This is a genomic window from Pseudomonas onubensis (assembly GCF_965653655.1).
Lineage (GTDB): Bacteria > Pseudomonadota > Gammaproteobacteria > Pseudomonadales > Pseudomonadaceae > Aquipseudomonas.
Map to the genome: position 1 here is coordinate 1 of NZ_CBFHAZ010000019.1, position 57,671 is coordinate 57,671.

Genomic DNA, 57,671 nt, shown 5'->3' on the forward strand with positions numbered 1-57,671 from the left:
GGGTCAGCCACACCTGTGCTGACTGACACTACGCTTTCGCGAGCAAGCCCGCTCCCACATTGGATCTGTGGCGCTGCTCCGTGTGGCTGATCAGTCAGTGGCCTTTCGACATGGTTTGTAAAGGGCCAGCAAGGCGTGTCCCTTTTAATTGCAGGACGTTTCCTAGACAATCCCTGCCGCCTTGTGCCTGTTGGAATCGATGGCTAGTCTGCGATCCGTCACTGCTCATCAGTGATCGGGTTTAGCAGCCTGCCTTCAATAGGAACACGGTTCACCGCTGCGTTTATGGTGGCTGTGCGTGGGGCACCTTCGGGTGCGCTGGTTTTCCTATTGACCGGTCTGCTAACCCGCGTACAGCTACCACCCTCGTTTAGCAGCGCTGGTGGTAGCTCTATGGTTCAATAGGAGTTACACCATGAAAAAAGTCGTTCCCGACCCACCCCGCAATTGCGCCAAAGACCGCGCCGCCTTCAACCGCGCCCTCGACCATTACCTGCCCACCCCCGGCGTTCACAGCGTTATCGAAGACCTGAGCTTTGAAGACGCCTTGCTCTACACCGCCAGCCTGCTCGACAGCGCTTCGGCCACCACGCTCAATTGCAGTGAAATGCTCGCCAGCCCCGAACGGGCGAAGATTCTGGCGGTGTGGCATTTGCTGGAGCTTGCCCGCACCACGGTGGATCGCTCTATCGAGTGCCTGAAACCTGCCAAGGCAATGGCTTAAACGCGGTAAAAAAAATGTGGGAGCGGGCTTGCTCGCGAATGCGGTGGGTCAGCCACACCTGTGCTGACTGACACTGCGCTTTCGCGAGCAAGCCCGCTCCCACAATGGACCTGCTGAGTATTTGAGTTATTTGGATGCCGCTGCATTAAACGGAATAGTTCTCGACAACTACGCGCGCATAAACTTGTTATAGCCAGCCGCAATAATTCACCAAACAAACCTCGCGTTTTTGAACTCAACTTGTTACTTGCAACGGTCATCAACAACAGCTTCTTGACGCTGCCATAAAAGCCATACAACTAATTGTAAATGTTGAATAATCACCGCTAAACCTTCTCCTCTAAAACGCCCTTTTCAAACTCCCTTCCGCACAAACTTGCAAAACAACCACAACCGGCTACGTTCATGAATACCGTGAAAGCCATCAGCCATTACGCACAAAACCTGCCCGCCAGGTGAGGGGTTTTATTGCTCTAAAAACAGCGCAAGCACAGACACGGAATTTAAGTCTCAACACTCAAAAGGGATGCTTTGATGAAGCGCAGCCAGCGGTATCGTGCGTTCACGAAAAAGGGCCCAGCCGAACATTTTTGGCTGTCATTGGTGTGCTTTTCTGTGCTGGTGATTGCCAGCTTCCTGTTGTTTGAACAACAGATCCAAGACTTCCTGATTCACCTCAACCTGTACCAACCGTCTACGCCTGCCCAGGCGTTTAACCTGGCACTGTTGCTGGTCGCCCTGCTCGCGCTGGACGTGGTGCTGCCGGTGCCGTCGAGCATGGTGGCGTTGCTGGCGGTGGCCATGCTCGGCAGCGTTGGCGGTTACCTGGTGATCTTTATCGGGCTATGCCTGGGCGCAGGCCTGGGGTATGCCCTGGGCGCCGGTTATTTTCGTTTGCTGTCGGGCCGCCTTGGCTTGCATCAGCGCTCGCCCGGGCAGTTGGCGTACCGGTTGGGCACGCTGTCGTTGATTTGCCTGCGCGGTGTGCCGGTGTTGGCGGAAACCTCGGTGGTGGCCGCCGGGATGCAGCGCTATCCGCTGCGGGCCTTTTTGCTGATCACCACCTTGGCCAATGCCGGCCTGGCGCTGGCTTACACGGCCATTGGCACGTTCCTGATCGAGCAGAATTCATTGCTGGTCACGGTGCTGGCCAGCATGGTGTTGCCGCTGGCGTTTGTGGCGATCTACAGCTTGCTCAAGCGCAAGCCCAAAGTCGACCAGCCTTTGCACGGGCGGTTCGAGGTGACTTACGACTACCCGGTGATCTTCACCGAACACCTGTTCGATCCGCTCAACCCGTGCCTGCACCACCAACTCATCACCCAGCACAGTGCACCCGTCACGGTGATGGTGTTCGCCGATGAGCAACTGCTGCACAGCGCCCCGGCGTTGCGCGAACAGATCGACGCCTACTTCGCGGCCCATGCCGATCTGCAGCTGCTCGCCACGCCCATCGCGGTGCCGGCCGGTGAACTGAGCAAGACCTCAGAGGTGTTGCAGCAGCTCTACAGCGACATGCTGCAACACGGCCTGGACCGGCATTGCTACGTGCTGGCCCTGGGCGGCGGCGCGGTGCTGGATGCGGTGGGTTACGCCTGCGCGACCTTTCACCGGGGCATTCGGCTGATCCGTATCCCCAGCACCGTGCTCGCCCAGAACGATGCCGGCATTGGCGTGAAAAACGGCATCAATGCCTTCGGCCAGAAGAACCTGCTCGGCGCGTTCTACCCCGCCAACGCGGTGATCAACGACTTCCAGCTGCTCACCAGCCTCACCCGCCGCGACCAGATCGCCGGGCTGGCTGAAGCGGTGAAAGTGGCGCTGATCAAGGACGCCGCGTTCTTCGAGTGGATGGAAGCCAACGCCAGCGCCCTCGCCCACTTTGACCACGCGGCCAGCCGCTATGCGATTCGCCGTTGCGCCGAGCTGCACCTGGGGCATATCACCGGGGCTGGTGACCCGTTCGAACGCGGCAACGGCCGCCCGCTGGATTACGGGCACTGGGCCGCGCACAAGCTGGAAAACCTCAGCCATCACCGGCTGAGGCACGGCGAAGCAGTGGCCGTGGGCATGGCCCTGGATGGGCTTTACGCAAACGCACTGGGCCTGTTGAGCGATACCGAGACCGAACGGGTGATGAACCTGCTGGACACGCTGGGCTTCAACCTGTGCCCGCCGGAATTGAGTGCGACCGATGCCCAAGGCCGCTCGCCGCTGTTGCTCGGCCTGGAAGAATTTCGCCAGCACTTGGGCGGGCAACTGTCGATCCCCATGCTCACCGGCATCGGCCAATCGGTGGACCTGCATGCAATCGACAGCGCGAAGATGCATGCGGCGCTGCAACGGCTGGCGGCCCACAGCCGCCCGGCACTGCCTGCCACCGAGGGCTACGCGCGATGAGCCCGATGAAAACCTGGATGACCCTCGGCCGCGTGTCCAACCTGCCCACGGTGTGGACCAACACCCTGGCCGCCGCCCTGCTCGCCAGCAGTGCCGGGGCCCTGGCGCCGCCCTCGTCGCTGGTGTGGGTGCTGCTGCTGATCACCTTGTCGCTGCTGTACCTGGCCGGGATGTTCTTGAATGACCTGCTCGATGCCGACTGGGACGCGCAACACCACAACCCGCGCCCCATCACCCTGGGACTTGCCAGCCGCCAGCAAGTCGGCCTGGCCACGACCTTGCTGCTGGTGCTCGCGGCAGCGGCGGTGCTGGGCCTGAGCCGCTTGATCGACGCGCCACATTGGCTGCTCGGCGGCGTAGTGCTGCTGGTGGGCTGCATCTTTGGCTACAACCTGCTGCATAAAAAATACGCCCACAGCGTGTGGCTGATGGGCGCCTGCCGCTCGGCGCTGTACCTCACGGCCGCCGCCAGCCTGGCGGTCCCGTCGGAGCCGATCTGGCTGTGCGCGATTCTGCTTGGCGTGTACATCAGCGGCCTGACTTACCTGGCCCGCCAGGAGCATCGCAACCAACTGATCAGCCGCTTGCCACTGCTGTTGATGCTCAGCCCGCTGGCGCTGGCGATCTACTCCAACAACCTGTGGTTCTGGCCGGTAATGCTGCTGTGGCTTGGCTGGTTGGGCTGGCATTACTGGAAACACCTGGCCAACCCGCAACAGCGCCAGGTGCGTGCGTTTATCGGCGCAGGTTTAGCCGCGCTGCCGTTGTTCGATGCACTGGTGCTGGCGGTGGCCAACCAACCATTGGGCAGCCTGTTATGTGTGCTGGTGTTTTTCCTGCTTCCCCACTTTCAGCGTTGGATCAAGCCGACATGAACATGCGCCCGGATAACCTCGCCGACTTTCGCTTGGGCCTCACTCAACAGTTGGATGCCACGCAACTGCAGTGGTGGTTGCAGGCGCATGCACAGCTTGAAGAACAACCGCATGCCGCCACTGCAGCGCTGCTCAGCGGCCAGTGCAAACGCCAGTTGCCCGCCGCTGTTGTCGCACCAGCACGTGCGCTGGTGGTAGCCAAGGCTTTGGAACACACCCCGACAGAGCAACACCTGCCGCTGCTGCGCCAACTGTTCCTGTGGGGCGACGATCAGGAAAAAAGCGCCCTGCTTAGTGCCCTCGACTGGCTCGACAGCGACGGGCTGTGCCTGGAACTCGCGTTGCAGGCCGGACGCACCAGCAACCCCCAGGTGTTTGCCGCCCTGGCCCTCGACACCGCCTACCCGTCACGTCATTACCCGGAACGCGCCTTTCACCAACTGGTGCTCAAGGCGCTCGGCATGGGCCTCGACATCGGCCGTTTGGTGAACCTGGCCCAGCACCACAGCGTGACGCTCAACCAGCTCGCCCTCGACCTGCTCGACGAACAGCTCGCGGCCTCGCGCACCGTGTCCCCTGGTTTGCCCAAAGCGATCGCCTTTGACCTGCTCAGCCCGGCGCAACTGCAGCGCCTGCGCGGCCTGAGCCTGCCACCCGAATGGCACGCCTACCTGAACTGATGCACATCGCCTTCCCTTGACGAGGATTCACCATGCTCAAGTATTTCGATCCGCATATCCATATGGTCAGCCGCACCACCGACGACTACCAGAACATGGCCGCCGCCGGCATCACCGGGGTGATCGAACCGGCGTTCTGGCAAGGCCAGGCACGCACCAGCCTGGGCAGTTTCGTCGACTATTTCGACACGCTGCTGGGCTGGGAACGCTTTCGCGCGAGCATGTTCGGCATCCATCACTTCTGCACCATCGGCCTGAACCCCAAGGAGGCCAATGACCTGTCGATTGCCAATGAAGTGCTGGAGATGCTGCCGCGTTATCTGGTCAAGGATGGCGTGGTGGCGGTGGGAGAAATCGGCTATGACGACATCACCCCTGAAGAAGACCGCTTCCTCGCCGCACAACTGGAGCTGGCCAAGCAATTCAACCTGCCGGTGCTGGTACACACGCCGCATCGCGACAAGATCGGCGGCACCAAACGCACCCTTGCCGTGATCCGCGAAGTGGGGATTGCCGAACACCTGGTGATCATCGACCACCTCAACGAACTGACCTTGCCGCTGGTGCTCGACAGCGACTGCTGGCGCGGCCATTCGATCTACCCCAACACCAAGATGTCCGAGCAGCGCATGGTCGCGTTGCTGCAGGAATACGGCACCGAAAAAATGGTGGTCAACAGCGCGGCAGACTGGGGCATCAGTGACCCGCTCAAGGTGCCCAAGACCGGCCAGGCGATGCTCGCGGCCGGGTTCACGCAAGCCCAGGTCGAACAGGTGCTGTTCCATAACCCGGTGGACTTTTTTGCCCAGAGCGGCCAGCTCGACAAGGCACTGGTGAGCACGCCGCTGCCCATCGACCAGCGCAAGCAATGGCAGGAAAACTCGGCCCTGCGTGGCCAGGACCCGGTGGTCAAATGAGCGCCGCCAACGGCTGGGCGGCCAGCCAGATCGGCTATTGCAGCAATGTGCACCCGGCCCGTGACCTGGCCGCGCTGCGCGCCTCCATCACCGAGCATTTTCAGGGTGTGCGCAGCTTGCGCGGGCTGGAGCAACAAGACAGCGGCCTGTGGATCTGCGCTCAGGCGGCGGCACAATTACAGCACGCCTCGGCACGCAAGCAGTTTGTGCAGTTACTCAAGCAAAGCGGCGTGCGCCTGACCTCGCTGAACGGTTTTCCCTACGGCGATTTCCACCAGGGCGCGGTCAAGGCCGAGGTGTATTTGCCCAGTTGGGCCGACCCGCAGCGGCTGGCTTACAGCCTGGACCTGGCGCGCATTCTTGCCCACGCCCTGCCCGACGATTGCTGCCAAGGGGTGATTTCCACGGTGCCGTTGGGCTATGCCGCAACCTGGAGCAAAGCGCGGCAACTGCGCGCCGATGAACACCTGACCCAACTCACCGACGCACTGGCCGCGCTGCACCGCAAAACCGGCAAGAAAATTGTGTTCTGCCTGGAGATGGAGCCCGACTGTGTGCTGGAAAACACCGAGCAGACCATCGCCTTCTTCCAACGTCGACAGGCCATGGACCCGAACCATGCCTACCTGGCGCTGTGTTTTGATGTGTGCCACCAAGCGGTGATGTTCGAGGATTGTTATCAATCCCTGGACCGGCTGTGTAACACCGGCGTGCAGGTGGGCAAGATCCAGCTGTCCAATGCGATGATCTGCCACTTGCCGCCCGACGATGCCGCTCGGCGCGGAGCCGTGCTCAACACCCTCGCAAGCTTTGCCGAAGCCACCTACCTGCACCAGGTCAAGGCACTCGATGCACAGGGCGGCCGTGTGGCCTGGCCCGACTTGCCGGCGGCCCTGCAGGCGTGCGCCGGGTTCAACGAGCTGCGCATTCACTTCCATATCCCGCTGTTCAGCGAACACCTGTTGTTGCCCGAACTGCGCGGCAGCCAGGTGGCCCTGGCCCAGACCTTCGACTACCTGGCCGCCCACACTGAGTTTCGCCCGGTGTTGGAGGTGGAAACCTACAGCTGGGGCGTGCTGCCCGCGCAACTGCGGCCCACCACGGAGCAGGCGCAGCTGGAAGGTATCGTCGCCGAGCTGCGTTGGGTCGAGGGCCAATTGCGCCAGCGCAACCTGCTGCAATCCCTGATGCAGGAGGCGTATGCCGATGCGCTCTGAGCAACCGCTGCTGCTGATCAATGTGGTCGGGCTGACGTCTTCGCTGCTGGGTGAGGCGACGCCGCAGATCAACGCGCTGCTCAAGACCGCCAAGATGGCCAGCCTGCAACCGGTGTTCCCTGCCGTGACGTCCACGGTGCAGGCCTCGATCCTCACCGGCGCGCCGCCGTCCAAGCATGGGATTGTCGGCAATGGCTGGTACTTTCGCGACCAGGCCGAGGTGCGTTTCTGGCTGCAACCCAACGCGCTGATCCAGGGCGAAAAGGTCTGGCACACCCTCAAGCGTGAAATGCCGGGCTTTCGCTGCAGCCAGTTGTTCTGGTGGTACAACATGTACGCCGATGTGAGCGCCTCCATCACGCCGCGCCCGCATTACCCGGCCGATGGGCGCAAACAATTTGGCCTGTATTCGTCGCCGCCAGGGTTGCATGAGCAGATCGAGGCGCAGATTGGCGAGTTCCCTTTCCATGGCTTTTGGGGGCCGGCGGCGGGCATCGCGTCAAGCCGCTGGATTGTCGATTGCGCCATGGCCGAGTTCCAGATCAGTCGCCCGCACCTGCAATTGATCTACCTGCCGCACCTCGATTACAGCCTGCAACGCGTGGGGCCTGAGCACCCATCGATTGCTGATGAAGTGCGCGCCATCGACAGCGAGGTGGGGCGTTTGCTGGCCTTCGCCGAGGCCCAGGGCGCGGCGGTGATGCTGCTGTCTGAGTACGGCATCGAAGCCGTCACGCAGTCGGTGTCGATCAACCGCGTATTGCGCGCCGAAGGCTTGTTGCAGGTGCGCCAATCCTTGAGCTGGGAACTGCTCGACCCCGGCGCCAGCGCGGCGTTTGCGGTGGCGGACCATCAGGTCGCACATGTCTACGTAAAGCACACGCAGGACATCCCGCGCGTTAAAGCCTTGTTGCAGTGCCAGCCCGGCATCGAGCAGGTGCTGGACAAGGCCGAGCAACGCACCTGGCAGCTCGACCACTCCCGCAGCGGCGAGCTGGTGGCCGTGGCCGCTGCCGGGTTCTGGTTCGATTACTACTACTGGCTGGATGAGCGCAAAGCGCCGGATTTTGCGCGCACCGTGGACATTCACCGCAAGCCCGGCTACGACCCGGTCGAGCTGTTTATCAACCCGGCGATTCGCTTGCCCAAGCTCAAAGTGGCGCGCCGTCTGCTGCAAAAAAAGCTCGGTTTTCGCTACTACATGGACCTGATCCCACTGGACACGGGGTTAGTCCGTGGCAGCCACGGCCGCCTGCCCGGCAGCGCGCAGACCGGCCCGCTGCTGATCACCAATTGCGACCTGGCGTTGCCGCAGCAACTGGCGGCGACGGCAGTCAAGCAACTGCTCCTGGAGCACTTCCTGGGGCGCCCTCACCTCGAACTGGCGAATGCCAAGGAGCTTTCATGCGGCGAGCCTTATCTATAACGGTCCTGAGTGCCCTGGCCGGATTGGCCCAGGCCCAGGCCCAGGCCCAGGACACCAACCCCTTCGATTGCAGCAACTTTTTGCAGTTCGGAGGCAATCTCGACGCCACCCGGGCCGCCTTCACCCAAGGCCCCGACACCCTCGCCTGGAACTGGTTTGCCTGCCTGAACCAGCCCGCCGGCGCGCAAAGCCCTGACCGAGTCTGGGAAACCCTGAAACCGTCGGATCAGGTTTACCTGCCTAACGGCGCCCAACCGCTGCCCTATGGCCAAAGCGTGCCACCACCCGCCGCCGTGCTGACCCAGGCCCAGGCGATGGGCATGAACCCCAACCGCATCTTGCATAACCTCAACGCCACGCAACAGGTAGACGGGCTGATCCTGCAAATGGGCGGCCAGGTGCCGGCGGCCGAAAAAGGCCAGGCAGTGCGCTTCCAACTGCTGATGGGCCAGGACACGTTCAACTACATCGTGCAGCAGAAGGTTTACAACGTGAATGGCCAGGCCGCACTCACCAGCGACCTGAACTTCCCCTCCACTGCCTGGGAGCTGAAAGCCGCGTGGCTGTGGATCGGTAATGACACGGCCTACCAGCAACAATTGGCCAGCCAGGGTTACTACATTGCCCAGGCCTACTACCAGCAGGGCAAGCAGTATCAGGTCGGCTATGCGGCGTTGAGCGGCTTGCATGTGATCAACAAGCTGAACCCGGACTGGGTGTGGACCACCTTCGAAAACCGTAACAACAGCCAGTACACGGTGACCAACGCCGCACCCGCCGCGCCGATGACCAACAGCACCGGGCCAACAGCGGCGGCGCAGCCGGTGAACACCACCTTCCAGGCCCAATACCCGGCGTTGGCGCAGTACGAACTGATCGGCGTGCAATCCAACACCACGCCCACTTTGCTCGCCAACTCCCAGCTGGAATCGGCGTTCCAGAGTGAGTCTTCGTGTTTTGCCTGCCATGGCACCGCGGCCTATTCGCCCAAGCAGGGCTACTTCAATTTCGCCTTGAACAAAGACGGCGGCATCGTCTACCCCACCGCGCCGCTGCCCGCCTCCGACTTTGTCGGTTACCACAAACTGGACTTTGTCTGGTCGCTCAAACGCGCCCAGTGGCAACGTTAAGGAGCCTCACATGAGCGTCTTGAATTTCCCGCGTATCTACCTGGGCGGCCATATGTTCTGGAACCCGCCGACTGCCAACAACAACGACATGTACCCGCTGTACGATGCGGTAAAAATGCAGATGAACTGGCCGTTCTTGAAGGCCTTCGACATCACCCCGCTGAACGCCGCCAGCACCTTGTTGCCCTGGACCATCGCCCCGCTGCCGCCCGCCAGCGTGCCCGACTACGTGATGCAGGTGCCGGGCAACGCCGGGCAGTTGACCACGTCGATGATCCCCGGCGAGTGGAACCTGTTCGGCGACAACGCCTGCGGCACCGTGAGCTACAACCAGACCCAGTCGGTGATCACCGGCGGCGAGTTGCCGGGCGGCGGCTACGTGGGCCAGGACCCGCTGATCAACCAGAGTTTCCAACTGCTCGGCAACCCCTTCGGCGGTGCGCCCAGCTCGCCGGCGCGCTTTGTCGACGTGAGCCCCTGGCAGAACACTTTTACCGCGCTGTACTTCGACAAACTGGTGCTGGGCAATGCCGAGTGCGGCCTGACGCTCAATCGCCAGTTCCGCATGCTCGACCGCTTTCTCAACTTCAACTGGGCCAACCTCGGCGGCCTGGCCTACGTGACCACTACCTGGCAAACCTGTTTCCCCAAAGAGAACCTGGAATGGGTGATCGGTAATTCAGCCTTGCTGCAAAACCTGCAAACCCAGATGGCGCAGCAAAATGCCAAGGGCTTGATGTTCCGTTTTTCGACCTACCTGACGTGCTACGACAAGAACGGCATCCTCAACAACTACCCGCCGATCGACACTCACTCCTCCAGCGCCGCAGCCCAGGCCCAGGTGCAGGCCATGTACCAACAGGGGCTGGATAACGTCGGCGATATCTTCTTCAACCCGGCCTATAGCCGCACGGTCGGCACCCTGGGCTTGTGGCTGGAAGATGAGTTCCCCACCGCTCCCGCAGGCCGGCGCTTGGTGCCGGCCGGTGCAGTGCCCATCTACAAGACCTCGCCGGGCACGGCCACCCAGGCGCAACTCGGGGTGATCTCGGCGCAGGCCCACGACAACACCTTGTCGCTGGACCTGGGCAATGCCTTCCCGTTCTACCCGATCGACAAGGCGGCGGACATCCCGGTCGCGGCCAAATACCAGGCCGGCAATTACCAGATTGGTATCCGCCAGGGCACGCAATTCAGCCCGCTGGCCAGTTTTGGTTATGACGATTATCAACAAGCAGCTTTCGACAAACGCTCGGGCATCCTCGACCTGCCGTTGGGTGTGGACGCCCAGGCACTCCTGCAAACCGGAACCCTGGAACTGCAACAACCCGGCACCACGCCCGTGATCGCCGCGACCCAGCAGATGTGGACCGCCGAAGTCGTCGAGAGCGCCAGCTTTATCGACGTGGGCGACACCAGAACCTTGCAGGTGATGGTGCAGTACGACGGCCTGCCCGCGCCTGCCGGCACCACGTTGTGGGTGGCCGAATACGGCAATGCCTACATGCTGTGTACCACCGACTATTACCTGGCCTTCAGCAACGCGGCCAACTTCACGCTGTTCAACAACGACCCGGCCAACCCGGCCAATAACAGCGCCAATTGGCCGCAATTTCAAGGCGCAACCACGCTGCGCAGCCACGTGACCGAGGGCACCGGTCGCCAATTGATGGCCACGCGGCTGGCGGTGTCAGCCGATCAAACGACGCCGATGACCTACCAGGAATTTTTACCGACGCCTGCCGCCGTCGCCTTAAGCCCGACGCTCACGTTCGCCAACCCGATCGCCATGCAAGGCACCTTGCAAGACCCGCTCAACAGCACGGTGCAATACAGCCTGGCGAAGATCCAGACCGACGCCAACGGCATCGCCAACTTGACCGTCACGGCCCAGGCGCCGGGCTTTCCGACCTTGCGCTTCTTTGTGCAGGAAGGTCAGCAAACCCCGACGATCCCGTTCAGCTTCCCGCTGCCCACGGCCTTCACCGACTTCCTCGCGCCGCTGCGGGTGCTGCCGCTGGAGCCGCAGTTGCAGCAGAACTTCGTCGACGCCTGGAACCTGATTTATCAACGCGAAAACGCCGGCCAACTGATCTGGGAGACCTTCATCTACCCCTTCATCCTGCAGCCGTTCTATTACCTGTACCCGATCATGAGCAAGTTCATGCCGCTCAATTCCTTGTCGCGCATTGAAGGCGCGGTGGACCAACTGATTGTGTTGATCAGCAAGCCGTATCAGGAAGAAAGCACCCTGGCGATGCCCATCACGCGGGACATGCCGCAAAGCCGTCGAGCCGTGCTGGAGCTGTGGGCGAACGCCCTGGTGAAACGCAACTACCCGCCGGTGCAATTGAGCATGAGCGACTACCACTGAGCCACACACAGGAGCGCCGGGTGGCCTGACGACTGCCCGGCACCACACAGGAGTGTCCTATGAACACCAGTTTCTTGAGCCGACTGTTGCTGCTGATGGGGCTGGTCAGCCTGCCGGCCCTGGCGCGCGAAGAACCGCAGCCATCGATGTTGGCCACGCAGCTCAACTGCCAGCCGCCGAGCAGCGCCCCGGCCGCGAGTGCGCCGCAGGACCAGTTCGATCAATACAGCTGGCAGATGTTTGTCGCCCTGAACTGGCCGGCCCAGGACGGGCAACGCGGCACGCCCAACTGCAACAAACAGCCGGGGGATTCGGGCTACACCGTGTGGCAAACCTACAAGACCGTCAGTGAGATCTTCCTGCCAGGCGCCGCCAACCCTGGGCCATGGAACAGCCCGCTGACAGCCCGCAGCCTGGGCATTATCAATATTGCCGCGCTGAAGAACAGTTCGCTGGTCAACTCCATCGACCAGGCGGTCGGTGGCTGGCTGATCGACCAGGCGGGCAACCCGACCTACTACGATATCTCGGCCAACCAGGCGTCCTATAACTACATTGTCGGCAACCGCTTCTACAACGCGAATGTGGTGTCCAAAGCCAGCAACACCAGCTTCCCCAACGGGGTGATCGAGATCAAATCGAGTTGGCGCATCCTCACCCCGAGGGACAACGCCAGCCATTACCTGACGCAGATTGCGCGCGTGGCCACGTTCAATAATCAGGGCCAACGCACCGGCGTGACCGAGGCGTATCTGGGGCTGGTGGGCCTGCATATCATCACCAAGGTCAATGGCTACCCGCAGTGGATCTGGTCTACCTTCGAGCAGATCGAAAACGTGCCGCCCAAGGCCAAGGTCAATGGCCAGTGGGTCGATCAACCGGTGTCCGGTACGGCGTATTCCTACTACAACTCTGTGGCCCCGGCCGCCACGCTCAACCAATCGCCGTGCAACTGGCAGACCCAGGGCACGCAACTGGTCTGTGTGCCCAAGCCCGGCACCACGTTCCAGACGCCGAACCCGCTTAACCGCGTCACGCCGATTGCCGACGCCACACGCTGGGTAAATGCCAATTACCAGACCAACCCCGGCCTGCAACGCAGCGTCTTGAAGTACTACCAGCTGATCACCACCCAGCGCCCGCTGATGCCCAATAACCCGAGCAACCCGTTGGGCCAGCCGACACCGGCGCTGTCGGCCAACGTGACCATGGAGAGCTACATCCAGCCCAATAGCAGTTGCATGAATTGCCATTCCATGGCGACGCCGGTGAAGAGCCCGTTCAAGTCTGATTTCTCTTACCTGTTCAAATTCGCCAACCCGCCTGTCACCCCACACGCCACGGACAAGGAATAGACCATGAGCATCCTCAATGGACCACGACTGAATTTCTGGGGCGGCATCCGCACGGACGTGAGCTTGCCCAACAACTCGCCGACCATCCCGTTCAATGGCAACCCGAACTGGCCGCTGTTCGACCTGACCACCTCGACCCTGGCGCCGGGTGCGCAGTCTTATACCGATGACCAGCTGAACAATATGATCAACGCGCCGGCAGGCAATTACTACACCGCCGGCGGCTGGAACCACTATGGTCAGCATGTGGTGGACATGCAGAACGCCTTGATCAGCTCCCAGGGTGTGCCGGGCAACATCAGCACCACCGGCGACCTGATTGGCCAGCCGGTGTACCTGCTCGGTTCGATAGACCCGGTGACCGGCCAGGGCCCGGTCTCCGGCCCGATGATGGTGGACCTGGACCCCAGCGCCTCGACCACCACGCAGATCTTTGTCGGCGGCCTGCAAATTGGCGGCAACGACAATATTCAGTTGCTGATCCGCAACAATGCAGTGTGCAGTAGTTATGACGTGACCGGCCGCGTGCTCGATCCGGCAAAAATGGACGCACCGGGCTCGTTCCATGCCAGCGGCACCTTCCAGCTGACCTTCCCGCTGAGCAGCATCGTCAGCTGGAACCACAACAGTGCCGGCCTCAAGGCGATTATCCAGGCGCCGGGCGCGACGGGCATTGTCTTGCGGTTTGTGATGTTTGAGATGTGCCCGCAGATGACCACGGCGCAGTTGGACGCCGATTACGCCGCCGGCAAGTACACGCCGAACCCGAGCATCGGGCGGGTGATCGGCACCCTGGCCCCGGCGTTTGCCGGCGAGTTGCCGGGTTGCCAGCCGGGCCGCCAGATAGTCAACCAGGCCACGGGCAATGCCGCCTACGCGGCGCTGGGCAACAATGGTTTGCTGAGCCTGGATATGGTCAATGTCATCCCCAAGCAAACCTTCCGCGCCGTGCGCGATGACATCACCAGCCCCATCGGGCCGAATGCCAATTACGGCCCGGTGACCATTGCCGCCGGTGCCGCACCGTTGACGACGCTCAACCCGGCCGCCAGCCCGCTGGTCAATTACTACGTGTACGGCGGTATCGTCGACCTGCCCCTGAGTACCAGCCAGCAGCAAGCCGTGAGAACCACCGCGTTGAACATCACCGCGCCCAATGCGGTGAACGGTAAAAAACTCAATGCCACCGAGGCGACGTACCGGGTGTCTGCCGACCAGCGCAATGTGTACCTGGAGGATTACCCCAATGGCCTGACCATCACCTTGCGCGTCAGCTACCTGGGCGGGCCGGTGCCCAGCGCCACCAAGGTGAGCCTGGGGGCCAGCGCGCCGGGTGTTTACGATCAAAAGCAGTACATCGACTTTCTCAACTTCCCTGCTTCACTGACCGTGAATGCCGGGCAACAGACCGTGAGTTTCCCGGTCACGCTTAAAAGCGGCAGCGCCGGCCAGGCCGGTTTTGTCGCGCTGACCTGCACGGCCAATGGCGTGGACGATGGCGCCTTCTTCACCAACTTGCGCAAATACGCCCAGACCGATTTCGGTATCGCCAAGGGCAGCACCATCACCTGGGCACAGGTTTACCCGAACGTGCTGCGCTTTCACTACCTGGCCTTCCCCGCCATGTCGCGCTACGTGCCGCTCAACCAGCCCGACGCGATCATGGCCGCGAAAAACGCGATTCTGGCGCGCACCTCGGACGCCTACAAAGGCACCACGCTGTTCATGCCAGTCGTGCGCTCGATGTCGCCGGCCCAGCGTGCGTTGCTGCGCGCCTACCTCACCGGCAGCCCATGGCAGCCGCCGCAATAGGAGCACACCTGATGACCTTGCATATCCCGGCGCAGCCCATTGAGGCGCTGCACCCCAGCACACTGATTGCCGACGGCCTGCTCAACCCGCGCGGCCTGTGCCTGCAAGAAGATGGCAGCCTGTTGTTGGCCGAAGCTGGCTCCGGCCTGGCGGACCAACCCTTCAGCGGCCGCATCAGCCGCTTGCAACCCGACCCTGCGCGGCCTGGCGAATACTTGCCCGGCGAAGTCATTGCCCACGGCTTTCGCAGCATGAACATGCAGCCGCGCATGCTGCGTGATGAAATCATGGGCGTGTCGGACATCGCCTTCGGCGACGGGCGCTGCCTGGCCAGCCTCACCGATTATGTCGGTGGCTCGCAACTGCTCGACCTGCAATACAACCCGCCTGAGCCGGTGTTCCACAGTCGGGGCAATTTGAATGCGCTGTGCTACCACCCCACCCGCCACAGCTGGCTGGCGGTAAAGCCGGATACCAATCAACTGGTGGAGTTCACGCAAGGCCGGGACGAACGGGTGCTGGCACAACTGCCGGAACTCGATCAGGGCCAGGAAGCCGTGCCCGTGACCCTGGTGTACGAACCGCATACGGACGCGGTGCTGATCAGCCTGTTCTCTGGCGAGCTGCACGGCGATCCGGCTCGCAAGGGCCTCGATTTTGCCGACTTTGCCGGTCAAGTGATCCGTGTGCACCCGGCCAGCGGGCAAATAGAGGTGGTGATACGTGGCCTGCAATTGCCCACGGGCCTGGCGTTGTGCCCGCGCGGCAGGTTGCTGGTGCTGGAGCTGTGCAGCCACCTGCAACAACCGCTGCTGCCGGACTGGAACGGCGAACTGTTGCACGGCGGTTTTACCCGGTTCAGTGGGCGCTTGTTGCGTTGCAACCTGCACACCCGGGAAGTCGAAGTGCTGGTGCGCGGCCTGGATACGCCGTCCAACTTATGCGTGGTGCCGGGCGCTGTGCTGATCAGCGAAGGCATGGGGCTGACCGGTCGGCTAATCCCCACGCCCTACAACACTGTGGTGCCATTGAGCGGCAAGATAAGGCGGGTGCCACTCTGATAACGGCCTTATACCGCGTCCTCCAACAGCAAAACGGTCGCAGGCCCGGCACGAAACGATGGATTGTGCTGGGCCGCTGCGACCATATGAGGGGCGATATGGTGGGCGTCCAATGCGGCCTTTGAGGCCCACTTTTCGATGAGGACAAAGCTGTCGGGGTTGCCCACCACGGGATGCAGGTCGTAGCGCAGGCATCCGCGCTCGGCCCGCACCTTAGGCGCCAGCTGCTCGAACGCGGCCAACTGCTGCGAGCCCTTACCGGGCTGGGTATTGATCATCACGACAAGCCGCACTTCATTTGGCATGAACACACCATTACGTTGATTGGATAAGGAAGCAGCACAGTACTTGAGCATGCTGCCGGGTAGCAAAAAACAAATTACACACGTGGATTTCACACGGATTTCACAGTCGCGCGCCTAGCTTGAACTCAGCTCCTAAGTGAACACCTTTTAAGCCCGCGCCCCCATCGTGGGCTTTTCTTTGTCTGGTGTGCTGAGACAACCCTGCGCGCTTATGGGCCAAACAAAGTGGCGTATTGTGTGACGGGTCAGCGCGTCCCCCCACTACCCTGCATTGGCTGGCGCAGCCCGATACCCGGTGAACGTACATCCTTAGCGAATAACGACCGGCCAGCCTGCAATTTCAATATCAAGCAAGCCGCCACGCCATCGGTGCTTTTCCAGCCGGCCGAGGATAGGCTTCGCGCAGAGAACAGTGTCAAACCAAGATCGCCGACAGCCCCATTAAAAGTGCAATACCTAAATTCTAAATAAAGTATTTCAAGACTTTACAACGCCCGCAGGCTTTGTTAAAACATTGGAAATTAATTAACTTGAAGGGAGTCAAGTATGCAAACTGATACTTTGAAAACAATTGAAGTCATCCACACACTTGGTCCCGCAGGCACCAATTGTGAAAAAGCCGCCAAGGAATGGTATAAGCGTCAAGGTAGAACGGGAACGGTTAAGCTCTATCAAACACTGGAACAAGCACTGGAAGAAATGCCAAGAACCCCCGCCAATGCCTTACTCGGCTGCATTGTTTATCCAGAACTGCACACATTGGTGTTCTCTAATTTAAAAACCCTGGCACTCTCCGACTGTTTCATTATGCCGACCTTCAACATGGTATTGGCGGCCAGACACCAAGGGCCGATCAGCTCAGTTGCAACCCATCCAGCCCCGCAACTGCTAGCCTCCGATGAATACGAGAAAACGATCGTAACCAGCAACTCGGAAGCCGCCATACAATGTTCCGCCGGTGCTGTAGATGCCTGCATTACGACACTGCCTTCCGCCACCCACTACAACCTGCATATCAAGGAAGACTTTGGTGAAGTGCCGATGGGCTTTTCAATACACACCGTCAAATAATTAATTGGTTCATGCTTTCGAAGGTGTTCGAAAGCATGAATGACAGCCGTCAGACTTTCTCAAACTCCACGCTGCGTTTCTGATAAGCAGCACCGGTGTAATAATAGAATGCAGCGTAACCTTCGGCGTGGAGACCTTCTAACTGGCGACGATGATTTTTTTGCTTTCTCAGTACGTTGACGACCGCGTACTGTTGTGCGGCCTGCGCGGCAAAACCATAAGCAGCCAGCGACTGAGCATTATCGTCAACGAAAACAATTGCACGCGTCTCGCCCTCCCCACCATTCAGATTTTCGGCTTCCAGGACCTCGCACAAGCGCTCAAAGCCGATGGAAAACCCGCAGGCAGCCACGTCGCGCCCCATCAGACGGCCAATGACCCCGTCGTAGCGCCCGCCACCGGCAATAGAGAACGGAAAGTCCTTATAGGAAATTTCAAAGATCTGTCCGGTGTAATAACCCATGCCCCTAATTAGCGAAGGATCAAACAGTATTTGAAAATCCCCCTTCGACAACGCCCTCACGGTATCCATTACCACATTCAGCTCGTCTATCAGCCCGATGACATTTTCGGGCGGCGTACCCTTGAACACAGAGGTCATACCTTGGGGGGTATCAATTTTCTCATTTAGAAAATCAATCAGGCGCTGAACCGCCACCGCGGGGTAACCGTTAAGTTCGGCCTGTACCCCCTCGATACCGATTTTGTCCTGCTTATCCAGCGCTATCATAATGCTGGCAAAGTCACCGGGTGCAAATCCACATTCAACCAACAACGCTTCGATCAATTGGCGGTTATTGATACGAATAATAAAGTCCCGCAGCCCCACGCCGTTCAAACATCGCGCAGTGGTTCTGATCAGGTCAATTTCGGCGTTAATAGAAGGCTCACCAATCACATCGATATCGCATTGTACAAATTGACGGTAGCGACCTCGCTGAGGCCGCTCCGCACGCCAGACCGGCCCCGCCTGTATCGATTTGAAAGGCGTCGGCAGTTGCGAAATGTTGTTGGCATAAAACCGTGAGAGCGGAATCGTCAAATCAAACCGCATACCATACTCGGCGATATCCGATTCTTCCTGTGCATTAGCCACATCGAGTTTTTCGCCACGTTTCATCACTTTGAAGATGAGCTTTTCATTTTCCCCGCCCTGCCCTGCGAGCAACAGATCAAGGCTTTCGAGTACGGGCGTTTCTATCCGACGAAAACCACAGGCTTGATAAGCACCCAGGATCTTGTGAAGGGCAAAGTCACGAAGCTGTGCCGCCGCGGGTAATATATCCCGCGTTCCACGCACCGGGTTAACGTTGACTTTTTTCATGATTCATCCTTTGTCCGTTACCAGGCCCGGCATCAAGGCTGCCAGGCTGTGGTCGTAACCGTTCAGAATAAAAAAATGGGTAGACGCCGACTTTCGACGAAAATTCGCGGCTTCCTGATACTCAGGTGAATCGTAAAAGTCCCGCGCAACTTGATAAGACTCAAACTCTAGAAGCACAATACGTGCAGGCGCGCTTTCACCTTCGTGAATTGTGTAATCCGTGCCCCTGGACAAAAATGTTCCACGGTATTTCTCCACGGCCTTTGGGGTGCGCGCGACGTACTGCTTGAAGGTGTCCGGGTCATTGACGCTGATGATAGCCAGTACATAACCTTTTTGAACTTTAGCCATGAGTTACTCCTGTAAAAACACGCCCAACACGCAACAGTGAAGCGTTGATCAGCCCTGCAAGCCTGCGAAAATCTGAATCAAATCCGCCCCAGGTCATGAACTACATTCCAAAGCCCTTCACCCGACGAGACTCTATCGAATATTACTTTTTCTTTCTGTTCTATTTCAAAGGCCCGCGTTAACACATCATTTATCAAGTCTTGCGGTACCACCACACAACCCGATGCGTCCGCCACGATCAAATCACCGGTTTTTATAGTGACCCCCAATATACTGCACGCCGTTCCTGCTTCAGCCACCTTAAAATTACCCTGGGTATCAGCCGGGGTAAAATTTGTCGCCCAAACCGGCAGCTCCAGCTGTTTGATAACATGAGCATCCCTGATCGCGCCACCCAGAATGACGCCTTCGAATCCGCGTAACTGGAAGTCCGCAGCACTGAAACCGCCGGCCAGTGCGAGTTCCGTCAATAGACCATTATCGACGCCGCCAACATAAATTTTTCCACGCCCGAACGTTATCTCCGGCGCCAGGAAATTCTTTACATCGTCCCAAGTGGACGGTTGCGCGGCCATGATATCCCGCGGCTTGCGCACAGGTGACCAGCGTACGGTATAGGCGCTGCCGAATATCGGGCCGCGCACGTCGTTCATGGGCACTACGCGCGTGTCAATTACCCCCCAGACACCGAAGGTGTCCAATACATCGGCCAAGGTTGGCGTGTGAAGAAGTTGCATGCGAGGATCGTTAATCACAGGTCATTCCTTTAACGAAGTGGAATAAGAAGGCATCAAAGTATTCATGCGCGGTTACCAATGCATGAGCTTTGCAAGTCGTTAATAAAGCGCTCTGCCAAGGGGGGCAGATCCTCTGCTACCATGACTGAGTAATGATCGCCTGGCACAATACTGACCCGCAGAGTGTTGTTACAAAGCGCTTGCAAGCGGTTCATGCGTTCGGAGAACGAGAACGTTGACCGGCTGTCCTGGGCTGCATAAAAAAACAGGCCTGACACGGAGCGGCTAGGCTGATATCGGCATAGCGCAATCCAGTTGGCAATATACAGGCGACGCAAAAAATCCATATCAATTGCATGCTGGCTGAGAACCGTAGCGTGGGCCTGCATATGTTCTTCAAATGAAGCCAACACTGTTTGGTAACCCGTATGTTGGGTTAAATCGGTTGAAGCCAAATCGAGTTGTCGATGTTCGGATAACAACCATTGATCCTGAGAAACAACAAAGTGGGAATCAATCAAACCCAGAAACTCTACAGCGAACCCTTGGGCTTCAAGCAGTGTTGCCATGTGAAAGGCAATGACCCCGCCCATTGACCAGCCACCAAGGCGGTACGGACCGCTGGCTTGTACCTTCAGTAATTCGGTCACATAGCGTTGAGCCAACTGCTCCACACTCATCAACGAAGGCAACCCATCCCCGGCCAATTCCGGACGTTGAAAACCCAGCACCGTCCATTCAGCGGGCAACCTCTCAACCAGATGGCGATAGCAGGTTACGTCGCCACCAGCAGGATGAACCAACGCTAATAACTGCGAAGCCCGCCCTTGCTTCAACATGATCGGCGCAAAGATCGAAGGTTGAACGTAGCCCGCTGACACGGCGTCGGCCAACTCCCCGTGCGCCGACCGGGCCTGCTGATCGTATTGGCGCTGCAGATAGGAGGCCATATCAACCAGCCGCGTGTGCTCAAACAAAACATCTATGGGCACCGCGATTTCAAACTCGCGCTTGATATGGCCTGCGAGCTTGATCACAAGCAGGGAATGGCCACCTAACGAAAAAAAGTCATCTTCCGGGCCGATCTCATCAACCAACAGAAGCTTGCGCCAGATGGCCAGCAATTGCTGATCGACTTGAGGCCCGGGTTCACCCGCGCCCGTATCGCGCGTAATCACTTGCTGTAATAGCCGTGCGCGGTCGACTTTTGTATTGACCGTCAGCGGAAATTCTTTCAGATAAACAAATACCGTCGGCACCATGTGAACAGGCAGATCCTTTAGAAGCGTGCGCCTGAGTACTCCATCATCAAGGGAAGCGCCATTATCGGTAACGATGAACGCAACGAGGTATTGGTTCTCCTGGTCAACGAGTTTGACCCCGACAACGACGTCCTTCACACCAGCAATTTGACTCAACTTCGCTTCTATTTCTGCCGATTCGAGGCGATAACCACGGAGTTTAACTTGGTCATCATTACGGCCCATAAACTCGATTTGCCCATCGACTAAGTACCGAGCCAGATCGCCCGTCTTGTACATTCTGGCTTGTGCGACAGCACTGAACGGATCAGGCAGAAAATGGCAGGCAGTTAAGGACGATTTATTCAGGTATCCATGCGCGACGCCGCTGCCGCCGACATATAACTCACCAGTCACGCCGAGGCCGACAGGATCGAGAAACTCGTCGAGGATATACGCAGCAGCCCCGCCGATGGCCTCGCCAATGGGGATGCTATTGGCGGTCAGGTCAACGGTTCGTACCTCATACCCCGTAGAAAACGTGGTGCATTCTGTCGGCCCGTACATGTACATCAGCCGCTTGGGCGGCTCGCTGCGCAGAATCATATCGATGAACTTCTGGTCGATCTTCTCCCCACCGAACAACAACGTGTCCAAATTTTTGAACGCCGCAGGATCGTACGCGGCCGCATGGGAAACGACCGCAGACGTCAATACCGCATGGGTGATTCCATGCATGGAAAGTTGGCCCGGCAACGTGCATGGGTCGTAGGCTGCGGCACCGTTGATAATGATCAGGCACGCACCATTCAACAGCGCCCCCCACAACTCGAATGTGGTGGCATCAAAAGAACTATTGGACAGCTGGGCGATCCTGGACGCTGGGGTTATAGATGTATAGCCGCCCGATAAAACCAGGTTGATGATATTGCCGTGGGTTACCGCCACCCCCTTCGGGTGGCCGGTTGAACCCGAGGTATACATAACGTAAGCCAGGCTCGATTGCGTGGCCGTCGACGCGGTGGAATAGACAAAGCCGTTGTGCGAAGGTGTAAAAGGGCTGTCCAGATCCAAAACGGCTGTACTGAACTGCGTGGCTTTGGCGCTATGTTTACGCTGCGTAATCAGCACTGAGCTATTCGAGTCCCGAAACATGTAACTCAAACGTTCGAGTGGGTAATCCGGATCCAGAGGTACATAGCTGGCACCCAACCGAATGATCGCGAGTATCGCCACGATCAAATGGTCAGACCTGTCGAGGTACACCCCTACACGTTCACCAGGCGTTACGCCAAACGAACGAGAAAGCTCAGACGCGACTTCATCAACCCGCTCTCTCAGCCCGCCGTAGGTCAGCGTGACCCCGTCATGGATGACTGCCGGACGTGAAGAAAACTGTTCAACCGTTGCCTCAAACAACTGGCCCAACGAACCACTTACATCATGCTGAAAACGTTCCATAGTGCCCTTCTCCTTATCACACATCAGCAACACACCTGCCTAGCACCCCAACGGGTTGTCTGGGCTTATCAGGCATTGCTGTAACGCTCAAAACGCGGTCTACCGACCCGTCGGCCACCGCCAACGTTTCCAACACCTGCTCGAACTGCCGGATGAGCGATTGAATGGTCGATGGTAAAAACAAGCCTTTTTTATATTCCATATAACCACACAGTTTGCCCGCGGACATAAACGTGTTAACGACCAGGTCAAACCTTGCCACTTCGCTGCTCTGATACGACACTTCAATATCAATGTCCGCCATTCGGCTGAGTTCCGGCTCTTTTGTCTGAAATCCGAACATCGTTTGAATCAACGGCGCACATCCCGGCACGCGTACCGGACTCAATGCCTGAACCAAGACATTAAAGGGAAGCTCGGCATGATCAAATGACTCAGCGACATTTGAACTAACGGATTTGAAGTACTCCGCGTAGGTCATGCCTTCCTCGATAACCGTACGCAGCACAATGGTATTGACAAATAACCCGATTGTGTTTTCAAACTCCTCACGCGTGCGATTGGTAACAGGTGTACCGATCACTATGTCCCGATCGCCCGTCCATTCACTGAGTACAATATTAAACGCGGCATAGAGCAGCATGAACATTGTCAATTGTTGGTTTTTGCAAATGTTCTGCAAAGGCCCAACCAGCGCATCCGATAAGTTGAACGTCTCAACTGCGCCGTGGTAGACGGCACTGAGTGGGCGCTTGAAGTCCAAAGGCATATTCAGCACCGACGGCGCGTTGTGCAGATGTTTTTTCCAAAAAGCCAGCTGTAATGATGACTCTTCACTTTCGACCCATCGCCGTTGCCACAGGGCAAAATCGGTATATTGCGGCACGTGCAGGGGTACGATTGCCTGGTGTTCGTCAGCGCGCGCCTCATAAATATCACGCAGTTGTCTCAGAAATAGACCGGTAGAAAGTCCATCAAAGATCATATGGTGAAGATTGATCACTAGAACGTGGCCTACATCACTCTGTTTGATAAGGTGCAAACGAAATAGCGGCACGCTTGACATGTTGAAAGGCGTTCTCGCTTCGTGCTGGATTATTCTCGACGTTTCCTGCTGCCTTTTTTCCGCGCCGAGATGCTCCACCGACGTAACCATCATGCCTATATCAATGTGCGGCACGATATGTTGAATAAGTTGATCATCCACTAGACGTATCGCTGTGCGTAATATTTCGTGCCGTTGCGCCAAACGGTTGAAACAGTCACGCAGTCGCTGCTGATCCAAGGCGCCGTTAAGAGTAAGCACCATAGGTATATTGTAAGACGCAGCCTCTGGTGTGAGCTGTTCCAATAACCAAAGCCGTTCTTGTGCAAAAGATAACGGCACCAACAGCGGTCGGGTGGCCGGGGCCAAGGTGACGGCGTCTGCCAAACCCTCAGTGCCATCAACTAGCGCTATATAGTCAGCCATGCGCTGAAGCGTTCTAAGGCTGAATACCTGCGCGACCGGGAGTTTTACTTGAAACGCCTTCGCGACATGGTTGGTCAACTTTATCGCCAGTAGCGAATGCCCGCCCAAATCAAAAAAGTCGTCGTCGGCCCTTACGCTATCGAGGCATAGCACACTTTGCCAAATTTCAGCGAGTGGCTGGGCAATACCTGTCAGCTGGGCCGGCTCAACCGGGGCTGCATGGCTATCCTGTCGTTGCGAGAGTGTAACCCGATCCGTTTTATTACTGACGTTAAGTGGCAAGGCTTGCAGCATAAACATTTGACTGGGCACCATATAAACAGGCAGCCATTCCAACAGCTGTTGCTTGACCAGCATCAGGTCCAACACAGCGCTATTCCTGGGCACTAAATAGGCGACCATACGATCAATGCCGCCGTCCGTTTTAATGACGACAACGGCATCCATAATCCCGGCTATTTTCTTCAGGGCGGCTTCGACTTCGCCCAACTCAATTCGATACCCCCGCAATTTCACTTGCAGATCACTTCGACCGACGTACTCGATATGCCCGTCGCGATCGAATTTGGCCAAATCGCCCGTTTGATAAAGACGCGAACCTGCAACTGCAGAAAACGGATTCGGCAAGAACCGGCCGGCGGTCAACCCGGGCCGCTTCAGGTACCCATAGCTCAGCACTTGGCCGGCAATATATAACTCGCCCACTGCGCCAACCGGCAGATGATTCAAGTCTTCGTCCAGAATGTACACCTGAGCGTTGGCCGATGAGTTGCCAATGGAGGGCGCGCACGACTTTTGGATAGGACTGAAACAACAATGCACGGTTGCTTCAGTTGGCCCATACACATTAAAAGCCTTCAACCCGGGCGTCGACGCCAGCCGTTCCCACAGCACACTATCAATACGCTCCCCGCCTAATATCAGCACAGACGGCAAGCAAGCGGGTTCATCGGCCGCCTCCACCAGGTCCAGGTAAACCGAGCAGGTTGATGGCGTCAGATTGAATACGTCGAGTTGATAATCCCGTGTGAAATCGACCAATAACTGCATATTGGCGCGAACATCCTCGGGGATAATGCAACTGGTCGCGCCTTGGCACATGAACAGCAGTTGCCGCACAGAGGCATCAAAAGCAGGCGACGCCAATGACGCCATCCGCGATCCTGCAATGGGCGTACCGTCTAACAGTTGCGCCAATCCGGCGGAAAAACTCAGGACCTGCTTATGGCTGACCAAGACACCTTTGGGCTGCCCAGTGGAGCCGGAAGTGTAAATGCAGTAGGCAACCTGTCCCGGAGCGACATCGATATCAGGTGCTCCATACGTCCTGCTCAGGGCGAACAGGTCCTCATCCCCCAATACAAGTTTTGGCGTGTCAATATCCACCAAGGCGGGCAGATACATCTGTTGGGTGACAATCAGCCTGGGGCACGCATCTTCAAGGATGCTAGCAATCCTCCCGCCAGGTAAATTAATGTCGATAGGCAGGTAGCCGCTGCCGGTTTTCATTATGGCCAACTGGCAAAGCGGGACCTCAGGTGAGGACGCTAGAAAGAAGGCAACCAGGTCACCAGATTTCACCCCGCTGTTAATCAGTCGTCTGGCAATCAAGTTCGAACCGTTGTCGAGCTGTGCAAAACTGATCGCTCTTTTTTTATACAACAGCGCCAGCTGCTCCGGGTGGCGGTGCGCATAGCTGGCAAACAGTTCATGGACCGTCGCATCGCTAACTTGCGCGTATTGCGCCAAAGGAACAATGACCGAAGGCTGCGCAAATAGCCCGGCTGAGCCTACAGCAACAGGCAACTGGGGAGCACTAACCGCAAGGGACAGCAATGTAAAAAAATCACCGCCAATACGCTTAACAAAGCACTCAGTAAACAAGGCAGAGTTGTACTCGATCCACATTTTGTGCTTGCCGTCGCGCACGAAGATACCGAAATTCAAATCATTAAAATGTGCCGCGCGAGTATGGTATTCAGGATGAACGCTTACCGTGCCGACCACCCGCTGCTCGGGTTCGGCCTGATAGATCATCATTGCTCGATAAAAAGGTGACTGGCCTTCAATCCGTTCTGGACGCAACTGTTCGACCAGTTGGTCAAAAGGGTAATCCTGGTTCGAATAAGCCGCCATGACATGCGCCCTGACTTCATTGATCAGTGTCAGAAATGACCAATCGCCGCGCAGCCTCAAACGGATAACCAATGTATTGACAAAACAACCTATGACACCTTCGTACTCTTCCCGATTTCTATTTGCCACCGGGGTGCCAATACAAATATCTTTTTCGCCTGTGTATCGATACAAGATAATAAAAAACGTCGTCAGCAATACCACGAACGGGGTTATTTTATGTTGTCGACTAAACGCACTGACCGTATCCATAAGGCCCGCTGAAAACTCAACTTCCAGTGTATTGCCGTGCGGGCCGTTGTCGGCTGCGCCACTGTTGTCGGCAGGCAGATTCAACGTCGTCGGCGCCGCTTGCAGAGTGCTTCGCCAGAACGCCAGTTGCGCCCGGGCCTCAGCACTGTTTAACCAGTCGCGCTGCTGCAGTGCAAACTCGGCGTATTGCAGGGGAAGCTCAGGGCTCGAGACCGAGGTAGCGCCTCGATGGACGTGATAGTACGCAATCAAGTCCTCGACCAGTAGATTGCCCGACCAGCCATCGAATACCGCGTGATGAACATTGATAAGTAATTTGGATTGCGTGCTTGAATACTGAATCAATAGCGCTCGAAACAGCGGAGGTTGCGCCAGGTCAAAGGGTGTGTCCACGTCAGCCTGGATTATTTTGCGGCCGATGGCTGGCCGTTCCTGTGGTGCAATCTCAGACAGGTCATGAAACTCCAACGGAACCTCGAATGGGGCATACACCACTTGAACCGGCTTATCGAGTTCAAATTTAATGGCGCTACGCAACACTTCATGTCGCTGGACGATCTCATTTAACGCGCACTGCAAAACAGTCGGTTCAAGCGTGCCCTCAATGCTTAATACCAAGGGGATGTTTGACGAACAATCCAGTGGATTCAGCTTATGTGAAAACAAAAAACGGTCTTGACTGTAAGAGGTTTGGGTCGTTTTTTCCACGACGAACGCCGCGTGCTGTTTATGGGGCTTATCGGTCATCAGCGTGTTCCCTCACTATTCGAATACGGGTAAACCTCATGCTCTGAATACACGGCTCAGACCTGCATGTTTGCTTCCAGTAAGGCGTCGGAGAAGTTCGCCCTCAAGTAGTTTGCCATGCCGCTGATAGTCGGCTGCTCAAAGGTCGAACCTATATATAGCGTGCGGCCAATCTTCTTCTGGATTCGGTTGAGCACCATGATCGCTTTTATAGAGCTCCCGCCCAGTTCGAAAAAGTCTTGGGACGGTTCGGTAATTTCAACCTTCAAAATGCTCTGCCAAAGCGTGGAGAGATAGGTTTCCAGTGATTCTTGTCGACTCTCGTCGCCATCCGCACTGGCTCGAGCAGCCTGCGCCACGGCCATTTGCGTCAGTGTTTGATAATCGATCTTACGATTAGGCAGCCGAGGGAGAACATCCATCAACATCACGGTCGAGGGTATGGCATGGGCCGGCATGATCAACTTGAGTGAGTGGGTGAACTCAGCGACTGGATGATCTGCGCAAATAAATAATTGGATATTTCCAGCGCTTTTGTCGGCCACCACCGCTGCTGCTTCATGCACTCCCGCAATGCAAACAGCCTTATCTTCCAGCTCAGCCAAGGAGACTCGGTAGCCACTTATTTTCAGTTGGCGATCAGACCGGCCTAGATAATCGAGTGCTCCCGATGCCGTGCGCGATACCCTGTCCCCTGTGCGATACAAGCGGCTACCGTTATCGGAAAATGGGTTGGGTATGAAACGAGTTGCCGTTTCACGTGCGTCATTGAGGTAGCCGATCGCCAACGTTTCCCCGCCGATATACAGCTCACCTTCGATTCCCGGCGGCAATTCATTCAGGTGCTCATCGAGGATGTACACACTGTTGTTGGCGTGCGCATACCCTATTGAAACATTGACTTCAGACTCTTCGGCATTGACCCGGTTTACCGTGCTCCAGACGGTCCCTTCGGTTGGACCATACTCATTGAATACTGCTAACCCATCCCGTTGATGACACAAGGCGTTCACCAAAGATTTTTCCAGCGCTTCCCCTGCACAGATTACACGCTGAAGACCTTTTGAACGGCGTGCAATGGAATCGGCTTCAACCAAAAGTTTTACATAGGAGGGCAGTGTCAGCAGTGATGTAACAGCCTGCGCTTCAATAGCCTCCAGAGTAAGGTTGACGTCTTTCTCACTCCCTGCGACTGGGAGGAACAGCGCTTCACCTGCAAACAAACTGCCGTAGATGACGCCAATGGAACTATCAAAGCTGATAGAGGCAATCAGCATATTCCTGACGTTGTCCTGGGCTGCGCCGTAGTATTGGACTCGCCCGTGTGTGGACTTAAGCAGGGCCGAAACAGATACCCCTACCGCCTTTCGCTTGCCGGTACTCCCGGAGGTGAAAATCACATAGGCCATCCGGTCTTTTGTAACCGGCAGGAAGTCCCCCACACCGATGATTTTGCTGTCAAGCAGCTCTCGAATTTTCAGCAGAGTTTGAGTGTGAGATAACTGTTGCGCAGTGGGATAAGTCACGTCATCCGCGACGATATAACTGACGCCTGATTCAGTAAGATAGTCGCGCAGCACATCAAGTGGGTAGGCAGGATCGAGCGGCACGTAACAAGCGCCGGTACAGAGTGTCGCCAGCATTAACAACACCGGATCGATATCGCACTGGCAGTAGATCGCTACGACCGATCCGGGTCGCACCCCATGATGTTTCAGCGCATCCGCAAGGTGCATCACACTGTGCCACAGCTGTTCGTAGGTGAGCTGTCGGCTGGCGTTGTATAGGGCTAGCCGGGGTGCGTAAGTTGCGCACAAGCCGTAGAGTTCAGCCTTGAAATCCGGAACGTTTTCCAGACCTCCTTTTTTTCCTGCGATCGTTTTCTGTGCATCAATGACAGGCAGAGAGTACAGCGGCGAATCCAGCTCGCTGAGCATCTTGCTCAAAAAAAAGTCGAATACGTCGCTGATGGCCTCCAACAGGGTTTCCTTGCCGGCGGCCTCTGCGCACTCGATGACAATCTCTTTGCCCGAGCTCTCCAACGTGGCACATATAGATTCAGGCGCCTGCGATAGGTGGTTTGCCCCACTCTTGATCACAAGAGTCGTCAAGACGCTCGCAGGCACATCGTCGCGCTGGTGGTGGATCAGCTCTTTAAACGCGAAGAGTGCTGCCTTGACGGTAAGACCGGCTTGCACGGTCACGGCACGGCATTGACTGCCCTTCGCATACACGCCGACGCAGGGGTTCTCATGCTCTGAAAAACGCCAATGTAACTGAGTTAACGCGACAGCCCCTACGCAGAGCATAAGCTCTTCATTGCCTTGGGTGATCAACACTAATCGATCGTAGGTTCCGGCACTGACGACAATCCGTTTTTTGAAAAACATCGGCTTATTCCCTTGGCAGACTCGGCTTAGGTATTACTGCGCTGCAATTGCGTCGTTGCGGAGAGAACAACGACAATCCCCAACAGCAAGAAACTGATAAGCAAGATCCCAACAAGCGCGAAAAGATCGTTTTTGAAGTGAAGCAACGACGCGCCCATGATTGAAGCAAACGGCATCACTCCCGACATCATAAGTCTCGATGCCGACTGGACCCTGCCCAATGCGAAAGACGGTGTTTGTATTTGTCGCTCACTCAGCGAGGAGATCATGTGTACGGAAGCGGCGTAATTCATCGACACAAACACTGCACACACCATGACAACCGGGTAGATGCCCGTGATATTGAGCGATATCAGCACCCCCCCCGCCACAACCGGGGCAAACATGCTGGCAATAATGGCGTGTTTGAATGAAACATACTTGAGCACGTACCGTGAACTGAGCGATCCTACCAGAAAGGCTGCTCCACCGGCTGACACACAACCGCCGACGTCAACAGCCGATAAAGACAAAACCTGTGTGGAATACACCAATACATAGCTGATGATTGTTTCGGCAATAAAATTCCACAGGCAAGCCGTCAGGATAAGCCAACGCAAATTTCTGTTAGAAAAAATCAGCAATATCCCCTCACGTACATCGCCGACCAAGGAGGCAGTCGAAACGGCTGCGGCCAAGTTCGTCCCCCGTACCACACGCAGTCCCGAAAACAAGAGGACCGCCAGCAAGAATGCACCCGCCTGCAATAACATGCTGTAGCCTGCCCCCCACCAAGACAACGCTGTGCCTGCCATCAATGGCGCCAGCAATTTAGCCACTGACTGGCTGGAGATCAGCGTAGCGTTCAGGTTGAGAAAATGCTGCTTTTCGACCAACAACGGCACAATCGCTGCGCTGGCGGTATCGGTTACCAGTTTTATGGTGCCAATCATGAAGGTCAGTAACATCAACATCCCCACACCGGCATGCCCGCACAACATTAAAACAGCAAAAAGCACTGCACTTGCGAACCCCAGAAGGTTGAACAAACGAAGTATCAACGGCAGGTACACTCTGTCCAGAAGCGCGCCGACAAATAAGCCGATGAGAAAGACTGGCAAAAACCGTGTGGCCAACACCATCCCGGTCTGCGTCGTGGTCAAGTTCAAATAAGCACTTGCCAACACCGGCACAGCGACCTGCATGAATTCCACGCCTAACGCTGTCGACGCGAAGCCTCCCACCAGACTGATATGACTCTTATTCAACAGCGGTTTCCCCTTTCAAACACGAATCAGCCTTAGCCGTTAGCCTTGCAATTGGTCCATCCAGTACAAAACTTTGGACTCAATACCCTCGGCAGCGCACATGTCTACAAAGTGGCGAGCCTCGCGGTTTTGCGCAGCATTCGGATCCGTATTTGAACCCGTAATATGCGAAATCCACGGCTCGGCGCCCATCGCGTAGACATACGCTGCTGTTGGGCGGATTCGCTTGACCAAGTCAAAGGCCTTATGTGAGTTGGAACCGTTTATGCGCCGATTCTTTCCGCGGGCATGATCCAGCGGCGTAGAGTACAGAGCGCCGTACAACCAACGATACGGAGCGCCGACTGAGTCCATGCCAATGAACAGTGCGTCCACGTGGCCGATTTGTTTCAATGTCGCGTCATACAACTCAGGATTCAACACGTCGGAGTCAGCCAGGAACATTCCGCAAAACTGATTGACGTTGACGCAATAACCGAGTTTTGTCTGAATACTCAGGTCGCCGTGCTCGCCAAAAAAAGGTATGCCCATGATTCGCGCTGGACCATATTCGAAGTGCTCTAGTTCTCCAAGCTCACTGACATTGTCAAAGCCGATCGCTTCTAACATCAACTTCAATGACGGGTCCTGCAAAAAACCACCGCCACTTCTAGGTACAATAATCTTTTTTATCTTATGCCGTAACTGCAACAAGGTTTCAAAAACAACATGATCCTGATGCGCATGGGTGATCAAAACGATATCAATCACCTCCGGCAAGTCCGAAAAATCATAACGTTTTTGCGCCCCTTCTACATAGGGACTGACGCAGGGGTCTGTCATAATAGACACCCCTTGAGCCTGAATCAGTACCGTTGCATGCCCGAAATACCTGATGGTTAGACCTTCAGCTGATACAGCCTCGCCCGGGGGCGGCGGTTGCTCAGTAAAGCACTTTATAAACTCATTTTTTTTGACATCACCCCAACTATCCCACGGCAGCGATGCGATCAGATGGTCCAGTTCAACCGCATGACTGCGAGCAATTGATAATGTATCTATCAGGGTATCGGAGTGCGCCACATTCAGATTCAACGTACCCTGGTCCAACTTAGGCGTGTTCAGTGAAAACGGTTTAACTTCCTGCGTAACAGTGCCTAATTTCAGGCTTTGCAAGGCAGGGTTATAGAAGTCGCTTTTGTACATTAAACGCTCTATGAACCTGATTGACGGACTGTGGTTGAGGTCATACACCAACTCAACCATGCCGCGAAGGCCCGTCGGCAATTGGTTGTAAAGGTTCACCAGTGTGTAGCCGTCCTGAACCTTCATCAATTGCTCAACCTGCTCGATCATTGCAGCCAGATTCAGCAACGGAGCCAGCGCGTCTTGCGACTCATTGTAAAAACGCTCCAGCCGCGCATAGCCGCAACTACCATTTATAAATGGGCCGGCGCGCATGGCTGGATTTTCAATGGCCGCAGCGTGCAGCTCAGGCTCTTCAAGAAATGAAGCAATCATCGGCAAATAATGATTTTTCAAATACAGTGCCGCGCTATGGGGTGGAATCAGTACGGGCCAGGAAAACCAACGATTGAACAACGGTTCAACGGTAATTGATGGTTTTAAATACACACGGGTCATTTTTCATCCTTGAATATACAGGGCACGCATCGCACTGCGGCACGGGTCATTCTCTGCGCCGTTCAGTGCCAGCACGCATCAGGCGTTTCGAATTGAACGAGGAAGAATATCGACCCAAACGCCCTCTATATAATTGAGCGCGTTTTCCTTCGTGCCGCAGAACCCCGCCTTTCGCCACCCGCCGGGTAGTTCTTTTTCGGCAAACCAGATTGAGTATTGATCTTCATCATTCACAACCACTTCGTATTGACGCTCATCTTGCGTTGACATAGACGCTCCTTACTCAAAGCTGAAACAGGGTGCAGCCATGGCCGCCACTGTCGATTCGGTGTTCAGCACCGGCATTTCCCGCCACTCTGTTAATGTCCGCCACTGGGAGTCATCAAGATAGAGTTTGGGCAGGTGCAATGTGACTCGCGCGTTACCTTGGTCAACCACAATAAGCCCCAACGACTTATGGTAAGCCGCGATATTATTGAGGTAGTACGCTTCAACCTCCTCAGCACTTTGCTCTTCGCCTTGCATCAACATGACACAGCCCAGAGGGATCTCTGTCAGGCCGACACCGCACAAGTCCACACCGGCATGGTAGTCACGAAGCAGATATAAACCTGGTAATGACGACAGTGCATCGAACTTCGGATCGGTCGAGGGCGCCTCTACGCCCTCCAGCATCGGGGCGCTCACGTAGGGGATGGGTACGCCGGCGTTTGACTGACTTGTGCAATCGACAACTACATTGAGTCCATCGAAAGTGCCTGTGACGGCCACGCAATGTTCGAGCAGTTGTGCCAGCGAAACATCGGAAGAAGACGAAAACACCCTGCTAAAGCTGGGAAGCTCGCGAGTGGTGTCCGCACCCCATGCGGGAGTGCGCTGGGAGAGACGCTTGAGATAGTTGGCCCATCGAACCAGTTCACTGTCCAGCGTCTGCGCCTCGAATCGCAATGACCCAATAGGAAGCGCATCATCCGTTAGAACACTGACCATGTTTTGATAGGCGGCTCGCCCTACATCCGGGGAGTTTTTACTCAATAGTTTTTGCTTCAAGCCGTCGTTGAAATGTTCAAGGTAGGCATGGATTTTTCCGAGCGTCATGCCCTTTCGCTGCAAATAATAAAGGCTCCACGGTTCAAAGCCATTCTGTGGCAGCCAGGTACTGCCGGTGACACACAAGAACATTTTCTCGACATAATAGGCCGCTTCCATCGAATCCATAGTTCGGTGCTGCCATTGGAAGGCCTGGCCAGACAAGTCATAGTCCTGGCCTTTTTTATAAATAGGCGTAATGGGATCCGCATACCACACCTGAGCTCGAAAGAAGTCTGGTTTTGCGTCGTTCAAAAAGTCGATACTTTCTTGCACCGTTCTTCTGTCCTCACCCGGAAACCCGATGATGACCGAGGCATACGTCACGATGCCCAACTCCCGGCACTTCTTGATCACTCGCCGGTAGTGCTCTGGGCGACTATTTTTCGCCATATTGATCAATATATCGGTGCTGCCGGACTCCACCCCTAGAAATACGCCATCGCAGCCGCTAGCGGCCATCAACTCAAGCGCTTCATCATCCACATGATCGCTGCGCAGGTAGCTATTCCATCGAAATTGATAGTTGTTTTTTATCATCATCCGCAGCATGTCTTTGAAGCGCCCTTTGGGCACATTGAACGTATCATCGATAAAGGTGATGGTGCTGACACCACCGATATCACGAATCGCGTTCAACTCTCTTTCCACGTACTCAACTGGCAAATACTTGTACTTACCCGCACGCTCCGGAAAACCACAAAAAGCACAAGCAAAGGGGCAGGACTTGGCCGTTCGTACCGTTACAAACTCGCCGATATCTTTTTTATCAAAGAGGCTGTAATCCACCATATTCTCTTCGAGGCTGTTACCTTCAGCAACAATAGTATTGACCTTGAACCCTGCGGCTGTCTGATAACCAATATTATCCAAGTGCTGATACTCGGCACCACTTTTAAGTGCCGAGATGAGTTTCACTAGTGTTTCTTCACCTTCGGCACCAAAGATGTAGATATCGGCACCTAACATCTCCAAATGCTCTGCGAGCGCCGCCTTGTCGAGAATTTTTGGCAAATCTGCCAAGTAAGGCCCCCCGATGACGATCGTCGCCTTCGGATCATGCCTCCTGACAAAGTCGACAATTTCCATGATCGGCTGGGGAGTGACGTACACCGTGGTAGTAATAGCCACTGTCCTGACGTCTTGTTGAATCAGACTCGCCTTAAGTTTTTCACGGTCTTGGTGAAACAATCGAACGTAGTCAAAACTGATACCACGCTTGTTCAAGTAAGTACCCAAGTAGGTAATAACGGGCCAGAGAAAGTCCGAGTTATTTAACTCGGCACCTTCAATTTTCAACGAGGCGGCATGCTTGTTCAGAACATCCAATGCCCTGAGCCTTGTGCCTTCATAGGTGAGAAAGGACAGATTACTGTCTCGGTAGGAAACACCGGCTTTCCCCCCGACTTCAAGCGCTTCTATGTAATCATCAAAGCTATAATCATTAAAACCTACAATCATGCAATCCGTTGCCATCCGAACTCTCCGTCCGCGCTAACATCCATTTCATTACCAACTCATGCCAAAAACCTAACATAGGTTTATCGATAGAAACACCCTTTTACAATTTTTTTATCGCACCAAAAAAGAGCAAAATAAAAGTTTTTGCGTTGGAGGCGTAGGGTAAAGCCGGAATAAAACGCTTGATAAATCACGATAAATTATTGTTTTTTATAGAATTTACTAAAAATAATGATCCATGATCGTCCCTCGCCACATGACTTGCCCTTTTTTGGTGCAATTCACAAATCGCATTATGCAAAATTTAAATACAACTTATTTGTTGCAAATAAAGATCAACAGAAAATCAAAAAATGGCGTTATACAGTTACTCTGGCGCAGAGGGATCAGCCCTCCAGAGTAAAGACAAGGACTGAATGCACACAATGGATAACCGAATGCCGCTATCGACAAGAAGGATTGAGTTCAAACAGCAGGGTCTACCCGAGGTATTGAACTATGTGGAGGCGCCTTGCGCGGCGCCGGAGCCCTATCAAGTGCAGGTGTGCAACAAGGCGATCGGTGTAAATTTTATCGACACCTACTTTCGCAGCGGGCTGTACAACGTTCCGGACTTCCCTTCGAGGCTGGGGTCTGAAGGAGCGGGTATAGTCCACTCGGTCGGGAAGGCAGTGACTCGTTTCAAACCGGGAGATCGTGTCGCCTATGCGACCGGCCCACTCGGTGCGTATAGCGAGTTGCATACATTGCCTGAAGATAATCTCGTTCATTTGCCCGACCACATCAGTTTTGAAGACGCAGCCGCTGTTATGCTCAAGGGCCTTACAGTGCAATACCTATTCCGTCAGACCTATCGGCTCACGGCAGGGGAAGTTGTTTTATTTCATGCCGCTGCTGGGGGTGTCGGCGCAATTGCTTGCCAATGGGCCAACGCTTTGGGGGTTAAACTTATCGGAACTGTCAGTTCTCACAAGAAAGCCGACATCGCTCGGTCGGCAGGCGCTTGGGCAACGGTTGTTTACCGCGAGCAAGACGTTGTCGCACGCGTACTGTCACTGACAGACGGCCGAAAATGCCCGGTTGTCTATGACGGCGTAGGCAAGGACACATGGGAAACGTCACTGTCTTGCCTTGCGCCGCGCGGCCTGTTAGTCAGCTTTGGCAATGCCTCTGGAGCCGTGGAGGATGTTGCGCTGAGTTCGCTGACTGAAAGAGGATCACTCTATGTGACGCGCCCAGGCCTGCCTGCTTACGCAAATAACGCCACAAACCTGCAAACAATGGCTGACGAGCTGTTTTCGATGATTCGCCAGGGCCATATCAAAGTGAATATTCACCAACGTTATCCATTGAAGGATGCCCGCTTCGCACATGAGGCACTCAGCGCACAATTGACCACCGGCTCGACGATATTGTTGCCGTAACCCTGGGTTTACTGCGCGTGTGATGCGCGCACAAGGCCCTGTCTGCATGCGGAGTCTTCAGAGGCCAAAGCGCCCAGGTCTCTCGAACCTGCCCGCATGCTCACGCCGTCATAAGTGTCACGCCGTTGTCCGATGACCTTCAACAGGGTTGCCTACAGTCGCCGCCCCTGGAGAGGGGAAGGTACGCGTGGCGAGTAATATCCTGAGGCGCGCTCATTTATAGGCCGTCGGCATCACATCCAGATCAGGACCATTGGGAATGCGGCGCCTGACAGTTTCACCTGCCTTTAGATCTATCTCACGCTCAATCAGCGGACCGCCGGTGGTAACGGCGATAATGTGCGGCCCTGCCTTTAAACCAAATCGTGCACTTCGCCACTGGCTACACCTGCGATCAACTTGCCATCAATTAAAAAATCAATCGTGTGCAGACGCCCATACCAGTCTTTACCCTCTGAAAACGCGGCTGGCGGGCAGAGGCTCGGCCTTGTCCGCCGATATTGGCGAGCTGGAACACCCCCGCCAGCATCGCCACCGCTAGAGACACTATCAAAATCCGCATATTGACTCCTCAATAACTGGACCGCTAAAACTGAAAACCTGCATGATTTTTTTCATGGCCCAACGCTCGCGACTCATGACTTGTTCATTCCAGGCACGGGCATGAATATCGTAACTGTGACGTAGCGACATGACGTGGATAACTCATTGGCTCGAACGATAACGAGCAACCGCCACTCACTCACTTGAACGCCCGCAGAATATTTAAGGATATTTCAATACGTTATATATTATATTTAATTTTTAAATAACACTAAACGCATTACTCCTTTATAAAGATGAACACAACAAGAAAACAACGAACACGTGATAAGCCTATAGCACTCCACACTCAATGGATACGAAGGAATGTAAACTTATGACTGTCTCAACGAAAAATCTTGTTAATCCAACTCCCTCGTCGGCAGGCTTCCAGACAAGTGAAGACTACCAAAGCCTTCTGAGTTTTTCACACGTGTATGATCGAGGAGGATTTTATATAAATGGCAAGCCGTCTTACACTGTTGCGCAGGCCGCTGATGAAATAACCCGAGGCGGTTACTATTGGGGTGATAATGACCATAACGGCAAATACAATTTCACCTACAGTTTTCTGACCTCAGAAAGTAATTCTTACGCCGCCGAGAAAGTTTCTGGCTTCGTCGCTTTCAACGCACAACAGAAATCCCAGGCAGCCCTTTCGTTCCAATCCTGGTCGGACGTCGCTAATATCTCATTCAGGGAATCTAACAGCGGAGGCGACGCCCATATATCCTTGGGCAACTACAGCAATGACCTGCAGCATGGCGGTGCCCGGTCGGCGTTTGCGTTCTATCCAAACAATAGTGGAAATAGCGACGCATTGTTTTATACCAATAAAAGCTACCAAGAGAACTTAACGCCAGCGAACGGCAATTACGGGCGTCAAACGCTAACCCATGAAATTGGTCACACGCTTGGCCTGCAACACCCAGGCGCCTACGATGCCAGCGTGGGTCAGCCATCCTATTCGGATGCGAAATATGCCGAAGATACACACGGGTACTCCGTGATGAGTTACTGGAGCGAGAGCAACACCGATCAAAACTTCAGTAAAGGCGCAGGCGAAGCCTATGCAGCCGGCCCGCTGATCGACGACATTGCCGCGGTCCAGAAGCTCTACGGCGCGAACTACGCCACCCGCGCCGGCGACACCACTTACGGGTTCAACTCCAATACCGGGCGTGATTTCTACAGCGCCACCTCCAATGCCGACAAGCTGGTGTTCTCGGTCTGGGACGGTGGCGGAAACGACACTCTGGACTTCTCCGGCTTCACCCAGAACCAGAAGATCAACCTCAATGAGGCCTCGTTATCCGACGTCGGCGGCCTGGTGGGTAACGTGTCCATCGCCAAGGGCGTTACCCTCGAGAACGCTTTTGGTGGCGCAGGCAACGACCTGATCATTGGCAACAACGCCGCCAATATCATCAAAGGAGGTGCCGGCAACGACATCATTTACGGCGGTGGCGGTGCGGACCAACTGTGGGGCGGCGCCGGCAACGACACCTTTGTGTTCGGTGCCAGTTCCGACTCCAAGCCGGGTGCGGCGGACAAGATCTTTGACTTCATCTCGGGATCCGACAAGATCGACCTGTCGGGCATTACCAAAGGTACAGGCTTGAGCTTCGTCAATGCATTCACCGGGCATACCGGCGATGCTGTGCTGAGCTATGCCTCGGGTACCAACCTGGGCACCTTGGCGGTGGACTTCTCCGGGCACGGCGTGGCGGATTTTCTCGTCACCACCGTCGGCCAGGCAGCCATCAGCGACATCGTGGCGTGATGTAAAGCGCGGCGCTTCGGCGCCGCGCTCCATGACGGAGCAGAAGCTGCTGCGCCTCTCTCAATTGATCGCCGGTGCTTCAAAGGTGTTGTTCGTGTTGGCAGGAGCCTAGGTAATTGTGGGGCTAGAAGTGATTCGGCCGTTAGACTAATTGTCGTAGAAGTACCACATTACAGATACCACTGTGGCAACCCATCCCAGGGTAAGCAAAAAAGATAGACCTGCGAGCCGCTTATCCATGGTGCCCTATCAAAAACCAGATGATCGCAATACGAACGCCTCTAATCAGAGTAGTTCAGTGTTCTCAGTGCGCAATGGCATGTGCCTGGCGATCAGTCCCTGATCGACAGTGCTGGTGATTACCATAGCTCAATGAGCGGTAACATCAGGAACCTTTTGCATAATCCGGAATCAGTGCTGCTTGCTTTTACATCAATCATTCAGCGAGCGCCCAGCATGATCTTGAGAAACACCTTACTGTGCATTGCGCTTGTCGCCGCCGGCTTCCTTGCCGGGTATACAGCGAAACCCACCCGTGAGCTTCAAGTAACAGCCGGCCAACTCATAGAGTGCGGCCGGGTGATCATGCCTACTCTTGGTATGTAAGTGTTATCTCTGCGTCAGAAAACTTGACCTTATTCCCGACCATCGTCCAAGACCAGGCGGTCGAACTGCCGATAAGCCACGCTCCCGTTCCTCATGGTCATCCCAGGCGCTAGCAACGAAGGCTGGCTGGGTGGGGGCTCATCCAATCGCAAGCGGGTCTTCAGCCCTGGCTTCGTTGCGCTGTGCGTTTTCGTGGCTGTAGTTGAGCTGATAGTGCTGAGCCACTTCTATGGGGTGCGAGGATGAGGTGAGGCGGCACGTTCATATCTTGTTACAACCATTCGCCCGCAGGCATCGCCCGCAAAGAACTTCAAACTTTTGGTCGAGTCCCAATGCTAGGCGTGCTTTAAACCGTGAGCGCCCGCTGACAACCCATAGAGGTTCACAAAATGAAAATGACACTGCCCGCCCTATTGTTGGGCGTCCTCATTTCGCAAGGAGCGATGGCTGCCGGAGATGGCACAGCCGCCCTTGGAGGCGGCGTTGGTGGTGCACTTGGCAACATCGTAGGTCAACAGCTCGGCGGCTCAACGGGCGCAGCGGTAGGCGCAGGCGTAGGTGGCGCCGCCGGCAGTGCTGTCGGTGCTCAAAAAGGCAATAGGGCGGAAGCTGCATTGGGTGGAGGAATCGGCTCGGCGGGTGGCTCATTGATTGGTAATCGCCTCGGCGGTACCACCGGCTCGACTATCGGTGCAGGTCTCGGCGGCGCGGCGGGTGGTGCGCTGGGAAACAACCTGGCGGATGATGAGAGCAATCATCGATCCGATGGCAGAAAGCACAAAGGCAACAACAAGCATAAACACAAGAACAAGCATCGTTAGTGTCTGACGCTGTTATATCGAAGCCCGGCCCAGCGCCGGGCTTCTGGTTTCTGACAATCGCCTTACTGGCATTTGTCAGCACAGGCCGTATCAGGCGACAACGTCAAGGCAATCGCGATGTCCTACTGAGCGCAACCTTTCACATCCCTTTCACACTCGGGCGCTTATGGTTACCCCAGCTCCTAGAGAACATCCCTTTAAGCCCGCTACTCCCCATCGCGGGCTTTTCTTTGTCTGCAATTTGGAGGGCCGAGACTCGCCCTCGCCGCCTTAGCCGACGACCGCTATACACGCCCACCCTCAAAATGACACGATAATGCCTCGCCTTCGTAAGTAGGAATACGGGATGTTCAGTCACGTAACCGTTGGGACAAACGATCTTGATAAAGCGTCTACCTTCTATGACGCAGTGCTGATCCCCCTGGGGCTCTGTCGTAGGCCTGTAACCCCTGATGGCGGGCCACCTTCGGCATGCTGGATAAAGCCAGATAGCGCTCTCCCGCGCTTTTATGTGTACAGCCCTTATGACCGCAATGAGGCCGGAGCAGGGAACGGCAGCATGGTGGCTTTCACTGCACCCTCTCCAGATGCGGTAGATACCGCCTATGCAGCAGGGCTTGTTGCAGGTGGATCAGATGAAGGTGAGCCTGGCCAACGCACCCACTATGGTGACGGTTACTACGGTGCGTACCTGCGTGATCCGGATGGCAACAAGGTGCATATCGCTCATCGTGGCGATTTGCATGGGGCGGGATAGGCGCCGTGCACCGTATTGGCTTGAAGCCCGCCATTGCGCGGGCTGAATGTGCTGAATTGACTGTGTGACCAGGTGCTATCTAGCGACTTTTCCGAGCGCTAATCAGCGACTGGCATCTACCCGCCATCTGCGGGAGAGACACCGCCACGTCAGACAACACGCGGTACATCTCATGCTCGTCCGCAAACGGGTACACCTCGAGGTTTAGAGCGATCTGAATCTTGCGCAGATCTGCGCCTTCGACGAGCCAGCGCTCAGCGGTGCGAGTCATCGCTGATTCGTTGTCATCCGTCTGCCAGGCAAGAAAGTCGAATAGCCTAGCGACCTGCCGAAAGGATATCGAGTCAGGGATATCGGCAAATAGCCGACCACCAGGAGTGCCTACGAAATTCGGAACGATTCAGCTACTGCTGTATATCACTGATCACAATCTGCGAGCTCCCCTCGATCCTTTTGACTTCTACAGTCATGCTCCCATGCTCGCCTTTGACCAAGTAAAGGTAAAGATGAAAACCTGGCCCAGTGTCACTTTCATCGTATACAAACCGTTTCAACAAGGTTAAGGAAGCAACATTACCTATCTGAGTAGTCACCTGTTGGTTTGAACGTAAATACTCCTGAAACGCAATATTCGCCTCATCCTTTGCCTCGTAGTATCTCAGCACAAACCCTGCTATCACGACGACCAACACTGTCGCAAATACAGACCTTATTTTTTTGAATCTCGGGCTTTTTAAACTACTCATACTGAATCGTCGCTGATTTGGCAGGCAGGTGGAATGACCATTTTTGACCAAGAACGGACAAATCACAATTGCGCCCCTGCCCAGGCATTCAGTGTGGATGGAATGTCAGGAACAGCGACCGACAGGTTTGAACCGGCAGGCGTTGCGCTTAAAAAGTTATTGTCTGAAAAGGTGCATCCACTTTGATCGTTGGCTCGTAGATTCAATACCCTCACTCGGAGGGCATAAGAGCCAAGGAGATACATCATGCACGCCTTTTACAAAAAAATTGCTGCTGCAGGCTGCTTCGCGATTCTCTCCGTTACTGCAACTCTCAGCTTTGCTGCCGACACTGTAATGGTCGGAGGCGCAGCGATGTACCCAAGCAAAACCATCGTGGAGAACGCAGTCAATTCAAAGGACCACACCACACTGGTAGCGGCAGTCAAAGCTGCCGGCCTGGTTGATACACTCAACAGCAAAGGTCCTTTTACCTTATTCGCTCCGACAAACGAAGCCTTTGCCAAGCTGCCAGCAGGCACCGTCGAAACTCTGGTCAAGCCTGAGCACAAAGCCGACCTGACTAAAATTCTGACCTACCATGTAGTTGCTGGCACACATACATCAGCACAGCTGATGGCCGACGCCAAGAAGAATGGTGGCACCGTTGTGTTGAAAACAGTTCAGGGGGAGTCGCTGAATATTAAGCTGCACGACGGCAAGCTTTGGGTTGTCGATGCCAAAGGCGGTAAAGCGAGTATCAGCATCGCAGACGTTATGCAGTCCAAAGGCGTAATCCACGTTGTCGACTCAGTCTTGATGCCTTAAACGCTCTTGAACCCGGCAGGCGTACAGTTTGCCGGGTGTTGAGGCGCGCATATAGGCAGTTACTGTCAACTCAAGGAAGAGCTATGTCATCGCTACTGTTTTACACAGATGCTAACGAGGTGATCGTAGTTACTGAATTGAGCAGGGAGCCCCTGCGATTGCCGCAAAGATCGGCGGGTTTCAGTTCCGGGATATTCGACCCAAAGCGGCGTCAGAAATCGTGGATATTGGCGATGCAAGCCTGTTGCTGGGGCATAGCAATCAGGAAATCACAAAGCGCGTTTACAGAAGGCTTGGCGCCACTGCGAAGCCGTCAAATTAGAAAAGTTCTGGAACACTTCCATAATAGTTATGAAGCGCGGAACAAATACAACCCCGCCACGAAGAAACCCCAGAAACGCAAAAGCCCCGCAATCGCGGGGCTTTCGTGTAAATCTTGGCGGGAAACCAGGGATTCGAACCCTGGAGACGCTATTAACGTCCGCCGGTTTTCAAGACCGGTGCATTCAACCACTCTGCCAATTTCCCTTTTGCATCACAGGATTATAGTAGCCCATCCCGTGTCAGCGGGCGCCATAATACCCGAATGAAACACACTGTCAAACTCTTGCCATGGCTTGTTACAGAGCGTCTGTTATGATCCTTGCGACTGAATGTTTCAAAACTGAAGGAGTGTCGCCATGCGCGAACAGAATTACGCACTGAATGGTAACGCGCAGGCTGAGCAGCTTGAAGTCAGCCGCGTGTTGCGCAACACCTACGGCTTGCTCGCCCTTACCCTCGCGTTCAGCGGCGTGATGGCGTATGTGGCGCAGCAGATGCGCGTTGGCTACCCGAATATCTTTGTCGTGCTGATTGGTTTCTACGGTCTGTTCTTCCTGACCAACAAGCTGCGTGACTCGGCCTGGGGCCTGGTGTCGGCGTTTGCCTTGACCGGTTTCATGGGCTTTATCCTTGGCCCGATCCTCAACCGTTACCTCGGCATGGCCGGCGGCGCGGAAGTGGTCAGTTCGGCATTTGCCATGACTGCCCTGGTGTTTGGTGGTTTGTCGGCCTATGTGCTGATCAGCCGTAAGGACATGAGCTTCCTGGGTGGCTTCATTACCGCAGGCTTCTTCGTGTTGCTGGCGGCAGTGGTTGCCGGCATGTTCTTCCAGATCAGTGGCTTGCAGCTGGCGATCAGCGCGGGTTTTGTGCTGTTCTCCTCCGTATGCATCCTGTTCCAGACCAGCGCCATCATCCACGGCGGTGAGCGTAACTACATCATGGCGACCATCAGCCTGTATGTATCGATCTACAACCTGTTCATCAGCCTGCTGCAGATCTTCGGCATCATGAGCCGCGATGACTGATTGCTAACGCAATAAAAAATGCCCCGTATCGAAAGATACGGGGCATTTTTGTTTTCACAGGATTGCTGACGCTCAGTACTGGTTGGGTTCCATTTCCAGATCAATCTTGAAACGCTCGGCAATATCACGCTGGATGCGCAGTGCCAGGTTGGCAATGTCGTGCCCGGTGGCCGCACCATAGTTGACCAGCACCAGCGCCTGCAGTTTATGCACGCCGGCATCGCCGTCGCGAAAGCCCTTCCAGCCAGCTTTATCGATCAACCAGCCAGCGGCGAGCTTCATTTGCCCATCGGTCTGCGGGTAGGCCACCAGGTCCGGGTACTGCGCCTTCAGCTCAGCTGCCAACACCTGGGACACCAGTGGGTTTTTGAAGAAGCTGCCGGCATTCCCCAGTTCTGCCGGGTCGGGCAGTTTTTCGCGGCGGATGCTGCAAATGGCCCGGCTGACATCGCTCGGCGTCGCCTCGGTGATGCCCTGCGCGGCCAGGCGCTGCTGCACCGGGCCGTAGTCGAGCTTGAGGTGGCTGGCGCGGCTCAAGGCGAAACGCACGCGCAGGATCAGCCAGCGCCCGGTTTCGTGCTTGAACAGGCTGTCGCGGTAGGCGAAGTTGCATTCCTGCAGGTTGAAGTCGCGCAGCTTGCCGGTGTGGCGATCCAGTGCGGTGAGGCTGGCAAACACGTCCTTGATCTCCACGCCGTAGGCGCCGATGTTCTGCATCGGCGCTGCACCGACGGTGCCGGGGATGAGGCTGAGGTTCTCCAGGCCGCAGAAGCCGTGTTCCAAGGTCCACACTACAAACGGGTGCCAGGCTTCGCCCGCTTCGGCCTCGACCACTACGTTTACACCGTCGTCCTGCAGCACCCGAATGCCCTGGGTGGCCATGCGCAACACCACCGCCTGAATATCCTGGGTCAACAGCAGGTTGCTGCCACCGCCGATCACCAACAGCGGCAATGACTGCGCCGCCGCATAGCCCAGGGCTTCACGTACATCGGCGTCGCTGCGGGCCTCGGCAAACCACTGGGCGCGCACGTCGATGCCGAAGCTGTTGAATGGCTTGAGCGATACCTGCGCAAGCACTTGCAAGGTCATAACCGCCCCTTCAATTCGATCACCAATAAATCACAGGCGCGTTCAATCAGGTCCAGGACCCGCTCGAAACCCTGCTCGCCTTCGTAGTAAGGGTCTGGCACTTCGTCCACTTCGGTGTCATAGCGGCGCAGGAACAAGTCCAGCTCGGCTTTGCCTTGGCCTGGGTGCAACGCCTTGAGGTTGCGCAGGTTGCTGTGGTCCATGGCCAGGATCAGGTCATATCGAGCAAAATCTGCACGCGAAACCTGCTGGGCACGCTGGGCCGACACGTCGTAACCGCGTACCAGCGCAGCACGCTGGCTGCGCCGGTCCGGCGGGTTGCCGATATGCCATTCACCCGTACCGGCAGACGCTACTTCAACCTGGCCGGCCAGCCCCGCTTCGCGCAATTTATGGCGCAGCACACCTTCGGCGGTGGGCGAGCGGCAGATATTGCCCAGGCAGACGAACAGAACCTCCATCAGGCCCCCAGCAGGCGGCGGACGCGCTCAAGGTCTTCCTGGGTGTCGACACCGGCGGGCGGCGCTTCCAGCGCGTCGTCCACGTGGATGCGCACGCCGTGCCACAGGGCACGCAACTGTTCCAGGGACTCGGTATTTTCCAGCCAGCACGGCCCCCAACTGACGAAGTCATGCAGGAAACCGGCGCGGTAGGCATAGATGCCGATATGGCGACGGTACGGCACGCCCTGGGGCAATACGTCGGGCTGTTTGGCGAATGCATCACGCGCCCAAGGCAGGGTCGAGCGGCTGAAGGTCAGCGCCAGGCCATTGATATCGCTGACCACTTTGACCACGTTCGGGTTGAACAGGGTCTCGATGTCTTCGATGGGCTCGGCCAGGGTGGCCATGCGCGCCTCGCCATGGGCGGCCAGGTTGGCGGCGACCTGATCGATCACGCAGGGCGGGATCAAGGGTTCGTCACCTTGCACATTGACCACAATCGCATCGGGTGCCAGCCCCAGTTGCGTGGCGACTTCGGCCAGGCGGTCGGTGCCGGAATTGTGGTCTTCACGGGTCAGCACCGCTTCAGCGCCGAAACCTTTGCAGGCCTCGATGATGCGCGGGTCGTCGGTGGCAACCACCACGCGCTCGGCGCTGCTTTTGCAAGCTTGCTCCCACACCAGCTGGATCATCGGCTTGTCGCCGATCAATTGCAGCGGCTTGCCCGGCAGGCGCGTGGAGGCGTAGCGCGAAGGAATGACAACGGTAAAGGCGGTGGTCATTTATCCAGGCGCTCATCGGTGGTCAGGGTACGGGCTTCGCTTTCCAGCATCACCGGGATGCCATCACGGATCGGATAAGCCAGGCCGGCGCCCTTGCTGATCAACTCGGTTTTATCGGCGCTGAGCTTGAGCGGGCCTTTGCAGATCGGGCAAGCGAGGATGTCGAGCAGTTTGGTGTCCATGAGTATTTCCTGGAAAAAGCGGTTTAAGGCAAGAGTCGGGCAGGCAGCAGGCGCATCAATTGCGTGTCGAACCAGGCTACAAACGCCGGTGACGGCAATGCATCCACTGCAAGGTACCACCAGTCGGGCTGGGCAAAGGCGCGGCACTTCACCGCGTCTTTTTCGGTCATCACCAACGGCAATGACGGTGTGAAATTCAACACCTCTGCGCTGTAGGGCGCATGGTCGGCAAACGCATGGGGAATCGGCTGCCAGTGTAGCGTTTCGAGGGTATTGAAGAAACGTTGCGGGTTACCGATACCCGCGACGGCATGGACCCGCTGGCCGGCGGCAAAATGCTCGACCGATTGGCGCTCACCGGTTTTCAAGTTGATCAGCGCCGTGGGTTGCAGGCGAAAGGCAAACCCATCCTCGCGATCGACCCCGGCACCGTTGTAAAGCAGCGCATCCACGCTGCGCAGGCGCTCCACCGGCTCGCGCAAAGGCCCGGCAGGCAGGCAGTGGCGGTTGCCCAAGCCACGGGCGGCATCGATCAGCACCAGTTCCAGGTCGCGGGCCAGGCGGTAATGCTGCAGGCCATCGTCGCTGAGGATCAGGTCAAGGGGTTCACTGGCCAGCAAGGCTTTGACGGCGCGGCTGCGGTCTGGGTCGATCATCAGGGGCACGCCGCAGCGCTGAACGATCAGCAACGGCTCATCGCCAGCCACCTCGGCGCTATGGCTGGCCTCGACCCGCCAGGGTAACTGCGGTGGCTTGGCACCGTAGCCGCGGCTGACCACGCCGACCCGCAGGCCGCTGCGCCGGCAGTGCTCGATCAGCCACAGAATCAACGGCGTCTTGCCAGTGCCGCCGACAGTGATATTACCCACCACCACCACAGGCACCGGCGATTGATAGATCTCACCCTCGCCCGCCAGGAAACGCGCGCGTTTGCGCTGCACAACGCGACGGTACAAAGATTCCAGCGGCCGCAGCAGTACCAGTGCCGGATGGCCCTCGTACCACGCCTTGAGCAAACGATCGGACATGGCCATCAGGGCGGGCTCGCCGCCTCGACGGTGGTCATGCGCAGATGGCTGAAGCCCAGCTTGCCGGCGGCATCCATGGCGGTGATCACGGCTTGATGCTGGGTTTTGCCGTCAGCGCTGATGGAGAGCGGCATTTTGGTATCGCCGCCGGACTCTTTCTCCAGGGCGGCCATCAGGCTGGCAAGGTCATTTTTTTCGAGCAACTGGTTGTTCACCGAAAACACCCCGTCGGCGCTGATGGCAATGTCCAGTTGCTTGGTTTGCTGGTCTTCGGCCGGTGAGCCACTCACGGCTTCGGGTAAATCAACCCGCAGCTGGGTTTCGCGGGTGAAGGTGGTAGTCACGACAAAAAACAGCAGCAGGATAAAGACCACGTCGATCAGCGACGCCAGGTTGATATCAACATTCTCCCGTTGCTTGCGGCGAAATTTCACGCTCGGCCCTCAACGAAATCGACATCACGATCGCCCTGCACCACTTCCACCAGCTTGATGGCTTCCTGCTCCATGCCGACCACCAGTTCATCGATGCGGCGCTGCAGGAACCGGTGAAAAAACACCGACGGAATACCGACCATCAAGCCCGCTGCCGTGGTGATCAAGGCCTTGGAAATACCACCCGCCAGGACGGCGGCATTGGTGGTCATGCCCGAGCCCATGAACGAGCTGAAAATGTCGATCATGCCCAGCACCGTGCCCAACAAACCCAGCAACGGCGCCATGGCCGCGATGGTGCCGAGCGCATTGATATAGCGCTCCATTTCGTGGATGACCCGGGCGGCAGCCTCTTCGATGCACTCCTTCATGATCTCGCGACCATGCTTGGAGTTGGCGAGGCCCGCCGCCAGAATTTCACCCAATGGCGAGTTGGCGCGCAGTTCCTTGAGTTTTTCTTTATCCAGCTGTTTGTTCTTGATCCAGCCCCAGACCTGCCCCAGCAGGTGCTCGGGGGTTATGCGACTGGCGCGCAGGGTCCACAAACGTTCGGCAACGATGCCGAGTGCGGCGATGGAGCTCAAGATAATCGGCAGCATCATCCAGCCGCCGGATTTGACCAATTCCCACACAGTGAATGTCCCCTCGAAAAAGTGCGCCACTTTACCATATAGGTTCACCGGCGTGGTTCGTAGGCGCCAGGCCCGCCTGTCACACGCCCAGGTGCTGGGTAAGCCTTTATCACGGTAACGCTTCGCGCCAGAATCGCCGTTGACTGCGCGCAACAACCGGTGGTTTAAAACTGCCCAGTTGCACACGCACGGCACCTTGCTCGGCGCTGTCGTAGACTCGGCTGCCCAGCGCCTGATAACGCGCCGTCACCTGTGGATGAGGATGCCCGAACGCATTGCCACGGCCACGCGAAACCAGCACCGCCTCGGGCGCAAGCCGTTGCAAAAACGCCCAGGATGAGGAACTGCGACTGCCATGGTGCGGTGCTTGCAGCCAATCGGTAGGCACCGCCAAGGGCGACGCGAGAAAGGCTTTTTCGGCCGCCTCATCAATATCGCCCGTCAGTAGCAAGCGCTCGCCACGGGCCTGTACCTGCAAGACGCAGGATTTCGGATTGCCACTAGTGGCGCCAGGCCATTGCCACAACTCAAACGAAACGCCATCCCACTCCCAGCGCTCACCGCTGACGCAGGGCTGGGCCGCGAGAAAGGCCGGTAGCCCTTCGGTCTCGCCACCAATAACCCGCCCGACGGGCAGCGCACGGGCAACCGCTGCGGCGCCGCCGGCATGGTCAGCGTGAGCGTGGCTGATCACCATCGCGTCCAACGCCGCCACTCCAAGCTTTTGCAGGGATGGCAGCACCACGCGCGCGCCCAGGTCAACCGCACCTGAGCGCGGGCCTGAGTCGTAGAGCATGGCGTGATGGCGCGTGCGCAGCACCACCGCCTGCCCCTGACCGACATCCAACTGCACCACCTCCACCTGCCCGTGCGGCACCAAGGTCTTAGGTGGAAAAACCGCTAACAACAGCATAGGCCAGCCCAGCAGCCGCAGTGGCACGCCTTTGGGCAAAAGTAAAAGCACCGCGCCCGCGAGGCTGATCAACCAGTAACCCAACGGCACGTCGGCGGGCAGCCACGCTGCGCGCAACCCGGCCAGCAGCGCCAAGCCTGTGAACAGGCCGTCCAACGCGCCACCGGCCAACCACAACAAGCCCTCTCCCACCCACGGCACCGCCAACAATGCGGTGCCCATCAGCGCCAACGGCAGCACCACCAGGCTGATCCACGGCACGGCAAACAGATTGGCCACTGGCGCACTCAGGCTGACAGGCAACCCCAGCACCAGCAACACCGGAAACAAACCGATGGCGATCAACCATTGAGGGCGGGTCCAGGCCTGCCAGATACTCCACGCGCCCAGACGCCCGCTGAACGCCAATACCAGCAAGGCCACGGCAGCAAACGACAACCAGAACCCTGGCTGTAAACTGGCCAGCGGTTCCAGCACCAGCACAGCATTGAAGGCCAGCAATAACGGCCACCACACACCCAAGTGGCGAAACCGCAAACGCCACAGCAGCACCAACCCGACCATCACGCAGGCCCGTTGCACCGGCACACCAAAACCCGCCAGCAAGCCGTACCCCAGCGCGGCGCTGAACGCCAGGCCACAGGCCCACGGCAGCCAAGGCAGGGCCCGGAGCCAGCAACCGTAGCGCGCCAGCCCGGCCACCAGGGCGTAGATCAAACCGGCCAGCAAGCCAATGTGCTGGCCGGAAATCACCAACAGGTGCACCGTGCCCGTGTCCTGCAACACTCGCCAATCCTCAGTCGTGAGCCCCGAGCCGTCGCCCAGCACCAAGGCTGCCAGCCCCGCCTCGCGGCCCTGAGCATCCACCGCCAGCAGGCGCTGGCGGACGCTGTCACGCCAGGCATGGCGAGCCGGCGCCAGGCGCTGGCCATCTTTCACCGAACCGGTGGCACCGATGCGTTGGGCCAGCAGCCAGGCCTCGTAGTCAAAACCCTGGAAATTGAGCAAACCCGTAGGCCGCTTGAGCGTGACCGCCAGCCGCCAGCGCTCGCCACTGTTAACCGGCGGCCCGCCATACCAGGACAGCCGGATACGCTTGGGCAGCCGGGCCTTGCGTGACCGGCTGTCGGTCAATTCGAAGCGCACGCCGGTGCTGGTGTTTTGCGGCAACCCGATGACGCGCCCCTCAATCCAGCGAGTCTGACCGTCCAGATCTGGCCTTAACCGGTCGTCCAACGCCCATTGCGCGCTCATGCACGCCCAGCTCACGCCCAACAACAAAAACGCCAGCGGATAGGTTCGAAACGGCAGCAGCATCAAGGCCACGACCAACATGGCCAACAGCCATGCGGTGGCCGGTAGTGCGGGTAAAAATCGCAGCGACAATAAGCCCATTCCGAACGCGAACATCCCTGTTCTCATGAATCATCCTTTTCCAGTGATCCACTAGTCTTAGTTGGATACCCCGCGCGGCCTCTGATGTTTTGTCACAAAGTCTGAATTTTCTGTTTATAGAATGCGGGCATACTTGCCCCTCGAACTGACCTGGACCCCTTATGCCCCGGCGCTTATTCAAACGGTACATGCCCGACCCCACGAGTATCCGGGAACACAAGTCCTTACGATTTCTCGGCAAGTTGCTGCATGACCCCAACCTCTGGCACCTGAATCGCCATTCCGTCGCACGCGCCATGGCGGTGGGCCTGTTCGCGGCGTTTATCCCGATTCCGTTGCAGATGTTATTGGCGGCAGTTCTGGCGATCGCCGTGCGCGGCAATATGCCGATTGCCGTGAGCCTGGTGTGGCTGACCAACCCGATCACCATGCCGGTGGTGTTCTTCTGCACCTACCTGACCGGCGCCTGGCTGATGAACACGCCGCCGCGCAGCCTGCCCGACAACCTGACCTGGGAATGGATCAGCAGCCAGCTGGGCACACTGTGGCAGCCGTTCCTGTTGGGTTCGGTGGTGTGCGGGCTGGTGTTGGCCGCGCTGGCTTACTGCCTGACGATGGGTTATTGGCGCTGGTGGGTCGCGCACCAGTGGAAGAAACGCAAGCAACGGCGCGGCTGAAGACTAGCGCGCCGGCAACCGCAGGTGTACGCACAAACCTTGCGCGGTGTTTTGCGCCCACAACGTCCCGCCCTGACGCTGTATGGCATTGCGGGCGATGCTCAAGCCCAGGCCGAAACCGCCATCACCCGGTCGCGAACCTTCCAGGCGGGTGAACGGCGCAAAGATGCGTTCCAAGTCCTGCTCATCAATACCGCCGCCCTGGTCTTGCAGGCAGATATGCCAGGTATCGCCCTCACGACAGCCGTCCAGCGTCACCCGCCCCTGGGCGGGGGAATGCCGGATGGCATTGCGCAGGATATTTTCCAGAGCCTGGGCCAGCGCATTCAGGTTGCCACGCACCCAGCAGTCAGCGGGCAACAGGCACGGCAAACGCGCTGCAGGCCAATCACTTTCATAACAGGCGTTTTCCCGCAGCATGTCCCACAAGGCCTGAAGCTGGATGGCCTCTTCGGGTAATGGCGTTCGCTCGCTGTCCAGCCAGGCCAGTTGCAGGCTGTCTTCCACCAGGCGCTGCATGGCGTCAATCTCGCGGCCCAGGCGCTCGCGCAGCTGCGTCAGGTCCTGCTCACTTTCACAGGCCACGCGCAAACGGCTCAGCGGCGTGCGCAGTTCATGGGACATGTCCCGCAATAACTGTTGCTGCAATTCCACGGTGCCCTGCAAACGTTCGGACATGTGGTCAAAAGCGCGGCCCAGCTCCCCCAATTCATCCTGGCGGCTGGTGGCCTCGCGGGACATGCGCGTATTCAATTGATCGGCGCGCCAGGCGTTGGCCTGCTCGCGCAACTGGTTCAAAGGCATGATCAGCAGCCGGTAAAGCCCCACGCACAGCAGCAAGGTAAACAGGCCGGGGATCACGCCGTTGGTCACCACGCGCCAGAACACCTGATAGCGCCCCGGCATAAAGCGCTTGGGCAATTCGATCACCAGCGAGCCGGCGCCAGGGTCGACCGGGAACGGGATTTTCACCCAGGGCAGGCCTTTGACGTGCCGGCTGACCGGCCACTCCAGCCCGCGCAGAAAGGTCAGGCGCTGGCTTTCCTTGTCGCTCAGCGGCATGTTACTCAGCGACTGCAAGTCGTTGCCGATCACCCCGATCCAGGTGGATTCACGCGTGCCCATCAATTGCAACCAGGCGTCCACGCCCGCACTGCCCTGGGTGCTCCAGGCCAGTTCCGCGCCCGCGGCATAGCCGCGCAGGATCTCGCGGGATTCCTCGGCCACATAGGCGTTCTGCTCTTCCATGTACCGGCCCCAGGACCAACTGAGCCAGATCATCAGCAAACAGAAGGCAATCAGCAGGCAAGCGAGCTTCCAGAATAACGAATGCCGGCCGGGCAGCCGTTTAAAGCCCTTCATCATAGCCACTCAGCACATAACCTTTGCCCCACACCGTGCGCACTTCGCGCTCGCTGTAGCCGATGGCCTTGAGCTTGCGGCGGATCTGGCTGATATGCATGTCCAGGCTGCGGTCGTGGGGCGCGTAACCGCGCTGCAACACATGCTGGTAAAGGAAGGCTTTGCTGAGCACTTCATCGGCGCTACGGTGCAAGGTCTCGAGCAGGCGATACTCGCTGCGCGTCAGCCCGGCCCAGTGTTCTTGGAAGAACACGTCGTACAGCTCATCGTCAAAGCGCAGGCCACGCGCATCGTCATGCGCCGGTAAACGCCGCGGCAACGGCCGCCGGTCCAGGGCCACGCGACGCAGAATGGCTTCAATGCGCACGCGCAGTTCGATCATGCTGAACGGCTTGGGCAGGTAGTCGTCCGCGCCCAGGCGAAAACCACTGATGCGATCGGCTTCGGCGCCCAGCGCAGACATAAGGATGACCGGCATCGCATGGTCCTGGCGCAAATGCGTAAGAATCGACAAACCGTCCATGCCCGGCAGCAGGATATCCATCAGCACCACGTCGAATGCCTGGTCACGTGCCATCTGCAGGCCCTGTTGGCCGTTCTGGCACCAGGTGACCTGAAAGCCACAGCGGCCCAGGTGCTCATGCACATAGGCGCCCAATACCGGGTCATCTTCAATTGTCAGGATAGTGGGTAGGCCAACTGCGGGATTCATTAGCGTCTGCAAGTCATTCTCAATGGCTGATTATTCAAGATTAAACGGTGACAGGCAATCGCCACCCGGCTGCCGAGGCCTCGGAGATTGCTCTCGGAGATTGACGTCGATCATTAATTTGCGAGGTTCCACACCGCGCAAATGGCTACACTGCGCAGGTGGCGCGGACCGGATACCCGCGCAGATCATCGAAAACAGTGTGGTAGCAGGAGAGTGGCGTGCTTAGAAGAATGGGGATAAAAGGCCGCGTACTGTTGCTGACCTTATTACCGACCAGCCTGATGGCCCTGTTGTTGGGGGGTTATTTCACCTGGATGCAGCTGTCGGAGTTGCAAACCCAATTACTGCAACGCGGCGAAATGATCGCCGAGCAATTGGCGCCGCTGGTGGCCCCGGCGTTGAGCAGCAAGAACACCGACCTGCTTGAGCGCATTGCCACCCAGTCGCTGGAGCAACCCGACGTGCGCGCCGTGTCGTTCCTGGCACCGGACCGCTCGTCCCTGGCCCACGCCGGCCCGACCATGCTTAACCTCGCGCCGGTCGGCAACAGTTCGCACCTGCTGCAGCGCAGCGGCAATGACGCCACGCGCTACCTGCTGCCGGTGTTCGGTCGCCATCGCAACCTCGCCGGCGAATTGATCCCCGACGAAGCCGACCGCCTGCTGGGTTGGGTCGAAGTCGAGCTGTCGCACAATGGCATGTTGCTGCGCGGCTATCGCAGCCTGTTTGCCAGCCTGCTGCTGATCGCCATCGGCCTGATCTGCACGGCCGCCCTGGCGCTGCGCATCAGCCGCACGATCAACTCGCCCATTGGCCAGATCAAGCAAGCTGTGGCCCAACTCAAGGACGGCAACCTCGAAACCCGCCTGCCACCCTTGGGCAGCCAGGAACTGGACCAATTGGCCTCGGGCATCAACCGCATGGCCGAAACCCTGCAAAATGCCCAGGAAGAACTGCAACACAGCATCGACCAGGCCACCGAAGACGTGCGCCAGAACCTGGAGACCATCGAGATCCAGAACATCGAGCTGGACCTGGCGCGCAAGGAGGCCCTGGAAGCCAGCCGCATCAAGTCGGAGTTCCTGGCCAACATGAGCCATGAAATCCGCACGCCGCTCAACGGCATCCTGGGTTTCACTCATCTGCTGCAAAAAAGCGAGCTGTCGCCGCGCCAGCTGGATTACCTGGGCACCATCGAAAAATCCGCCGACAACCTGCTGGGCATCATCAACGAGATCCTCGATTTCTCGAAAATCGAAGCCGGCAAGCTGGTCCTCGACAGTGTGCCCTTCAACCTGCGCGACTTGCTGCAAGACACCCTCACCATCCTAGCCCCCGCCGCCCATGCCAAACAGCTCGAGCTGGTCAGCCTCGTATACCGCGACACGCCGCTGGCGCTGGTGGGCGACCCGTTGCGCCTCAAGCAGATCCTTACCAACCTGATCAGTAACGCGATCAAGTTCACCCGCGAAGGCACCATTGTGGCCCGCGCGATGGTCGAGGACGAACAGGAAGACAGCGTGCAACTGCGCATCAGTGTGCAAGACACCAGCATCGGCCTGTCGAACCAGGACGTGCGTGCGCTGTTCCAGGCCTTCAGCCAGGCCGACAACTCGCTGTCGCGCCAACCCGGCGGCACGGGCCTGGGCCTGGTGATTTCCAAGCGGCTGATCGAGCAGATGGGCGGTGAGATCGGCGTAGACAGCACACCGGGCGAAGGCTCGGAGTTCTGGATCAGCCTGAGCCTGCCCAAAACCCGCGACGACGCCGAAGACCTGCCTTCGCCGCCGCTGCTCGGCCGCCGTGTGGCCGTGCTGGAAAACCACGAGCTGGCGCGTCAGGCCCTGCAACACCAACTGGAGGATTGCGGCCTGGAAGTGACACCGTTCAACACCCTGGAAAGCCTGACCAATGGCATCACCAGCGCGCACCAGACCGAACAGGCCATTGACCTGGCGGTGCTCGGTGTCACCGCCAATGACATTCCGCCCGAACGCCTCAACCAGCATCTATGGGACTTGGAACACCTGGGCTGCAAGGTGCTGGTACTGTGCCCGACCACCGAACAGATGCTGTTCAACCAATCGGTACCCAACCCTAACAGTCAGTTGCAAGCCAAACCTGCGTGCACGCGCAAACTGCGCCGCGCATTGGCCGACTTGATCAGCCCGCGCCCATTGCGCAGCGAGCCCGGCGAACCGCTCTCCAGCCGAGCGCCGCGCGTACTCTGCGTGGACGACAACCCGGCCAACCTGTTGCTGGTGCAAACGTTGCTCGAAGACATGGGCGCCAAAGTGCACGCGGTCGAAAGCGGTTATGCAGCCATCGACGCGGTGAAGCAGGAAACCTTCGACCTGGTGCTGATGGACGTACAAATGCCAGGCATGGACGGGCGCCAAAGCACCGAGGCGATCCGCCAGTGGGAAAGCGAGCGCCACGGTACGCCGCTGCCGGTGGTCGCCCTCACCGCCCACGCCATGGCCAACGAGAAACGCGCGCTGCTGCAAAGCGGTATGGACGACTACCTGACCAAACCCATCAGCGAGCGGCAGTTGGCCCAAGTGGTGTTGAAATGGACCGGTCTGGCCCTGCGCAATCAAGGCCCGGAGCGCGCGACTGACGGTTTGGCGCCCGGCGTGCAACTGCTGGTACTGGATCATGAGGAAGGCCTGCGCCTGGCGGCCAACAAAGCCGACCTGGCCGCCGACATGCTTGCCATGCTGCTGGCATCGCTGGAAGCCGATCGCCTGGCGATCACCGCAGCCCGTGAAGCCAAAGACAACAATGCGCTGATCGAACGTGTACACCGCCTGCATGGCGCCACCCGCTACTGCGGCGTGCCGCAATTGCGCGCCGCCTGCCAGCGCGCGGAAACCTTGCTTAAACAAGACGACGCCAAGGCCATCGCCGCGCTGGATGAACTGGACATGGCGATTGCACGGCTGGCCAGTGAAGCGCGGGTCAGCGCCTGAATCCCATTTATTGGAGTGCGGGCTTTTGCGGGGTAACGTGTCCAGATTTAAGACTGCAGGGAGCTTTTTAATGCGCGTCATTCTTTTCAGCAGCCAGACCTACGACCGCGACAGTTTTCTCGGCGAGCCGCTGCCCGCAGGTGTCGAGCTGCAATTCCAACCGGCCCGCCTGAACCTCGACACCGTGGCCCTGGCCGAACACCACGAAGTGGTCTGCGCCTTTATCAACGATGACCTCAGCGCACCGGTGCTGGAACACCTGGCCGCCGGCGGCACACGCTTGATTGCCCTGCGTTCGGCCGGTTACAACCATGTCGACCTGGCCGCCGCCCAGCGCCTGGGCCTGAGTATCGTGCGTGTACCGGCCTACTCGCCCCACGCGGTGGCAGAGCATGCCGTCGCGCTGATCCTGGCCCTCAACCGTCGCCTGCACCGCGCCTATAACCGCACCCGCGACGGCGATTTCAGCCTGCACGGGCTCACTGGTTTCGATTTGGTCGGCAAAACCGTCGGCGTGGTCGGCACCGGGCAGATCGGCGCCACCTTTGCCAGGATCATGGCCGGGTTCGGCTGCCAGTTACTCGCCTGCGACCCATTCCCCAATCCGCAGGTCCAGGCCCTTGGCGGCCGGTATGTGAGCCTGCCCGAGCTGCTGGCCCAGGCGCAGATCATCAGCCTGCACTGCCCGCTGACTGCCGACAGCAAGCATCTGATCAACGCACGTTCCCTGGCACAGATGCAGCCGGGCGCCATGTTGATCAACACCGGTCGCGGTGGCCTGGTGGACACGCCTGCGCTGATCGAAGCCCTCAAGAACGGCCAACTCGGCTACCTGGGCCTGGATGTGTATGAGGAAGAAGCCCAGCTGTTTTTCGAGGATCGCTCCGACCTGCCGCTGCAAGACGACGTACTCGCCCGCCTGCTGACGTTCCCCAACGTGATCGTCACGGCTCACCAGGCGTTCCTGACCCGCGAAGCGCTGGCGGCGATTGCTGGCACTACCCTGGCCAACATTGCCGCGTGGGCCGACGGCCAGCCGCAGAACCTGGTGCAAGGTTGATCAGCGGTCATATACCAGGCCCATGATAGGCCGGCACCCGTGATAGGATGCCGCGCCTATTTGGAGGATCCATGGCCGAACACGATTTCCGCTTCAGCTTGCTGAGCCCGCAACACACCCTGATCGAATGCCGCGCCCTGGTGCCGGGCCGTTACCAGGTCACCGGCAACGGTGGTTCGATCAAACATGGCGACGTCTTGATCGTCACCCTGCGCGGCAGTAAAACCCTGTC

Annotated in this window: 44 protein-coding genes, 1 tRNA gene and 1 pseudogene (1 of these 46 running past the window's edge); 24 read left to right on the forward strand and 22 right to left on the reverse strand. The window is 57.3% G+C overall.

Features of this window, described 5'->3' with window-relative positions:
* Nucleotides 1–415 precede the first annotated feature (415 nt).
* From ACTD9P_RS09075 to ACTD9P_RS09130, 12 genes are all read left to right on the forward strand, one after another.
* Nucleotides 416–724 carry a DUF6124 family protein gene (locus ACTD9P_RS09075; RefSeq protein ID WP_017136535.1) on the forward strand — a complete coding sequence of 103 codons (309 nt, stop codon included), beginning with the start codon at nt 416–418 and terminating at the stop codon, nt 722–724.
* Nucleotides 725–1,258: 534 nt separating this feature from the next.
* Nucleotides 1,259–3,124 (forward strand): 3-dehydroquinate synthase, encoded by a 1,866-nt coding sequence (locus tag ACTD9P_RS09080; RefSeq protein ID WP_438867456.1) that lies wholly within the window; start codon nt 1,259–1,261, stop codon nt 3,122–3,124.
* Between the two features lie 5 nt (nt 3,125–3,129).
* Entirely contained in the window at nt 3,130–3,999 is an 870-nt protein-coding gene (locus ACTD9P_RS09085) for a UbiA family prenyltransferase (protein ID WP_438867512.1), read from the forward strand.
* Nucleotides 3,996–4,679 carry an EboA domain-containing protein gene (locus ACTD9P_RS09090; RefSeq protein WP_438867457.1) on the forward strand — a complete coding sequence of 228 codons (684 nt, stop codon included), beginning with the start codon at nt 3,996–3,998 and terminating at the stop codon, nt 4,677–4,679. The genes ACTD9P_RS09085 and ACTD9P_RS09090 overlap by 4 nt, the downstream gene beginning before the upstream one ends.
* A gap of 32 nt (nt 4,680–4,711) precedes the next feature.
* Entirely contained in the window at nt 4,712–5,596 is an 885-nt protein-coding gene (locus tag ACTD9P_RS09095) for a TatD family hydrolase (RefSeq protein ID WP_438867458.1), read from the forward strand.
* Nucleotides 5,593–6,813, forward strand: a complete 1,221-nt coding sequence (eboE, locus tag ACTD9P_RS09100; RefSeq protein ID WP_438867459.1) for a metabolite traffic protein EboE — start codon at nt 5,593–5,595, stop codon at nt 6,811–6,813. The genes ACTD9P_RS09095 and eboE overlap by 4 nt, the downstream gene beginning before the upstream one ends.
* Nucleotides 6,803–8,239, forward strand: a complete 1,437-nt coding sequence (locus ACTD9P_RS09105; protein WP_438867513.1) for an alkaline phosphatase family protein — start codon at nt 6,803–6,805, stop codon at nt 8,237–8,239. Before eboE ends, ACTD9P_RS09105 begins: the two co-directional genes overlap by 11 nt.
* Entirely contained in the window at nt 8,218–9,369 is a 1,152-nt protein-coding gene (locus tag ACTD9P_RS09110) for a hypothetical protein (RefSeq protein WP_438867460.1), read from the forward strand. The genes ACTD9P_RS09105 and ACTD9P_RS09110 overlap by 22 nt, the downstream gene beginning before the upstream one ends.
* Nucleotides 9,370–9,379: 10 nt before the next feature.
* The gene (locus ACTD9P_RS09115; protein ID WP_438867461.1) at nt 9,380–11,743 is read left to right on the forward strand and encodes a hypothetical protein; all 2,364 of its coding nucleotides are present in this window, start codon (nt 9,380–9,382) and stop codon (nt 11,741–11,743) included.
* Nucleotides 11,744–11,802: 59 nt separating this feature from the next.
* The gene (locus ACTD9P_RS09120) at nt 11,803–13,098 is read left to right on the forward strand and encodes a hypothetical protein (protein ID WP_438867462.1); all 1,296 of its coding nucleotides are present in this window, start codon (nt 11,803–11,805) and stop codon (nt 13,096–13,098) included.
* A 3-nt stretch (nt 13,099–13,101) separates the two neighbouring features.
* Nucleotides 13,102–14,910, forward strand: a complete 1,809-nt coding sequence (locus ACTD9P_RS09125; RefSeq protein ID WP_438867463.1) for a hypothetical protein — start codon at nt 13,102–13,104, stop codon at nt 14,908–14,910.
* Nucleotides 14,911–14,921: 11 nt separating this feature from the next.
* Entirely contained in the window at nt 14,922–15,971 is a 1,050-nt protein-coding gene (locus ACTD9P_RS09130) for a hypothetical protein (RefSeq protein ID WP_438867464.1), read from the forward strand.
* A gap of 8 nt (nt 15,972–15,979) precedes the next feature.
* On the opposite strand, the gene ACTD9P_RS09135 is transcribed toward ACTD9P_RS09130, so the two are convergent.
* Nucleotides 15,980–16,276 carry a putative quinol monooxygenase gene (locus ACTD9P_RS09135; protein ID WP_438867465.1) on the reverse strand — a complete coding sequence of 99 codons (297 nt, stop codon included), beginning with the start codon at nt 16,274–16,276 and terminating at the stop codon, nt 15,980–15,982.
* 546 nt (nt 16,277–16,822) lie between these two features.
* On the opposite strand from ACTD9P_RS09135, the gene ACTD9P_RS09140 reads away from it, so the two are divergent.
* A complete protein-coding gene (locus tag ACTD9P_RS09140) occupies nt 16,823–17,347 on the forward strand; it encodes a hypothetical protein (RefSeq protein WP_438867466.1) in 525 nt (174 codons plus the stop codon).
* 49 nt (nt 17,348–17,396) lie between these two features.
* On the opposite strand, the gene ACTD9P_RS09145 is transcribed toward ACTD9P_RS09140, so the two are convergent.
* The 10 genes from ACTD9P_RS09145 to ACTD9P_RS09190 all read right to left on the reverse strand — a co-directional run bounded on the left by ACTD9P_RS09145 (nt 17,397) and on the right by ACTD9P_RS09190 (nt 34,892).
* Nucleotides 17,397–18,671, reverse strand: coding sequence for a histidine--tRNA ligase (locus tag ACTD9P_RS09145; protein WP_438867467.1), 1,275 nt, complete (start codon nt 18,669–18,671; stop codon nt 17,397–17,399).
* 3 nt (nt 18,672–18,674) lie between these two features.
* Nucleotides 18,675–19,022 carry a DUF1330 domain-containing protein gene (locus ACTD9P_RS09150; protein WP_438867468.1) on the reverse strand — a complete coding sequence of 116 codons (348 nt, stop codon included), beginning with the start codon at nt 19,020–19,022 and terminating at the stop codon, nt 18,675–18,677.
* A 77-nt stretch (nt 19,023–19,099) separates the two neighbouring features.
* Entirely contained in the window at nt 19,100–19,777 is a 678-nt protein-coding gene (locus ACTD9P_RS09155) for an RraA family protein (protein WP_438867469.1), read from the reverse strand.
* A 44-nt stretch (nt 19,778–19,821) separates the two neighbouring features.
* Nucleotides 19,822–22,461 (reverse strand): non-ribosomal peptide synthetase, encoded by a 2,640-nt coding sequence (locus tag ACTD9P_RS09160; protein ID WP_438867470.1) that lies wholly within the window; start codon nt 22,459–22,461, stop codon nt 19,822–19,824.
* 16 nt (nt 22,462–22,477) lie between these two features.
* A complete protein-coding gene (locus ACTD9P_RS09165; protein WP_438867471.1) occupies nt 22,478–27,067 on the reverse strand; it encodes a non-ribosomal peptide synthetase in 4,590 nt (1,529 codons plus the stop codon).
* 56 nt (nt 27,068–27,123) lie between these two features.
* On the reverse strand, nt 27,124–29,457 hold the full coding sequence (locus ACTD9P_RS09170) for a non-ribosomal peptide synthetase (protein WP_438867472.1): 2,334 nt from the start codon (nt 29,455–29,457) through the stop codon (nt 27,124–27,126).
* 26 nt (nt 29,458–29,483) lie between these two features.
* Nucleotides 29,484–30,704: an MFS transporter gene (locus ACTD9P_RS09175; protein WP_438867473.1), complete on the reverse strand. Its 1,221-nt coding sequence runs from the start codon at nt 30,702–30,704 to the stop codon at nt 29,484–29,486.
* Nucleotides 30,705–30,743: 39 nt separating this feature from the next.
* Nucleotides 30,744–32,327, reverse strand: coding sequence for an MBL fold metallo-hydrolase (locus tag ACTD9P_RS09180; RefSeq protein WP_438867475.1), 1,584 nt, complete (start codon nt 32,325–32,327; stop codon nt 30,744–30,746).
* Between the two features lie 78 nt (nt 32,328–32,405).
* Complete coding sequence (locus ACTD9P_RS09185) at nt 32,406–32,597, reverse strand: MbtH family protein (RefSeq protein WP_438867476.1); 192 nt, start codon at nt 32,595–32,597, stop codon at nt 32,406–32,408.
* A 9-nt stretch (nt 32,598–32,606) separates the two neighbouring features.
* Nucleotides 32,607–34,892 carry a PhpK family radical SAM P-methyltransferase gene (locus tag ACTD9P_RS09190; protein ID WP_438867478.1) on the reverse strand — a complete coding sequence of 762 codons (2,286 nt, stop codon included), beginning with the start codon at nt 34,890–34,892 and terminating at the stop codon, nt 32,607–32,609.
* A gap of 410 nt (nt 34,893–35,302) precedes the next feature.
* Between ACTD9P_RS09190 and ACTD9P_RS09195 the strand changes: the two genes are divergently transcribed.
* From ACTD9P_RS09195 to ACTD9P_RS09220, 6 genes and pseudogenes are all read left to right on the forward strand, one after another.
* Nucleotides 35,303–36,301 carry an NADPH:quinone reductase gene (locus tag ACTD9P_RS09195; RefSeq protein WP_438867479.1) on the forward strand — a complete coding sequence of 333 codons (999 nt, stop codon included), beginning with the start codon at nt 35,303–35,305 and terminating at the stop codon, nt 36,299–36,301.
* Nucleotides 36,302–37,220: 919 nt separating this feature from the next.
* Nucleotides 37,221–38,666, forward strand: a complete 1,446-nt coding sequence (locus tag ACTD9P_RS09200; RefSeq protein WP_438867480.1) for a serralysin family metalloprotease — start codon at nt 37,221–37,223, stop codon at nt 38,664–38,666.
* A gap of 995 nt (nt 38,667–39,661) precedes the next feature.
* Entirely contained in the window at nt 39,662–40,093 is a 432-nt protein-coding gene (locus ACTD9P_RS09205) for a hypothetical protein (RefSeq protein WP_428553394.1), read from the forward strand.
* Between the two features lie 346 nt (nt 40,094–40,439).
* Nucleotides 40,440–40,850, forward strand: a complete 411-nt coding sequence (locus ACTD9P_RS09210) for a VOC family protein (RefSeq protein WP_438867481.1) — start codon at nt 40,440–40,442, stop codon at nt 40,848–40,850.
* A gap of 992 nt (nt 40,851–41,842) precedes the next feature.
* Entirely contained in the window at nt 41,843–42,403 is a 561-nt protein-coding gene (locus ACTD9P_RS09215; protein ID WP_438867483.1) for a fasciclin domain-containing protein, read from the forward strand.
* Between the two features lie 160 nt (nt 42,404–42,563).
* Nucleotides 42,564–42,725, forward strand: a pseudogene (locus tag ACTD9P_RS09220) (integrase); the annotation flags it as partial.
* Between the two features lie 115 nt (nt 42,726–42,840).
* Here the strand turns inward: ACTD9P_RS09220 and ACTD9P_RS09225 are convergent.
* A tRNA-Ser gene (locus tag ACTD9P_RS09225) sits at nt 42,841–42,931 on the reverse strand.
* A 152-nt stretch (nt 42,932–43,083) separates the two neighbouring features.
* Between ACTD9P_RS09225 and ACTD9P_RS09230 the strand changes: the two genes are divergently transcribed.
* Nucleotides 43,084–43,755: a Bax inhibitor-1/YccA family protein gene (locus tag ACTD9P_RS09230; RefSeq protein ID WP_058419884.1), complete on the forward strand. Its 672-nt coding sequence runs from the start codon at nt 43,084–43,086 to the stop codon at nt 43,753–43,755.
* Nucleotides 43,756–43,827: 72 nt separating this feature from the next.
* Here the strand turns inward: ACTD9P_RS09230 and murB are convergent, their stop codons facing one another.
* From murB to ACTD9P_RS09270, 8 genes are all read right to left on the reverse strand, one after another.
* Nucleotides 43,828–44,847, reverse strand: coding sequence for a UDP-N-acetylmuramate dehydrogenase (gene murB, locus ACTD9P_RS09235; RefSeq protein ID WP_438867484.1), 1,020 nt, complete (start codon nt 44,845–44,847; stop codon nt 43,828–43,830).
* Nucleotides 44,844–45,308, reverse strand: coding sequence for a low molecular weight protein-tyrosine-phosphatase (locus ACTD9P_RS09240; RefSeq protein WP_438867485.1), 465 nt, complete (start codon nt 45,306–45,308; stop codon nt 44,844–44,846). The genes murB and ACTD9P_RS09240 overlap by 4 nt, the downstream gene beginning before the upstream one ends.
* Entirely contained in the window at nt 45,308–46,072 is a 765-nt protein-coding gene (kdsB, locus tag ACTD9P_RS09245; protein WP_438867486.1) for a 3-deoxy-manno-octulosonate cytidylyltransferase, read from the reverse strand. Before kdsB ends, ACTD9P_RS09240 begins: the two co-directional genes overlap by 1 nt.
* The gene (locus tag ACTD9P_RS09250) at nt 46,069–46,254 is read right to left on the reverse strand and encodes a Trm112 family protein (RefSeq protein ID WP_003174668.1); all 186 of its coding nucleotides are present in this window, start codon (nt 46,252–46,254) and stop codon (nt 46,069–46,071) included. Before ACTD9P_RS09250 ends, kdsB begins: the two co-directional genes overlap by 4 nt.
* Before the next feature lie 23 nt (nt 46,255–46,277).
* The gene (gene lpxK / locus ACTD9P_RS09255; RefSeq protein WP_438867487.1) at nt 46,278–47,288 is read right to left on the reverse strand and encodes a tetraacyldisaccharide 4'-kinase; all 1,011 of its coding nucleotides are present in this window, start codon (nt 47,286–47,288) and stop codon (nt 46,278–46,280) included.
* Nucleotides 47,288–47,716 carry a flagellar polar localization protein PocB gene (gene pocB, locus ACTD9P_RS09260; protein ID WP_438867488.1) on the reverse strand — a complete coding sequence of 143 codons (429 nt, stop codon included), beginning with the start codon at nt 47,714–47,716 and terminating at the stop codon, nt 47,288–47,290. The genes lpxK and pocB overlap by 1 nt, the downstream gene beginning before the upstream one ends.
* Nucleotides 47,713–48,348 carry a flagellar polar localization protein PocA gene (gene pocA / locus ACTD9P_RS09265; RefSeq protein ID WP_016969293.1) on the reverse strand — a complete coding sequence of 212 codons (636 nt, stop codon included), beginning with the start codon at nt 48,346–48,348 and terminating at the stop codon, nt 47,713–47,715. Before pocA ends, pocB begins: the two co-directional genes overlap by 4 nt.
* Nucleotides 48,349–48,457: 109 nt before the next feature.
* A complete protein-coding gene (locus ACTD9P_RS09270; RefSeq protein WP_438867489.1) occupies nt 48,458–50,683 on the reverse strand; it encodes a DNA internalization-related competence protein ComEC/Rec2 in 2,226 nt (741 codons plus the stop codon).
* A gap of 134 nt (nt 50,684–50,817) precedes the next feature.
* Between ACTD9P_RS09270 and ACTD9P_RS09275 the strand changes: the two genes are divergently transcribed.
* Complete coding sequence (locus ACTD9P_RS09275) at nt 50,818–51,333, forward strand: DUF2062 domain-containing protein (protein ID WP_138814977.1); 516 nt, start codon at nt 50,818–50,820, stop codon at nt 51,331–51,333.
* 3 nt (nt 51,334–51,336) lie between these two features.
* Here the strand turns inward: ACTD9P_RS09275 and ACTD9P_RS09280 are convergent, their stop codons facing one another.
* Both ACTD9P_RS09280 and ACTD9P_RS09285 read right to left on the reverse strand, forming a co-directional pair.
* Nucleotides 51,337–52,695: a sensor histidine kinase gene (locus ACTD9P_RS09280; protein WP_438867490.1), complete on the reverse strand. Its 1,359-nt coding sequence runs from the start codon at nt 52,693–52,695 to the stop codon at nt 51,337–51,339.
* Complete coding sequence (locus tag ACTD9P_RS09285; RefSeq protein ID WP_438867491.1) at nt 52,682–53,407, reverse strand: response regulator transcription factor; 726 nt, start codon at nt 53,405–53,407, stop codon at nt 52,682–52,684. The genes ACTD9P_RS09280 and ACTD9P_RS09285 overlap by 14 nt, the downstream gene beginning before the upstream one ends.
* Before the next feature lie 218 nt (nt 53,408–53,625).
* Between ACTD9P_RS09285 and ACTD9P_RS09290 the strand changes: the two genes are divergently transcribed.
* From ACTD9P_RS09290 to ACTD9P_RS09300, 3 genes are all read left to right on the forward strand, one after another.
* Nucleotides 53,626–56,379, forward strand: a complete 2,754-nt coding sequence (locus ACTD9P_RS09290; protein ID WP_438867492.1) for a response regulator — start codon at nt 53,626–53,628, stop codon at nt 56,377–56,379.
* A gap of 70 nt (nt 56,380–56,449) precedes the next feature.
* On the forward strand, nt 56,450–57,439 hold the full coding sequence (locus ACTD9P_RS09295) for a 2-hydroxyacid dehydrogenase (RefSeq protein WP_438867493.1): 990 nt from the start codon (nt 56,450–56,452) through the stop codon (nt 57,437–57,439).
* Nucleotides 57,440–57,510: 71 nt separating this feature from the next.
* Nucleotides 57,511–57,671, forward strand: the beginning of a protein-coding gene (locus tag ACTD9P_RS09300; protein ID WP_438867494.1) for a hypothetical protein. 280 nt of this gene lie beyond the right edge of the window; only the first 161 of its 441 coding nucleotides appear in the window; it begins with the start codon at nt 57,511–57,513; its stop codon lies beyond the right edge, outside the window.

What these genes read in the sequence shown, in the direction of transcription:
- ACTD9P_RS09205 (WP_428553394.1), top strand. Translation starts at nt 39,662, where the DNA reads ATGAAAATGACACTGCCCGCCCTATTGTTGGGCGTCCTCATTTCGCAA.
- kdsB (WP_438867486.1), bottom strand. Translation starts at nt 46,072, where the DNA reads ATGACCACCGCCTTTACCGTTGTCATTCCTTCGCGCTACGCCTCCACG.
- ACTD9P_RS09185 (WP_438867476.1), bottom strand. Translation starts at nt 32,597, where the DNA reads ATGTCAACGCAAGATGAGCGTCAATACGAAGTGGTTGTGAATGATGAA.
- ACTD9P_RS09110 (WP_438867460.1), top strand. Translation starts at nt 8,218, where the DNA reads ATGCGGCGAGCCTTATCTATAACGGTCCTGAGTGCCCTGGCCGGATTG.
- murB (WP_438867484.1), bottom strand. Translation starts at nt 44,847, where the DNA reads ATGACCTTGCAAGTGCTTGCGCAGGTATCGCTCAAGCCATTCAACAGC.
- ACTD9P_RS09085 (WP_438867512.1), top strand. Translation starts at nt 3,130, where the DNA reads ATGAAAACCTGGATGACCCTCGGCCGCGTGTCCAACCTGCCCACGGTG.
- lpxK (WP_438867487.1), bottom strand. Translation starts at nt 47,288, where the DNA reads ATGGCCATGTCCGATCGTTTGCTCAAGGCGTGGTACGAGGGCCATCCG.
- ACTD9P_RS09075 (WP_017136535.1), top strand. Translation starts at nt 416, where the DNA reads ATGAAAAAAGTCGTTCCCGACCCACCCCGCAATTGCGCCAAAGACCGC.
- ACTD9P_RS09275 (WP_138814977.1), top strand. Translation starts at nt 50,818, where the DNA reads ATGCCCCGGCGCTTATTCAAACGGTACATGCCCGACCCCACGAGTATC.
- ACTD9P_RS09190 (WP_438867478.1), bottom strand. Translation starts at nt 34,892, where the DNA reads ATGGCAACGGATTGCATGATTGTAGGTTTTAATGATTATAGCTTTGAT.
- ACTD9P_RS09250 (WP_003174668.1), bottom strand. Translation starts at nt 46,254, where the DNA reads ATGGACACCAAACTGCTCGACATCCTCGCTTGCCCGATCTGCAAAGGC.
- ACTD9P_RS09135 (WP_438867465.1), bottom strand. Translation starts at nt 16,276, where the DNA reads ATGCCAAATGAAGTGCGGCTTGTCGTGATGATCAATACCCAGCCCGGT.
- ACTD9P_RS09230 (WP_058419884.1), top strand. Translation starts at nt 43,084, where the DNA reads ATGCGCGAACAGAATTACGCACTGAATGGTAACGCGCAGGCTGAGCAG.
- eboE (WP_438867459.1), top strand. Translation starts at nt 5,593, where the DNA reads ATGAGCGCCGCCAACGGCTGGGCGGCCAGCCAGATCGGCTATTGCAGC.
- ACTD9P_RS09200 (WP_438867480.1), top strand. Translation starts at nt 37,221, where the DNA reads ATGACTGTCTCAACGAAAAATCTTGTTAATCCAACTCCCTCGTCGGCA.
- ACTD9P_RS09170 (WP_438867472.1), bottom strand. Translation starts at nt 29,457, where the DNA reads ATGTTTTTCAAAAAACGGATTGTCGTCAGTGCCGGAACCTACGATCGA.
- ACTD9P_RS09210 (WP_438867481.1), top strand. Translation starts at nt 40,440, where the DNA reads ATGTTCAGTCACGTAACCGTTGGGACAAACGATCTTGATAAAGCGTCT.
- ACTD9P_RS09080 (WP_438867456.1), top strand. Translation starts at nt 1,259, where the DNA reads ATGAAGCGCAGCCAGCGGTATCGTGCGTTCACGAAAAAGGGCCCAGCC.
- ACTD9P_RS09140 (WP_438867466.1), top strand. Translation starts at nt 16,823, where the DNA reads ATGCAAACTGATACTTTGAAAACAATTGAAGTCATCCACACACTTGGT.
- ACTD9P_RS09165 (WP_438867471.1), bottom strand. Translation starts at nt 27,067, where the DNA reads ATGACCGATAAGCCCCATAAACAGCACGCGGCGTTCGTCGTGGAAAAA.
- ACTD9P_RS09160 (WP_438867470.1), bottom strand. Translation starts at nt 22,461, where the DNA reads ATGGAACGTTTTCAGCATGATGTAAGTGGTTCGTTGGGCCAGTTGTTT.
- ACTD9P_RS09090 (WP_438867457.1), top strand. Translation starts at nt 3,996, where the DNA reads ATGAACATGCGCCCGGATAACCTCGCCGACTTTCGCTTGGGCCTCACT.
- ACTD9P_RS09145 (WP_438867467.1), bottom strand. Translation starts at nt 18,671, where the DNA reads ATGAAAAAAGTCAACGTTAACCCGGTGCGTGGAACGCGGGATATATTA.
- ACTD9P_RS09215 (WP_438867483.1), top strand. Translation starts at nt 41,843, where the DNA reads ATGCACGCCTTTTACAAAAAAATTGCTGCTGCAGGCTGCTTCGCGATT.
- ACTD9P_RS09115 (WP_438867461.1), top strand. Translation starts at nt 9,380, where the DNA reads ATGAGCGTCTTGAATTTCCCGCGTATCTACCTGGGCGGCCATATGTTC.
- ACTD9P_RS09095 (WP_438867458.1), top strand. Translation starts at nt 4,712, where the DNA reads ATGCTCAAGTATTTCGATCCGCATATCCATATGGTCAGCCGCACCACC.
- ACTD9P_RS09125 (WP_438867463.1), top strand. Translation starts at nt 13,102, where the DNA reads ATGAGCATCCTCAATGGACCACGACTGAATTTCTGGGGCGGCATCCGC.
- ACTD9P_RS09120 (WP_438867462.1), top strand. Translation starts at nt 11,803, where the DNA reads ATGAACACCAGTTTCTTGAGCCGACTGTTGCTGCTGATGGGGCTGGTC.
- ACTD9P_RS09285 (WP_438867491.1), bottom strand. Translation starts at nt 53,407, where the DNA reads ATGAATCCCGCAGTTGGCCTACCCACTATCCTGACAATTGAAGATGAC.
- ACTD9P_RS09180 (WP_438867475.1), bottom strand. Translation starts at nt 32,327, where the DNA reads ATGACCCGTGTGTATTTAAAACCATCAATTACCGTTGAACCGTTGTTC.
- ACTD9P_RS09105 (WP_438867513.1), top strand. Translation starts at nt 6,803, where the DNA reads ATGCGCTCTGAGCAACCGCTGCTGCTGATCAATGTGGTCGGGCTGACG.
- ACTD9P_RS09130 (WP_438867464.1), top strand. Translation starts at nt 14,922, where the DNA reads ATGACCTTGCATATCCCGGCGCAGCCCATTGAGGCGCTGCACCCCAGC.
- ACTD9P_RS09240 (WP_438867485.1), bottom strand. Translation starts at nt 45,308, where the DNA reads ATGGAGGTTCTGTTCGTCTGCCTGGGCAATATCTGCCGCTCGCCCACC.
- ACTD9P_RS09280 (WP_438867490.1), bottom strand. Translation starts at nt 52,695, where the DNA reads ATGAAGGGCTTTAAACGGCTGCCCGGCCGGCATTCGTTATTCTGGAAG.
- ACTD9P_RS09195 (WP_438867479.1), top strand. Translation starts at nt 35,303, where the DNA reads ATGGATAACCGAATGCCGCTATCGACAAGAAGGATTGAGTTCAAACAG.
- ACTD9P_RS09295 (WP_438867493.1), top strand. Translation starts at nt 56,450, where the DNA reads ATGCGCGTCATTCTTTTCAGCAGCCAGACCTACGACCGCGACAGTTTT.
- ACTD9P_RS09150 (WP_438867468.1), bottom strand. Translation starts at nt 19,022, where the DNA reads ATGGCTAAAGTTCAAAAAGGTTATGTACTGGCTATCATCAGCGTCAAT.
- ACTD9P_RS09270 (WP_438867489.1), bottom strand. Translation starts at nt 50,683, where the DNA reads ATGAGAACAGGGATGTTCGCGTTCGGAATGGGCTTATTGTCGCTGCGA.